General features: G+C 73.9%; 54 protein-coding genes and 1 pseudogene. 19 read left to right on the top strand and 36 right to left on the bottom strand.

Going from position 1 to position 53487, the window contains the following annotated elements; genetic code table 11:
• Positions 1 to 563 (bottom strand): annotated as a pseudogene (locus ACWEJ6_RS43700) (hypothetical protein); the annotation flags it as partial.
• A 342-nt stretch (positions 564 to 905) separates the two neighbouring features.
• On the opposite strand from ACWEJ6_RS43700, the gene ACWEJ6_RS43695 reads away from it, so the two are divergent.
• Positions 906 to 1256, top strand: coding sequence for a VOC family protein (locus ACWEJ6_RS43695; protein ID WP_364337466.1), 351 nt, complete (start codon positions 906 to 908; stop codon positions 1254 to 1256).
• Positions 1257 to 1290: 34 nt separating this feature from the next.
• Here ACWEJ6_RS43695 and ACWEJ6_RS43690 read toward each other — a convergent pair whose 3' ends face one another.
• A complete protein-coding gene (locus ACWEJ6_RS43690; RefSeq protein WP_452431386.1) occupies positions 1291 to 2367 on the bottom strand; it encodes an epoxide hydrolase family protein in 1077 nt (358 codons plus the stop codon).
• A gap of 50 nt (positions 2368 to 2417) precedes the next feature.
• Here ACWEJ6_RS43690 and ACWEJ6_RS43685 point away from each other — a divergent pair, with 50 nt between their 5' ends.
• On the top strand, positions 2418 to 3362 hold the full coding sequence (locus ACWEJ6_RS43685; RefSeq protein ID WP_387669355.1) for a helix-turn-helix transcriptional regulator: 945 nt from the start codon (positions 2418 to 2420) through the stop codon (positions 3360 to 3362).
• A gap of 7 nt (positions 3363 to 3369) precedes the next feature.
• Positions 3370 to 4143 (top strand): thioesterase family protein, encoded by a 774-nt coding sequence (locus ACWEJ6_RS43680; RefSeq protein ID WP_452431385.1) that lies wholly within the window; start codon positions 3370 to 3372, stop codon positions 4141 to 4143.
• 24 nt (positions 4144 to 4167) lie between these two features.
• Here ACWEJ6_RS43680 and gndA read toward each other — a convergent pair whose 3' ends face one another.
• Together gndA and ACWEJ6_RS43670 are read right to left on the bottom strand one after the other, a co-directional pair.
• Positions 4168 to 5592: an NADP-dependent phosphogluconate dehydrogenase gene (gene gndA / locus ACWEJ6_RS43675; RefSeq protein ID WP_387669352.1), complete on the bottom strand. Its 1425-nt coding sequence runs from the start codon at positions 5590 to 5592 to the stop codon at positions 4168 to 4170.
• 69 nt (positions 5593 to 5661) lie between these two features.
• The gene (locus ACWEJ6_RS43670) at positions 5662 to 6354 is read right to left on the bottom strand and encodes an HAD family hydrolase (protein WP_387670361.1); all 693 of its coding nucleotides are present in this window, start codon (positions 6352 to 6354) and stop codon (positions 5662 to 5664) included.
• A gap of 24 nt (positions 6355 to 6378) precedes the next feature.
• On the opposite strand from ACWEJ6_RS43670, the gene ACWEJ6_RS43665 reads away from it, so the two are divergent.
• The gene (locus ACWEJ6_RS43665) at positions 6379 to 7023 is read left to right on the top strand and encodes an SDR family oxidoreductase (protein ID WP_387669350.1); all 645 of its coding nucleotides are present in this window, start codon (positions 6379 to 6381) and stop codon (positions 7021 to 7023) included.
• An 81-nt stretch (positions 7024 to 7104) separates the two neighbouring features.
• Positions 7105 to 9609 (top strand): ATP-dependent Clp protease ATP-binding subunit, encoded by a 2505-nt coding sequence (locus ACWEJ6_RS43660; protein WP_452431384.1) that lies wholly within the window; start codon positions 7105 to 7107, stop codon positions 9607 to 9609.
• A 4-nt stretch (positions 9610 to 9613) separates the two neighbouring features.
• Here the strand turns inward: ACWEJ6_RS43660 and ptsP are convergent, their stop codons facing one another.
• The 8 genes from ptsP to ACWEJ6_RS43620 are packed head-to-tail and all read right to left on the bottom strand — an operon-like array spanning position 9614 to position 16221.
• Positions 9614 to 11203: a phosphoenolpyruvate--protein phosphotransferase gene (gene ptsP / locus ACWEJ6_RS43655; RefSeq protein WP_452431383.1), complete on the bottom strand. Its 1590-nt coding sequence runs from the start codon at positions 11201 to 11203 to the stop codon at positions 9614 to 9616.
• Positions 11196 to 11528, bottom strand: coding sequence for an HPr family phosphocarrier protein (locus ACWEJ6_RS43650; protein WP_452431382.1), 333 nt, complete (start codon positions 11526 to 11528; stop codon positions 11196 to 11198). The genes ptsP and ACWEJ6_RS43650 overlap by 8 nt, the downstream gene beginning before the upstream one ends.
• A gap of 12 nt (positions 11529 to 11540) precedes the next feature.
• On the bottom strand, positions 11541 to 12545 hold the full coding sequence (locus ACWEJ6_RS43645; RefSeq protein ID WP_452431381.1) for a zinc-dependent dehydrogenase: 1005 nt from the start codon (positions 12543 to 12545) through the stop codon (positions 11541 to 11543).
• A complete protein-coding gene (locus ACWEJ6_RS43640; protein WP_358011434.1) occupies positions 12542 to 12967 on the bottom strand; it encodes a PTS sugar transporter subunit IIA in 426 nt (141 codons plus the stop codon). Before ACWEJ6_RS43640 ends, ACWEJ6_RS43645 begins: the two co-directional genes overlap by 4 nt.
• Entirely contained in the window at positions 12960 to 13268 is a 309-nt protein-coding gene (locus tag ACWEJ6_RS43635; RefSeq protein WP_452431380.1) for a PTS lactose transporter subunit IIB, read from the bottom strand. The genes ACWEJ6_RS43640 and ACWEJ6_RS43635 overlap by 8 nt, the downstream gene beginning before the upstream one ends.
• 3 nt (positions 13269 to 13271) lie before the next feature.
• Complete coding sequence (gene mtlA / locus ACWEJ6_RS43630) at positions 13272 to 14447, bottom strand: mannitol-specific PTS transporter subunit IIC (RefSeq protein ID WP_387669342.1); 1176 nt, start codon at positions 14445 to 14447, stop codon at positions 13272 to 13274.
• 32 nt (positions 14448 to 14479) lie between these two features.
• On the bottom strand, positions 14480 to 15463 hold the full coding sequence (gene pfkB / locus ACWEJ6_RS43625; protein WP_352350977.1) for a 1-phosphofructokinase: 984 nt from the start codon (positions 15461 to 15463) through the stop codon (positions 14480 to 14482).
• Positions 15460 to 16221 carry a DeoR/GlpR family DNA-binding transcription regulator gene (locus ACWEJ6_RS43620; RefSeq protein ID WP_352350975.1) on the bottom strand — a complete coding sequence of 254 codons (762 nt, stop codon included), beginning with the start codon at positions 16219 to 16221 and terminating at the stop codon, positions 15460 to 15462. The genes pfkB and ACWEJ6_RS43620 overlap by 4 nt, the downstream gene beginning before the upstream one ends.
• 108 nt (positions 16222 to 16329) lie before the next feature.
• On the opposite strand from ACWEJ6_RS43620, the gene ACWEJ6_RS43615 reads away from it, so the two are divergent.
• A complete protein-coding gene (locus ACWEJ6_RS43615; RefSeq protein ID WP_452431379.1) occupies positions 16330 to 17184 on the top strand; it encodes a hypothetical protein in 855 nt (284 codons plus the stop codon).
• A 15-nt stretch (positions 17185 to 17199) separates the two neighbouring features.
• Here ACWEJ6_RS43615 and ACWEJ6_RS43610 read toward each other — a convergent pair whose 3' ends face one another.
• The 5 genes from ACWEJ6_RS43610 to def form a co-directional block, all read right to left on the bottom strand.
• Positions 17200 to 17550, bottom strand: coding sequence for an MmcQ/YjbR family DNA-binding protein (locus ACWEJ6_RS43610; RefSeq protein WP_452431378.1), 351 nt, complete (start codon positions 17548 to 17550; stop codon positions 17200 to 17202).
• 9 nt (positions 17551 to 17559) lie between these two features.
• Positions 17560 to 17976: a CBS domain-containing protein gene (locus ACWEJ6_RS43605; protein ID WP_358286410.1), complete on the bottom strand. Its 417-nt coding sequence runs from the start codon at positions 17974 to 17976 to the stop codon at positions 17560 to 17562.
• A gap of 131 nt (positions 17977 to 18107) precedes the next feature.
• A complete protein-coding gene (locus ACWEJ6_RS43600) occupies positions 18108 to 19520 on the bottom strand; it encodes a pyridoxal phosphate-dependent decarboxylase family protein (RefSeq protein WP_452431377.1) in 1413 nt (470 codons plus the stop codon).
• Positions 19513 to 20133 (bottom strand): helix-turn-helix domain-containing protein, encoded by a 621-nt coding sequence (locus ACWEJ6_RS43595; RefSeq protein ID WP_452431376.1) that lies wholly within the window; start codon positions 20131 to 20133, stop codon positions 19513 to 19515. The genes ACWEJ6_RS43600 and ACWEJ6_RS43595 overlap by 8 nt, the downstream gene beginning before the upstream one ends.
• A gap of 7 nt (positions 20134 to 20140) precedes the next feature.
• Complete coding sequence (gene def / locus ACWEJ6_RS43590; protein WP_452431375.1) at positions 20141 to 20707, bottom strand: peptide deformylase; 567 nt, start codon at positions 20705 to 20707, stop codon at positions 20141 to 20143.
• Between the two features lie 124 nt (positions 20708 to 20831).
• Here def and ACWEJ6_RS43585 point away from each other — a divergent pair, with 124 nt between their 5' ends.
• Positions 20832 to 21629 carry a class I SAM-dependent methyltransferase gene (locus ACWEJ6_RS43585; protein WP_452431374.1) on the top strand — a complete coding sequence of 266 codons (798 nt, stop codon included), beginning with the start codon at positions 20832 to 20834 and terminating at the stop codon, positions 21627 to 21629.
• Positions 21630 to 21681: 52 nt separating this feature from the next.
• On the opposite strand, the gene ACWEJ6_RS43580 is transcribed toward ACWEJ6_RS43585, so the two are convergent.
• Complete coding sequence (locus tag ACWEJ6_RS43580; protein ID WP_358286420.1) at positions 21682 to 22197, bottom strand: hypothetical protein; 516 nt, start codon at positions 22195 to 22197, stop codon at positions 21682 to 21684.
• 143 nt (positions 22198 to 22340) lie between these two features.
• Positions 22341 to 23366 carry a hypothetical protein gene (locus ACWEJ6_RS43575; RefSeq protein WP_452431373.1) on the bottom strand — a complete coding sequence of 342 codons (1026 nt, stop codon included), beginning with the start codon at positions 23364 to 23366 and terminating at the stop codon, positions 22341 to 22343.
• A gap of 254 nt (positions 23367 to 23620) precedes the next feature.
• Between ACWEJ6_RS43575 and ACWEJ6_RS43570 the strand changes: the two genes are divergently transcribed.
• Positions 23621 to 24556 carry a GNAT family N-acetyltransferase gene (locus ACWEJ6_RS43570; RefSeq protein ID WP_452431372.1) on the top strand — a complete coding sequence of 312 codons (936 nt, stop codon included), beginning with the start codon at positions 23621 to 23623 and terminating at the stop codon, positions 24554 to 24556.
• A 33-nt stretch (positions 24557 to 24589) separates the two neighbouring features.
• On the opposite strand, the gene ACWEJ6_RS43565 is transcribed toward ACWEJ6_RS43570, so the two are convergent.
• Together ACWEJ6_RS43565 and ACWEJ6_RS43560 are read right to left on the bottom strand one after the other, a co-directional pair.
• Entirely contained in the window at positions 24590 to 25345 is a 756-nt protein-coding gene (locus ACWEJ6_RS43565) for a nucleotidyltransferase domain-containing protein (protein ID WP_452431371.1), read from the bottom strand.
• A complete protein-coding gene (locus tag ACWEJ6_RS43560) occupies positions 25342 to 25980 on the bottom strand; it encodes a nucleotidyltransferase domain-containing protein (RefSeq protein WP_452431370.1) in 639 nt (212 codons plus the stop codon). Before ACWEJ6_RS43560 ends, ACWEJ6_RS43565 begins: the two co-directional genes overlap by 4 nt.
• Before the next feature lie 57 nt (positions 25981 to 26037).
• Here ACWEJ6_RS43560 and ACWEJ6_RS43555 point away from each other — a divergent pair, with 57 nt between their 5' ends.
• Positions 26038 to 27903, top strand: coding sequence for a propionyl-CoA synthetase (locus ACWEJ6_RS43555; RefSeq protein WP_452431369.1), 1866 nt, complete (start codon positions 26038 to 26040; stop codon positions 27901 to 27903).
• A gap of 76 nt (positions 27904 to 27979) precedes the next feature.
• On the top strand, positions 27980 to 30796 hold the full coding sequence (locus tag ACWEJ6_RS43550; protein ID WP_452431368.1) for an NACHT domain-containing protein: 2817 nt from the start codon (positions 27980 to 27982) through the stop codon (positions 30794 to 30796).
• Positions 30797 to 30903: 107 nt separating this feature from the next.
• Here the strand turns inward: ACWEJ6_RS43550 and ACWEJ6_RS43545 are convergent, their stop codons facing one another.
• Together ACWEJ6_RS43545 and ACWEJ6_RS43540 are read right to left on the bottom strand one after the other, a co-directional pair.
• Entirely contained in the window at positions 30904 to 32043 is a 1140-nt protein-coding gene (locus ACWEJ6_RS43545; protein ID WP_387669300.1) for a sensor histidine kinase, read from the bottom strand.
• Complete coding sequence (locus tag ACWEJ6_RS43540; protein WP_387669298.1) at positions 32040 to 32696, bottom strand: response regulator transcription factor; 657 nt, start codon at positions 32694 to 32696, stop codon at positions 32040 to 32042. Before ACWEJ6_RS43540 ends, ACWEJ6_RS43545 begins: the two co-directional genes overlap by 4 nt.
• 155 nt (positions 32697 to 32851) lie before the next feature.
• Here ACWEJ6_RS43540 and ACWEJ6_RS43535 point away from each other — a divergent pair, with 155 nt between their 5' ends.
• The 3 genes from ACWEJ6_RS43535 (at position 32852) to ACWEJ6_RS43525 (ending at position 36252) form a co-directional block, all read left to right on the top strand.
• Positions 32852 to 34354, top strand: a complete 1503-nt coding sequence (locus ACWEJ6_RS43535; RefSeq protein WP_452431367.1) for a phospholipid carrier-dependent glycosyltransferase — start codon at positions 32852 to 32854, stop codon at positions 34352 to 34354.
• Between the two features lie 49 nt (positions 34355 to 34403).
• The gene (locus tag ACWEJ6_RS43530) at positions 34404 to 35291 is read left to right on the top strand and encodes a hypothetical protein (RefSeq protein WP_387669295.1); all 888 of its coding nucleotides are present in this window, start codon (positions 34404 to 34406) and stop codon (positions 35289 to 35291) included.
• Between the two features lie 61 nt (positions 35292 to 35352).
• Positions 35353 to 36252: a hypothetical protein gene (locus tag ACWEJ6_RS43525; RefSeq protein ID WP_358286439.1), complete on the top strand. Its 900-nt coding sequence runs from the start codon at positions 35353 to 35355 to the stop codon at positions 36250 to 36252.
• Here ACWEJ6_RS43525 and ACWEJ6_RS43520 read toward each other — a convergent pair.
• Positions 36222 to 37529 (bottom strand): UDP-N-acetylglucosamine--N-acetylmuramyl-(pentapeptide) pyrophosphoryl-undecaprenol N-acetylglucosamine transferase, encoded by a 1308-nt coding sequence (locus ACWEJ6_RS43520; RefSeq protein WP_452431366.1) that lies wholly within the window; start codon positions 37527 to 37529, stop codon positions 36222 to 36224. The genes ACWEJ6_RS43525 and ACWEJ6_RS43520 overlap by 31 nt on opposite strands.
• Positions 37530 to 37705: 176 nt before the next feature.
• On the opposite strand from ACWEJ6_RS43520, the gene ACWEJ6_RS43515 reads away from it, so the two are divergent.
• Together ACWEJ6_RS43515 and ACWEJ6_RS43510 are read left to right on the top strand one after the other, a co-directional pair.
• A complete protein-coding gene (locus ACWEJ6_RS43515) occupies positions 37706 to 38665 on the top strand; it encodes a Ppx/GppA phosphatase family protein (protein ID WP_358286443.1) in 960 nt (319 codons plus the stop codon).
• 58 nt (positions 38666 to 38723) lie between these two features.
• Positions 38724 to 39101 carry a hypothetical protein gene (locus ACWEJ6_RS43510; protein ID WP_387669290.1) on the top strand — a complete coding sequence of 126 codons (378 nt, stop codon included), beginning with the start codon at positions 38724 to 38726 and terminating at the stop codon, positions 39099 to 39101.
• A 63-nt stretch (positions 39102 to 39164) separates the two neighbouring features.
• Here ACWEJ6_RS43510 and ACWEJ6_RS43505 read toward each other — a convergent pair whose 3' ends face one another.
• Positions 39165 to 39596, bottom strand: a complete 432-nt coding sequence (locus tag ACWEJ6_RS43505) for an ATP-binding protein (RefSeq protein ID WP_387675568.1) — start codon at positions 39594 to 39596, stop codon at positions 39165 to 39167.
• Positions 39597 to 39688: 92 nt separating this feature from the next.
• On the bottom strand, positions 39689 to 40237 hold the full coding sequence (locus ACWEJ6_RS43500; RefSeq protein ID WP_397156527.1) for a TetR/AcrR family transcriptional regulator: 549 nt from the start codon (positions 40235 to 40237) through the stop codon (positions 39689 to 39691).
• A 100-nt stretch (positions 40238 to 40337) separates the two neighbouring features.
• Here ACWEJ6_RS43500 and ACWEJ6_RS43495 point away from each other — a divergent pair, with 100 nt between their 5' ends.
• A complete protein-coding gene (locus ACWEJ6_RS43495; protein WP_452431365.1) occupies positions 40338 to 41912 on the top strand; it encodes an MDR family MFS transporter in 1575 nt (524 codons plus the stop codon).
• On the opposite strand, the gene ACWEJ6_RS43490 is transcribed toward ACWEJ6_RS43495, so the two are convergent.
• On the bottom strand, positions 41893 to 42213 hold the full coding sequence (locus ACWEJ6_RS43490) for an STAS domain-containing protein (protein ID WP_387675563.1): 321 nt from the start codon (positions 42211 to 42213) through the stop codon (positions 41893 to 41895). The two genes, ACWEJ6_RS43495 and ACWEJ6_RS43490, sit on opposite strands and share 20 nt — an antisense overlap.
• A gap of 69 nt (positions 42214 to 42282) precedes the next feature.
• On the opposite strand from ACWEJ6_RS43490, the gene ACWEJ6_RS43485 reads away from it, so the two are divergent.
• Positions 42283 to 43230 (top strand): GNAT family N-acetyltransferase, encoded by a 948-nt coding sequence (locus ACWEJ6_RS43485; RefSeq protein ID WP_452431364.1) that lies wholly within the window; start codon positions 42283 to 42285, stop codon positions 43228 to 43230.
• Between the two features lie 21 nt (positions 43231 to 43251).
• Here the strand turns inward: ACWEJ6_RS43485 and ACWEJ6_RS43480 are convergent, their stop codons facing one another.
• From ACWEJ6_RS43480 to ACWEJ6_RS43460, 5 genes are read right to left on the bottom strand one after another with little or no spacing between them, the layout of a single operon-like run.
• Positions 43252 to 44535, bottom strand: a complete 1284-nt coding sequence (locus ACWEJ6_RS43480) for an AAA family ATPase (RefSeq protein WP_452431363.1) — start codon at positions 44533 to 44535, stop codon at positions 43252 to 43254.
• On the bottom strand, positions 44526 to 45962 hold the full coding sequence (locus ACWEJ6_RS43475; RefSeq protein WP_452431362.1) for a hypothetical protein: 1437 nt from the start codon (positions 45960 to 45962) through the stop codon (positions 44526 to 44528). Before ACWEJ6_RS43475 ends, ACWEJ6_RS43480 begins: the two co-directional genes overlap by 10 nt.
• Complete coding sequence (locus ACWEJ6_RS43470) at positions 45950 to 47080, bottom strand: hypothetical protein (protein ID WP_387675555.1); 1131 nt, start codon at positions 47078 to 47080, stop codon at positions 45950 to 45952. Before ACWEJ6_RS43470 ends, ACWEJ6_RS43475 begins: the two co-directional genes overlap by 13 nt.
• On the bottom strand, positions 47077 to 47847 hold the full coding sequence (locus ACWEJ6_RS43465; protein ID WP_358286459.1) for a hypothetical protein: 771 nt from the start codon (positions 47845 to 47847) through the stop codon (positions 47077 to 47079). The genes ACWEJ6_RS43470 and ACWEJ6_RS43465 overlap by 4 nt, the downstream gene beginning before the upstream one ends.
• Before the next feature lie 50 nt (positions 47848 to 47897).
• A complete protein-coding gene (locus tag ACWEJ6_RS43460; protein ID WP_452431361.1) occupies positions 47898 to 48578 on the bottom strand; it encodes a class I SAM-dependent methyltransferase in 681 nt (226 codons plus the stop codon).
• Positions 48579 to 48633: 55 nt separating this feature from the next.
• On the opposite strand from ACWEJ6_RS43460, the gene ACWEJ6_RS43455 reads away from it, so the two are divergent.
• The gene (locus ACWEJ6_RS43455) at positions 48634 to 49053 is read left to right on the top strand and encodes a hypothetical protein (protein ID WP_358286463.1); all 420 of its coding nucleotides are present in this window, start codon (positions 48634 to 48636) and stop codon (positions 49051 to 49053) included.
• Positions 49050 to 49625: a TetR/AcrR family transcriptional regulator gene (locus ACWEJ6_RS43450; protein WP_357975501.1), complete on the top strand. Its 576-nt coding sequence runs from the start codon at positions 49050 to 49052 to the stop codon at positions 49623 to 49625. Before ACWEJ6_RS43455 ends, ACWEJ6_RS43450 begins: the two co-directional genes overlap by 4 nt.
• A 57-nt stretch (positions 49626 to 49682) precedes the next feature.
• Here the strand turns inward: ACWEJ6_RS43450 and ACWEJ6_RS43445 are convergent, their stop codons facing one another.
• The 4 genes from ACWEJ6_RS43445 to ACWEJ6_RS43430 are packed head-to-tail and all read right to left on the bottom strand — an operon-like array spanning position 49683 to position 53385.
• On the bottom strand, positions 49683 to 50996 hold the full coding sequence (locus tag ACWEJ6_RS43445) for a phosphotransferase family protein (RefSeq protein WP_452431360.1): 1314 nt from the start codon (positions 50994 to 50996) through the stop codon (positions 49683 to 49685).
• A complete protein-coding gene (locus ACWEJ6_RS43440) occupies positions 50993 to 52183 on the bottom strand; it encodes an acyl-CoA dehydrogenase family protein (protein WP_452431359.1) in 1191 nt (396 codons plus the stop codon). The genes ACWEJ6_RS43445 and ACWEJ6_RS43440 overlap by 4 nt, the downstream gene beginning before the upstream one ends.
• A 9-nt stretch (positions 52184 to 52192) precedes the next feature.
• Positions 52193 to 52984, bottom strand: a complete 792-nt coding sequence (locus tag ACWEJ6_RS43435; protein ID WP_452431358.1) for a hypothetical protein — start codon at positions 52982 to 52984, stop codon at positions 52193 to 52195.
• Between the two features lie 2 nt (positions 52985 to 52986).
• The gene (locus ACWEJ6_RS43430) at positions 52987 to 53385 is read right to left on the bottom strand and encodes a hypothetical protein (protein ID WP_452431357.1); all 399 of its coding nucleotides are present in this window, start codon (positions 53383 to 53385) and stop codon (positions 52987 to 52989) included.
• Between the last annotated feature and the right edge of the window lie 102 nt (positions 53386 to 53487).

The raw sequence follows: 53487 nt of genomic DNA, 5'->3' as shown, positions 1-53487 counted from the left end.
GGCGCCGCGAGGCGCGGGGGGGGGGGGGGGGCGGGGGGGGGGGGGGGGGGGGGGGGGGGGGGGGCGGCCGGGCGCGCCGCGGCCGCCCCGTCCGCGGCGGCCGGGGTGGCGGGGCCGGCCAGCTGGGTGAGGGTGGCGCCGGTCAGCGACAGCAGGGATTCGACCAGGGCGAAGTCGGGGTCTCCCGCGCGGGCGGTGGCGAGCAGGCGGCGGTGCGCGAGCTCGAGACGGGCGTCGACGTAGACCGTGGAGCGGGTGAGGCGGGTGGCGTCGCCCGCGAGCGTGCGCCAGAGGGCGGGGGACAGGGAGATGGAGGTGCAGACGTCGCCGCCCGCCGGGTGGGCGAAGCGTTCCTCCTCGCCGGGCGCGCCGAGGTAGGCCATCGTCGGGTCGACGGCGGCCTTGCGGCCGTCGGCCATGCGGCGGAACGCGCCGCGGTGGACCAGCACCATGCGGTGGGCTCGGCCCACCTCGGGCCGCGACCAGCCGCGGTGGTCGTCGGCGCAGGTCACCAGGTCGAGGGTGAAGCCCTTCCCACGGGCCAGCGGCTTGGAGGATCGCACCCGCCGAACGCTACGCTCCACCACCGACAATCTCCCCGCCAGGGCTCGGGGCCTTCGGCGACGCATGCGTCCCAGGGGCTACGGCCTCGGCCACAGTACGCGCCGGAGGCATGGGGCGGGGGTGCGGTGGGGGTGGAGGTGTACAGCAGCGGTGGGGGGTGGGGGTGTGCGGCGGGGTGTAGCCCGTCTGGGCGCGGGGGCGGTGGCGGTGGCGGTGGGGTGTGGTGTGTGGCGGTGGGCCGTGTGGGGTGGCTGCGGGGGCTGCTGAGAGTGCCGCGGTGGGGCGGGTGGGGTGCAAGGATGTTCAAGACCTTGGGGGGTGGCACCGGCAAGGGTGGGGGCATGACGACAGTGATTTCCTCCATCGTTTTCGACTGCGCCGACCCCGTCGCCCTGGCGGGCTTCTATGCCAAGGCGACCGGGTGGCAGGTCGGCGACTCCGACCCCGACTACGCCACCGTCACCGGCGGCCCCGTGCCGCTGGCCTTTCAGCGGATCGACGGCTACCAGGGCCCGGGCTGGCCCAACGACGGCAAGCACGTGCACCTCGACCTCACCGTCCCCGACGTCGAGGAGGCCAGGCGGGCGCTGGTCGCCCTGGGCGCCACCCTGCCCGGCCACCAGCCGGGCGGCGACGACTGGACGGTGCTGCTCGACCCCGAGGGCCACCCGTTCTGCGTGATGCCCGGCTAGAGCCCGGCGAAGAACGTAGTGCCCGGCAGAACGGCTAGAGCTCGGCGAAGAACGAGCTGACGTCCTCGGCCAGCAGGTTGGGGGCCTGCAGGGCGGCGTAGTGGCCGCCGCGCGCCGGCTCCGACCAGCGCACCACGTTGTGGGAGCGCTCGGCGTAGCGGCGGACCGTGCTGTCGCCGGGGAAGACGGCCACGGCCGTCGGCGTCGTGCCGGGCTCGGCGGGCGGCGCCCAGTCGCCGCCGCTCTCCCGGTACAGGCGCGCGGCGGAGCCGGCGGTGCCGGTCAGCCAGGTGATGGTGACGTTGGTCAGGACGTCGTCGGGGGCGACCCCGCCGGCGTCCTGACCCCAGCTCGCGAACGCGTCCAGGTGCCAGGCGAGCTGGCCGGCCGGCGAGTCGGCCAGGGCGTAGGCGAGGGTCTGCGGCCTGGTGCTCTGGATGGCGGCGTACCCGGAGAACTCGCGGTGCCAGCGCTCGATCCGCCGCGCGCGCTCGGTCTCGGCCTCGGTCAGCCCGGACAGGTCGTCGGAGACGAACGCCGTGAGCGCGTTCAGGTGCACGCCCGCCACCCGGTCGGGGACCATCCGGGCCAGGGCGGGCGAGACGAGCGAGCCGAAGTCGCCGCCCTGGAGGCCGTACCGGTCGTAGCCGAGGCGGTCCATGAGCTCGATCCAGGCGGCGGCGACCCGGCGCACGCCCCAGCCGGTCTCGGTGGTGGGGCCGGAGAAGGCGAACCCGGGCACGGACGGGATGACGAGGTGGAAGTCGCCGCTGAGCGCCTCGGCCACGCGGGAGAAGTCGGCGAACGTGCTCGGCCAGCCGTGCGTCAGCAGCAGCGGCAGCGCGCCGGGACGCGGCGAGCGCACGTGGGCGAAGTGCACGCGCTGGCCGTCGATCTCGGTCGTGTACTGCGGCAGCTCGTTGAGCCGCGCCTCGTGCGCCCGCCAGTCGTAGCCGTCCAGCCAGTACGCGGCCAGCTCGCGGACGGCCTCGGGCGGCACGCCGTAGGACCAGCCGACCCCCTCCAGGGCGTCCGGCCAGCGCGTGCGGTCCAGCCGCGCCCGCAGGTCGTCGATCGCGGACTGCGGGATGTCGATGAGGAATCGGTTCATGCCGCCCACGCTAGGCAGCATTGCGGCCAGGATCGGGCCACAATGGACCCGTGCTCGACACCTCGGCGCGGCTTCTGCGCCTGCTCTCCCTCCTGCAGACCCGGCGCGAGTGGCCCGGCGCGGAGCTGTCGCAGCGGCTCGGCGTGGCCCCGCGCACGCTGCGCCGTGACATCGACCGGCTGCGCAGCCTCGGCTACCCGGTCGGCTCCACGCCGGGGGTGGCGGGCGGTTACCGGCTCGGTCCCGGCGCGGAGCTGCCGCCGCTGCTGCTCGACGACGAGGAGGCCGTGGCGGTCGCGGTCGGCCTGCGCACGGCCGCCGGCGGCACGGTGACCGGCATCGAGGAGACCTCGCTGCGCGCCCTGGCCAAGCTCGAACAGGTGCTGCCCGCCCGCCTGCGGCAGCGCGTCAACGCCCTGCAGACGCACACCGTCCGGGTCGGCGGGCAGGGCCCGACGGTCGACCCCGAGCTGCTGACCCGCATCACCGCCGCCTGCCGCGACCGCGAGCAGCTGCGCTTCGACTACACCGACCACGAGGGCGCCGTCACGCTGCGGCGGGCCGAGCCGCACAGCCTGGTCAGCAAGGGCAGCCGCTGGTACCTGGTCGGCTGGGACGTCGACCGCCACGACTGGCGCACGTACCGGGCCGACCGGATCGAGGTGCGCACGCCCAACGGCCCGCGCTTCGCCCCCCGCGAGCCGCCGGAGGCCGACGTCGCCGCGTGGGTGCGCCACCGGCTCGGCCACCAGATGTGGCCGGTCCAGGCCCGCTTCCTGATCCACGCTCCGGCCGGACGGCTGGCCGGCCGCGTCGGCGGCGAGGTCGAGCCGGTGGACGAGGCCACCTGCGTGCTCACCATGCGCGGCGACGACCTGCACCTGATGGCCGTGGCCGTGGCCTTCCTCGACCTCGACTTCGAGGTGCTCGAACCGGCCGAGCTGAAGGAACGTCTGCACGCCCTGGGACGGCGGCTGCTCTCTTCCAGAATATGATTCGGTGATGGCCACGTCAGCGTTCTTCACGCGCAAGGAGGGCGAGTTCGTGCCCGCCCCGCACGCGCGCAGCCCCTGGTCCCCCGACATGCTCCACGGCCGACTGCTCGGCGGCCTGGCGGCGAGCGCCCTGGAGGAGCGGCACGGCGAGCCCGGCCTGCACTTCGCCAGGCTCACCGTCGACCTGTTCCGCAACAGCCCCATGCTGCCGGTCACGGTGGAGACCACCCTGGTCAGGGACGGACGGCGGATCCGGGTCGCCGACGCCGTGCTCTCCACCGGACAGGGCGTGATCGGCCGGGCCTCGGCCGTGCTGCTCCGGCAGGGCGAGCAGCCCGGCGGCCGGCTGCCGCACACGCCCGCCTGGGACGAGCCGCCGCCCGCCGGCGACCCGGCCGAGGGGCAGGGCTGGAAGCCGCCGTTCGACCTGTGGCGGCTGACCGAGTGGGGGCAGGGCGGGCGCGACCGGGTGTGGCTGCGCGAGACCCACCCGCTGGTGGACGACGAGCCGCTGACGCCGCTCACCCGCGCCGCCCTGGCCGCCGACTTCGCCAGCCCGCTGGCCAACGTCGGCTCGGCGGGCGTCAGCTTCATCAACGCCGACTACACGCTGACGCTCGCCCGGCTGCCCGAGGGCGAGCTGATCGGCGTCGAGGCCACCGGCCACCTCAGCGCCGGCGGCGTCGCGACCGGCCAGGTCACCCTGCACGACACGGCCGGGCCGATCGGGTTCTGCGTGGTCACGGCGGTGGCCAACCCGGTCGCCCTGACCGGCGGCTGACCGTCCGCCGAGCCCCTGAGGCGGTCAGGCGGGGTGCTCGTCGCGGTCGCCCGACCAGTCGGTGTGGAAGGCGCCCTCCCGGTCCACCCGGTGGTAGGTGTGCGCGCCGAAGTAGTCGCGCAGCCCCTGCACCAGCGCGGCCGGCAGGCGGTCGCGGCGCAGCCCGTCGTAGTAGGCCAGCGCGGAGGAGAAGCCCGGCGTCGGCACGCCGATGCGCACGGCCGTGGTCACCACGCGCCGCCACGCGTCCTGCGCGGCGTTCAGCGCGGCGGCGAAGGTCGGGTCGGCCAGCAGCGTCGGAAGCCGCCGGTCGGCGTCGTAGGCGGCGCGGATGCGGTCGAGGAACTTGGCCCTGATGATGCAGCCGCCGCGCCAGATGGTGGCCATGGCGCCCGGGTCGACGTCCCAGCCGTACTCCTCGGAGGCGGCGGCGATCTGGTCGAAGCCCTGCGCGTAGGCGACGATCTTGGACGCGTACAGGGCCTGGCGCACGTCCTCGATCAGCTCGCGGCCGCCGACGCCGGACAGCTTCGGGCCCTCCAGCGACGCGGCGGCGGCGCGCTGCTCCGGATGGCCCGACAGCGCGCGGGCGAAGACGGCCTCGGCGATGCCGGTCACCGGCACGCCCAGGTCGAGCGCGCTCTGCACGGTCCAGCGGCCGGTGCCCTTCTGCTCGGCCTGGTCCACCACGACGTCCACGAACGGCTTGCCCGTGGCCGCGTCGACCTGCTCCAGCACCTCGGCGGTGATCTCGATCAGGTACGAGTCCAGGTCGCCCCGGTTCCACTCCCTGAACACCTCGGCCAGCTCGGCCGGCGTCGCCCCCAGGGCCTGGCGCAGCAGGTCGTAGGACTCGGCGATGAGCTGCATGTCCGAGTACTCGATGCCGTTGTGCACCATCTTCACGAAGTGCCCGGCGCCGTCGGGGCCGACGTGCACGGCGCACGGCACCCCGTCCACCTTGGCGGAGATGTCCTGCAGGATCGGGCCCAGCGCCTCCCACGACTCCTTCGAGCCGCCCGGCATGATGCTCGGGCCGAGCAGCGCGCCCTCCTCACCGCCGGAGATGCCGGTGCCGACGAAATGGATGCCGCGCTCGCGCAGCGCCGCCTCACGCCGCCGGGTGTCCTGGAAATGCGCGTTGCCACCGTCGACGATCATGTCGCCCGGCTCCATCAGCTCGGCGAGCTGGTCGATCACCGCGTCGGTGCCGGGACCCGCCTTCACCATGATGATCGCCCGGCGCGGCCGCTTCAGCGACGCCACGAAGGCGGCCAGCTCCTCGGCCGGCACGAACGTGCCCTCCCCGCCGAACTCCCTGACCAGCTGCTGGGTGCGGGCCGTCGTGCGGTTGTGCACGGCGACGGCGTACCCGTGCCTGGCCAGGTTCCTGGCCAGGTTGCGCCCCATGGTGGCCAGGCCGGTGACGCCGATGTCTGCCAAGTCCATCTTCAATGCTCCTCTGTGGGGGATACGCACGATCAAGCTGGGAGGTTCGGCGAGATATTCCCCCTTCGCTCAGGACGGGGAGCGCACGCCGAGCTCGTCCAGCCTGGCGAGCATGTCCGCCGGATCGGCGTACACGCGGAAGGCCCCGGCACGTTCGAGCTCGTCCCTGCCATATCCACCGGACAGCAGCCCGATGCCGAGCGCGCCCGCCCGGCGGGCGGCCAGCAGATCCCAGACGCTGTCGCCCACCACCATCGCATGCAGCGGGTCCACCTGGACGAGCGCCGCACCGGCCAGGAACAGATCCGGGTCCGGCTTGGCCCGCCGCACCTGGTCGCGGGTGACCATCGGGGTGTCCTCCGGCAGGCCGAGCATGCCCAGCGCGAGCCGGGCCGTACGGGCGTAGCCGCTGGTCGCGATGGCCCACGGCACGCCGCGCGCGGTCAGCTCGCCGAGCAGCTCGGCCGCCCCCGGCAGCGGCCGGACCGACGCCACCTGCTGCTCGTACGCCTCGGCGTGGGTGACCTGCAACTCGTCGATCTGCTCCTGGGTCAGCTTCAGGCCGGTCTCGCGCAGCAGCGCGCTGACGAACAGGCCGCCGCTCATGCCGATGCGCCGGTGGATGCGCCACACCGACAGGTCGATCCCCATCCCGGACAGCGCCTGCCGCCAGGCGATGACGTGCTGGTAGACGCTGTCGATCAGGGTGCCGTCCAGGTCGAACAGGAACGCGGGCGTGGGGGCCTGCGGGAAGTCGTTCATGACGTCCATGACACCATGGGGGGCATGCGGATCATCATCGCGGGTGGCCACGGCAAGATCGCGCTGCGGCTGGCCGAGCGGCTCAGGTCCGGCGCGGTCGGCCTGGTGCGCAACCCCGCGCACGTGGCCGACGTCGAGGCCACCGGGGCCGAGGCCGTGCTGTGCGACCTGGAGCAGGCCACCGCCGACGAGGTGACGGAGATCCTGCGCGGCGCCGACGCCGTGATCTTCGCGGCCGGCGCCGGCCCGGGCAGCGGCGCGGCCCGCAAGGACACCGTCGACCGGGCCGCGTCCGTCCTGATGGCCGACGCCGCCGAGCGGGCGGGCGTGCGGCGGTTCATCCAGATCTCCTCCATGGGCGCCGGCCGCCCGCCCGCGCCGGGCAGCGACGCGGTCTGGGCCGCCTACATCGAGGCCAAGACCGCCGCCGAGGACGACCTGCGCGCCCGCGACGGCCTGGCCTGGACGATCCTGCGCCCCGGCCGCCTGACCGACGAGCCCGGCACGGGCCTGGTCCGGCTGGCCCCGCAGGTGCCGCCCGGCTCGGTGCCGCGCGACGACGTGGCCGCCGTCGTCATGGCGCTGCTGGAGAACCCGGGCACCGCGCATCGCACGCTGGAGCTCGTCTCGGGCGACACGCCCGTGATCGACCTCATAGCCACCGAGTAATGCGTCCCCTTTGCCGATTGCTGGCTATGACTTGCGGCTTCTTCGGCTAGATGTCCCCCTGATGCACTAGGGGGAGATCAAATGTCCGACATGCCGTTCAGGTCGTTCTTCGGGGGAGATCCGTTCAGGGGGTTCGAGGAGCTCACCGGGCGGGTGTTCGGCGGGATGGAAGGCTGGCCGCCGTCGCGTCCCAGCGTGCAGCGGGTCGACGTGGGCAAGCTGCTCAGCGCCTCGGCCAGGGAGGTGCTCAGCCGGGCCCTGGAGGTCGCCGGGCAGCGCGGCGCGCAGGACATGGACGTCCTCGACGTCCTCGACGCGCTGACCGAGTCCGACGCCACTCGCCCGCTGATGCAGGCGGCGGGCGTCGACCTCGGCAGGCTGCGCGACCGCATCGACGCCCTGGCCGGACCCGGCACCGGCGCCGAGCCGCCCACCACGCTCACCCCGGCGGCCAAACGCGCCGTCCTGGACGCCCAGCGCATCTCCCGCGCCCTCCAGTCCTCCTACATCGGCCCCGAGCACCTGCTGCTCGCCCTGGCCGCCAACCCCGACTCCGCGGCCGCCCGGCTGCTCCAGGAGCAGGGCGTCTCGGCCAACGAGCTGCAGCAGGCCATCATGTCCGGCGCGTCCCGCCAGCAGCACGGCGACGGGCGGCGGCCCACGGACACCCCCGCGCTCGACGAGTACGGCCGCGACCTGACCGAGGAGGCCAGGCAGGGCAGGATCGACCCGGTCGTCGGCCGCGAGGACGAGATCGAGCAGGCCATCGAGGTGCTCTCGCGGCGCACCAAGAACAACCCGTGCCTGATCGGCGAGCCCGGCGTCGGCAAGACCGCCATCGTCGAGGGCATCGCCCAGCGCATCGTCAACGGCAGCGTGCCCGACACGCTCAAGGACCGCCGCGTCGTCGCGCTCGACCTGACCGGCATGGTCGCCGGGTCGAAGTACCGGGGCGAGTTCGAGGAGCGCATCAAGAAGGTCATCGACGAGGTGCGCGCGCACGCCGACGAGACCATCGTCTTCATCGACGAGGTGCACACCCTGGTCGGCGCCGGCTCGGCCGAGGGCGGCATGGACGCGGCCAACATCCTCAAGCCCGCCCTGGCCCGCGGCGAGCTGCACGTCATCGCCGCCACCACCATCGACGAGTACCGCAAGAACATCGAGAAGGACGCCGCGCTCGAACGCCGTTTCCAGCCCATCCTGGTCAGCGAGCCCACCGTCGAGCAGACGGTCGAGATCCTGGCCGGGCTGCGCGACGCCTACGAGGCCCACCACCAGGTCCGCATCACCGACGAGGCCCTGGACGCCGCCGCCAACCTCTCGGCCCGCTACATCTCCGACCGTTTCCTGCCCGACAAGGCCATCGACCTGATGGACCAGGCCTCGGCCCGGGTCCGGCTGCGCTCGCGCACCCCCGGCAGCGACGTGCGCGAGCTGGAGGAACGCCTCGACGCCCTGCGCCGCGACAAGGACCAGGCGGTCACCTCCGACGACTTCGACCGGGCCAAGGAGCTCACCGTCCAGATCGACAAGCTCCGTCCCGAACTGGACCGCGCCCGGCAGGGGCACGACACCGTCCCGCAGGTCATGGTGGAGGACATCGCCGAGGTCGTCTCCCGGCGTACCGGCATCCCCGTCACCCAGCTCACCGAGCAGGAGCGCGAGCGGCTGATGCGGCTGGAGGAGCACCTGCACGAGCGGGTCATCGGCCAGGACGAGGCCGTCACCGCCATCGCCGAGGCCGTGCGCAGGGCCAGGGCGGGCCTGTCGGACCCCAACCGGCCCATCGGCAGCTTCCTGTTCCTCGGCCCGACCGGCGTCGGCAAGACCGAGCTGGCCAGGGCGCTGGCCGCCGCGCTGTTCGGCGGCGAGGACCACATGGTGCGCATCGACATGAGCGAGTTCCAGGAGCGGCACACCGTCTCCCGCCTGATCGGCGCGCCGCCCGGGTACGTCGGCTACGAGGAGGCCGGCCAGCTCACCGAGGCCGTCCGCCGCCGCCCGCACGGCGTCATCCTGCTCGACGAGATCGAGAAGGCCCACCCCGACGTCATGAACATCCTGCTCCAGATGCTCGACGACGGCCGCCTGACCGACGGCCAGGGCCGCACGGTCGACTTCACCAACACCATCGTCATCATGACCAGCAACATCGGCGCCCAGCTCATCCTGGACGCCGAGGGCGACACCCCGCGCCTGCAGGACGAGCTCATGGACCTGCTGCGCCACTCCCTGCGCCCCGAACTGCTCAACCGCATCGACGAGGTGATCGTCTTCAAGCGGCTGGAACGCCAGCAGCTGCGCCAGATCGTGGACCTGCTGCTGGAGCGCACCCGGCAGCGGCTGCGCGGCCAGAACGTCACCCTGGAGGTCAGCGACGAGGCCAAGGACTGGCTGGCCCGGCGCGGCTACCAGCCCGAGTTCGGCGCCCGCCCGCTGCGCCGGACCGTGCAGCGGGAACTGGACAACCGCCTGTCCACGATGCTGCTGACCGGCGAGGTGGCCGAGGGCGGCAAGGTCACCGTGGACGTCGAGGACGACCGGCTCCGGCTCAGGGCCCACAACCCCGAGCCGGTCGGCTGACCGGTCAGCGCCGCGGCAGCCGGGCGCGCTCCCGGCACTCCTCCAGGGTGAGGGCCGCCAGCGCCTCGCGGACGACGGGCACGCACACGGGGGCCATCGACAGGCTGGACACCCCGAGCCCCACCAGCAGCGGCGCGACCGCCGGGTCGCCGGCGGCCTCGCCGCACACCCCGACCGGCTTGCCCGCCCGCAGCCCGGCCTCGGCGCACATGCCGACCAGCCGCAGCAGGGCGGGCTGGGCCGGGTCGAGCAGGTCGGACAGGCCGGGATGCTGCCGGTCGGCGGCGAAGGTGTACTGGGCCAGGTCGTTGGTGCCGACGCTGAGGAAGTCCACCTCGGCCAGCAGCTCGTCGGCCTGGAGGGCGGCGGCGGGCACCTCGACCATCACGCCCGCGCGGGCGAGGCCGCGGGCGCGCACGCGGCGGGCGAAGTCGGCGGCCTCGCCCGCGGTGGTCACCATCGGGGCCATCACCCGCACGTCGGCGCCCGTGGCGCGGGCGGCCGCGGCGATGGCGTCGAGCTGGGCGTCCAGGACGCCGGGCAGCACGCGGTCGACGCGCAGGCCGCGCACGCCCAGCGCCGGGTTGGGCTCGGCCGGCAGGCCGAGGAAGGGCAGCGGCTTGTCGGTGCCGGCGTCGAGCGTGCGCACGGTCACCGGCCCGCCCCCGGCGAACACCTCCGCGTACGCGGCGACCTGCTCCTCGTGGGAGGGCGGCAGCCTGCGGCCGAGGAACAGGAACTCGGTGCGGAACAGGCCCACGCCCTCCGCGCCCGGCCGCAGGTCCGCGGCCGAGCCGATGTTGTGCAGCAGCCTCACCGGGTGGCCGTCGGCCGTCCTGCCCGGCCCGGCGCTTGCGGCCAGCCGCTCGCGGTCGCGCCGGTCGGACTCCCGTACGCGGTCGGCCTCCTCGCCGGTGAGGCCGACCGTGACCTCGCCGGTGACGCCGTCCACGCCGACCACCGTCCCGTCGGGGACGTCCGTGACGCCCGCGCAGGCCACCACGGCGGGCAGGCCGCGGCCGCGGGCCAGGATCGCGGTGTGGCTGGTGGGCCCGCCGCGCTCGGTGACCAGCGCCAGCACCCGCGGGCCCAGGCCGACGGTGTCGGCGGGCGACAGGTCCGCGGCCACCAGCACGAACGGATGGCCGGGGTCGGGCACGCCCGGCATGGGCAGGCCCAGGGCGGCGGCCACCGCGCGGGACCTGAGGTCGTCGAGGTCGGCGGCCCGCTCGGCGAGGTAGCCGCCGAGTGCGGCCAGGGCCTCCTGGTGCGCGGAGAAGGCGGCGTCCAGGGCGTGGGGGGCGTCCAGGCCGTCGTCGCGCACGTGCGCCTCGGCCTGCTCGCGCAGCTCCGGGTCGGCGGCCATCATGGCCAGCGCCTCCAGGATCTCGGCCCCTTCGGCGCCGGCGTGGGCGGCGCGGCGTTCCAGGTCGGCGGCGAGAGCGTCGAGGGCCTTCGCGGCGGCGGCCGTCTCGGCGCCGGGGTCGGTGACCCGGCGGGGGGCGGGCAGCACCGGCGGGGCCGCCATCCGCACCACGGGCCCGGCGGTGCGGCCCTGGCTGACCCCCACCCCCTTCAGCGTCGCCTCAGCCATCGAGCGCCTCACCGGCCCCGGTCGCAGCCCCTGACTCCGCCGCGGTCGCGCCGGGCGCGGGGACGGCGTCGAGGTCGCGGGACAGCAGGGCGGCCAGCGCGTCGAGCGCCTCCTCGGCCCCCGCGCCCTCGGCCTCCAGCGTCACCACCGTGCCCTGCGTCGCGCCGAGCGACAACACCCCCAGCATGCTGCCGGCCGGCACCGACCGCTCGCCGAGCCGCACCCGCACCGGCACCCCGAGCCGGGCCGCCTCCCGCACGAACACCTTCGCCGGACGCGCGTGCAGGCCGCCGGCGCTGGCCACGGCCACCGTTCGACTCGCCATCGCCAACCTCCTTCAGGGTTCTATCGTCACCTTGATCGCCTTGCCCGTGCTGACGAGGTCGATCCCGTCGAGCACCCGGGGCAGCGGCAGCCGGTGGGTGATCAGGTCGGACACCACGACGGCGCCCTCGGCCACCAGGCGCAGGGCCTCGGCGTTGTGCGCGGGGCTGGAGCCGTTCGCGCCCACGATGGTCAGCTCCCGGTAGTGGACCAGGTTGGCGTCGAGCGCGATGACCGGGTCGTCCTTCGGCAGCCCGCCGAAGAAGCTCACGCGGCCCTGCCGGGCGGCCATCCGGACCGCCTGCTCCTGGGCCGCGCCGGAGGCCGCCGCGGTGATCACGACGTCGGCGCCGCGGCCGCCGGTCAGCTTGAGCACCTGCCCGACGGCGTCGGAGTCGATCACCGCGTCGGGACGCACCAGCTCGGCCGCCATCGCCAGCCGGTCGGCGTTGACGTCCACCAGGAAGACCCGGGACGCGCCGCGCGCCCGCGCCAGCCGTACGTGCAGGCAGCCGATCGGGCCCGCGCCCATCACCACGACGTCGTCGCCCGCGCCCACCCCGGCCAGCGACTGGCCGTTGAGCACGCAGGCCAGCGGCTCGGCCACCGACGCCTCGGCGAACCCGACACCGTCCGGAACGGGGTTGACGCCGTTCACCGCCAGCACCTTGGCCGGGACGACCACGTACTCGGCGAAGCCGCCGTCGTAGTGGTAGCCCATCGACTCCTGGTGCGGGCAGACGGTCAGGCGGCCCCGGCGGCACTCCGCGCACGTCCCGCACGGGATGGCGGCGATCACCTGCACCCGCGCCCCGGTGCCCACGACCTCGCCGGCGATCTCATGGCCCATCACGCGCGGCGGCCTGATGTGGTGGTGGCCGTACCGGAAGATCTTGGCGTCGGTGCCGCAGGTCGAGCAGTTGCGCACCCGGATCTTCAGCTCGCCCGGCCCGGCCTGCGGCTCCGGCGCGTCCTCGATCCTGATGTCGCCCGGGGCGTGGAACCTGGCTACCTTCACGTCAGCTCCTTCAGCACCTGGCCCGGCTCCGTCGCCTCGCGCAACGCCCTGGCCCGGTCGGGGTCGAGCAGGATCTCGGCCAGCGCCGCCAGCAGCGGCACGTGCCCGTCGCCGGCGGCGGCGATGCCCACGCACAGCGTGACGCGCTCGCCGTCCCAGTCGATCCCGCCGGGGAAGCGCACGACGCAGATCGCGTCGCGCGTGACGTCCCGCTTGGAGGCGGCCGTGCCGTGCGGGACGGCCACCCCCTCGCCGACGTAGGTGGAGATCGTGCGCTCGCGTTCGAGCATCGCCTCGACGTACGGCTCCGCCACCGCCCCCACCTCCACCAGCACCCGCCCGCACCGGCGGACGGCCTCCTCCCGCGAGGCCGCGCTCTCGTGCAGCAGGATCGCCCGCGCGTCGAGCAGGTCCTCACGCATCGACGGCGCCGCCGTTCCTGATGGTGTTCACCAGCGCGGTCACCGCGGGGTCGCCGAGGAAGACCTGGAAGCACACCAGCGCCTTGCCCGGCGCGGCGGCCCTGGCCCGGGCGGCCAGCCCGGAGTGGCACACGACGACGTCGGCGTCGGCGGGGATGGAGTTCACCGGGGTGTGCTCGACGGTGACGCCGCTCTCCTTGAGCTGCTTGCGGAGCTGTGAGGCGAGCATGACGCTGCTGCCCATGCCCGCGTCGCAGGCCACGACGATCTTGTGGATGTCCTTGCTGTCGATGCCGGCCACGGCTCACGCCTCCTTGCTGACGGGTTCGGTCCTGACGGGTCGGGTGTTCGCGGGCTCGGGGCTCGCGGGTTCGGGCGCCGGCGGGTCCGCGACGGCGTCCTGCGGGCCGGGGACGTCCGGCGCCGGCTCCTTCTCGCCCCGGCCGAAGCCCAGCAGCACGGCGGCGACGGCGAACGACACGGCCGCGGCCACCGCGATCCCGGCGATCGAGCCGAGCCAGCCGCCGCGCGGCGTCACCGCGAGGTAGGCGAAGATGCTGCCGGGGGAGGGCGTGGCGACCAGGCCCGCGCCGGTGATCATGAAGGTGAACACGCCGGCCGCGCCGCCCGCGATGACGGCCAGGATGAGCCGCGGCTTCATCAGCACGTACGGGAAGTAGATCTCGTGGATGCCGCCGAAGAAGTGGATGATCATCGCGGCGGGCGTGCTCGGCCGCAGCGGACGCGGCCCGAACAGCAGGTACGCCACCAGCAATCCGAGCCCGGGGCCGGGGTTCGACTCCAGCATGAACAGGATCGACTTGCCCTGCCGCACCGCCTCGGCCACCCCCAGCGGCCCCAGCACGCCGTGGTTGACCGCGTTGTTCAGGAACAGCACCTTGGCCGGCTCGATCAGCACCGAGGCCACCGGCAGCAGGTTGTTGGTGATCAGCCACTCGACCGCCTGCCCCGCCGCGTCGGTGACCACCCGGACGACCGGCCCGATGCCCAGCACCCCGGCCACGGCCATCGCGGCGCCCACGATGCCGGCGGTGAAGTTGTCCACCAGCATCTCGAACCCGGCCCGGGTCCGCTGCTCAGTGAACTTGTCCACATATTTCAGGATCACGGCGGCGAGCGGGCCGACGATCATCGCGCCCAGGAACATCGGGATGTCCGAGCCCACGACCACGCCCATCGCCGCCACCGCGCCGACGACCGCGCCGCGCTGCCCATGGACCATGCGGCCGCCGGTGTAGGCGATGAGGATCGGCAGCAGGGCCTTGATGACCGGGTCGACCAGCGCGGCCAGCTCCTTGTCCGGCAGCCAGCCGGTGGGGATGAACAGCGCGGTGATCAGGCCCCAGGCGATGAACGCGCCGATGTTCGGCATGATCATCCCGGCCAGATGGCCGCCTAGACGCTGGATGGTGGCCTTGACTCCGGTGCCGTAGACCGGAGGGGTGTAACTGTCGGCCATGGACGTGCTCCTTCGGGGGGATGAGCAGTGGATCAGCCGTGCGGTGAGGGGGCGACCGGCTCCGGGACGGGCGGCGCGTGCGGGACGGTGAGCGGGCGGGCCGGGTCGGGGGCTCCCGTGCGCACCCCGGCGCGGTCGATGTCGGCGGGGCCGGGCATCCTGCTGCCGGGCAGCCGGACCGCCGCCGCGCCCCAGGCCAGCGCCTCGGCCAGGGCGGGGACGCCGTGCCCGCCCGCGGCCAGGAACCCGGCCAGCATGGCGTCGCCGGCGCCGACGGAGCTGCGCGGCCCGGTGACCGCGGCCTCGCCGTACCAGACGCCGTCGTCCTGGACGAGGACGGCGCCGTCGGCACCGAGGCTGGCCAGCACCGTGCGGGCGCCCGCGGCGCGCAGCCCGGCCGCCGCCTCGACCACGTCGCCGACCCGGCACAACGGCCGGCCGGTCACCGCGGCCAGCTCGTCGAGGTTGGGCTTGACCAGCGCAGGACCGGCCTCCAGCGCACGGGCGAGAGCCGGGCCGCTGGTGTCCACGGCGACGTGCAGCCCCGCGGCGGCGAAGCGGCGGCACAGCCTGGCGTAGACGTCGGCGGGCACCCCGGGCGGTAGGCTGCCCGAGGCCACCACCCAGTCCGCCTCCCGCGCCGCGGCCAGCACGGTCTCGGCGATCGTGTCGAGCTCGGCCGCCGACAACGCGGGCCCCGGCTCGTTGATCTTGGTGACCGTGCCGTCGGGCTCGGCGAGGGTGACGTTGGACCGGGTCGTGCCCGCCACGGGGACGGTGACCATGTCCAGGCCCTCGGCGGCCAGCAGGCGGACGAGCTGCGCGCCCTCGTCACCGGCGAAGGGCAGCACGGCGCGGGCGGCGACGCCGTTGGCCAGCAGCGCCCGCGAGACGTTGACGCCCTTGCCGCCCGGGTCGAGCCGGGCCCGCGCGGCCCGGATCACCGCGCCCCTGGCCAGGGCGGCGATCTCGATCGTGCGGTCGAGGCTCGGGTTGAGCGTCAACGTGAGGATCACGCGCGGATCACCTCCGGCCCGGCCGCGGCGACGTCGGCGGCCAGCGCCGGGTCGATCCCGGCGTCGGTGATCACCACGTCGATCTCGCCCAGCTCGGCGAACGTGGCCAGGTAGGTGTTGCCGAACTTGGTGTGGTCGGCCAGCAGCACGCTGCGCTGCGCGGCCCGGACCATGGCCCGCTTGATCGCCGCCTCGGCCGGGTCGGGCGTGGTCAGGCCCCGGGCGGGCGAGCAGCCGTTGGCGCCCATGAACGCGACGTCGACGTTGAGGTGGGCCAGCGGGCGCAGCGCCCAGTCGTCGACCGTGGCCAGCGTCTTGCCGCGCAGCCGCCCGCCCAGCACGATCACCTGGAGGTTGGCCCGCGAGGCCAGGACGGTGGCCAGCGGCGGCGAGTTGACGATCACGGTGAGCTCGCGGTCGGCGGGCAGCGCCTGGACCAGGCGGCCGGTGGTGGTGCCGGCGTCGATGATGACCGAGCCGTCCTCGGGCAGCTCGGCCAGGGCCGCCTTGGCGATGCGCTCCTTCTCCGCGGTCATCACCTCGTCGCGGGCGGCCAGCGCGGGCTCGAACCCCAGGCGCTCCACGGGGATCGCGCCGCCGTGCACCCGGCGCAGCACGCCCGCCCGCTCCAGCGCGGTCAGGTCGCGGCGGATCGTCTCGGTGGTCACGTCGAGCTCGGCGGCCAGCCGCACCACGTCCACGCGGCCCGCGTCCCGCGCTCTGCGGAGGATCTCCTGCTGCCGCTCCTCGGCGTACATGATGTTGGTTCACCGCCGTTTCTGTTTGGTTTCTCCTGTGTTTATACCCGCTTTCGTTGGACGGTCAAGGGGTGGACGACACAATCTGGTAGTTATAGGCGGGTGCGAATGAAGCCTCTGGCCGCCGCGGCGGCGGTCGTCCCCGTCGTCGCCCTGGCCACGCCGGCCCACGCCGCCGTCGCCCGCCCGATCCAGGTGCCGCCGGGCACCACGGCGGCCTGGGTGGTGTTCGACAGGAAGGCGGGCAAGATCGTCGCCGTCCGGAACGCCCACCGCAAGTTCCGCTCGGCGTCGGTCGTCAAGATCCTCATCGCGATCGACTACCTGGAGCGGCGCAAGAGCGTGCCCCCGGCCGACGCCCGGCTGCTGAAGATCATGCTGCGCTCCAGCGACGACGACGCCGCCTCGGCGTTCTGGGACCGCGACGGCAAGGGGCAGATCATCGTCCGGACCGCCCGCCGGCTCGGCCTGTCCGACACCACCCCGCCGCCCGCGTCCAAGCCCGGTTTCTGGGGCTACACCTCGCTCAGCGCGTACGACGTCGTCCGCACCTACCGCTACCTGCTCGACACCGCCGACGCCCGGGTGCGCGACCTCGTCCTCGGCCACCTGCGCGCCTCCACGCCGTGCGGCACCGACGGCTTCGACCAGACCTTCGGCATCCCGCGCGCGGTGCCGAGGCCGTGGGCGGTCAAGCAGGGCTGGTCGGGGTTCGGCGCGACGCCGCCCGGCACGTGCGACCCCAAGGCCCTGGCGGCGCCCGTCTCGTGGATCGCGCAGCGCGCGACCGGCTCGGGCGTGCCCGACTACGGCCGGCCCGTGCTGCACACGACGGGCCTGGCCGGCGCCGGCGACCGCCTGGTCATGGCGGTGCTCACCGCCCACCCGGCGGGCAGCGCGTGGAGCGGCTCGGTCAAACGCGTCACCGACCTGACGGCAGCCCTCCATCGCTCGGTGTCGTAGCCGCGGCGGAACGGGTCAGGGGCCGGTCTGGAGTTGCTGTTCCAGGCGGACCTTCTTGGGGACGCACATGCGCCACGCCTCCAGCACCAGCTCCCGCATCTCCGCCACGTCGAGGGCGTCCATGCGGGCGACCACCCAGTTGAAGCGCAGATCGGACTCGCCGGGCATGAGGAACTTGTCCGGCTCGGCCGCCACCAGGGCCTCGCGTTCCTCCTTCGGGAACCCGAAGCCCATCAGCGTCTCGTCCCGCGAGAACGCCACGTAGACGATCTTTCCGACGCGGAACTTGACGCGGTCCCGGATCAGGTGCTCGGACGAGCGCGGAAGGGTGCGCGCGAAGCGCCGGACGTCCTCGACGGTGATCACACAACCACGTTAGCGGTTGCCCTCCGCGGACGAGATGTCGGCGAGCGCGGAGTCCGGGTCGCGCTCCACCGCCAGGTCGCCCAGGCTCACGATGCCGACGGGACGGCCGTCCTCGACGACCGGAAGGCGGCGCACGGCGTGCGAGCGCATGATCTGCACGGCCTGGTCGATGCTCGTGTCGGGCCCGACCGCCTCGACCGACGGGCTGCACGCCTCCCTGACCGGCGTCTCCGGCCCCCGCTCGGCGGCCACCACCCGGATCGTGATGTCCCGGTCGGTGACGATGCCCTTCATGCGCCCGTTCTCGTTGACGATCACCGCGCCCGCGTCGTTGTCGCGCATGAGCGCCGCGGCGGCCGACACCGGCTGGTCGCACTCGACCGTCGCCGGGTGGGAAGTCATCACGTCTGCCACGGTCTCTGCCATGGGATCCTCCTGATTGCTCACGTCCCGGCCGCTTACTACCCGGGCCGGGGGAGAGCTCACAGGGCTTTGTCGGATCCCGGCGTCCGGCCATGCGTGTCCGGTACGTCCGCAGAGAAGCCCTTTACCGGGCCTCAGAGCGTCTTCGCCGCCAGGCGGATCTCCTCCAGCAGGATCGTCAGGTCGTCCTCGGTGGTGTCGGGATGCAGGAAGCAGGCCCGCAGCGCGTCCCGGCCGCCCAGGCGGGTGCCGGTGAGGAAGGCGTTGCCGCGGGCCTGGACCGCGCCCGGCAGGGCCCGGTTGAGCGCGTCGAGCCCGCCGGGTCCGGCCGTCGCGGGCGTGTGGCGGAAGGCCGTGATGGAGGTGGCGACCGGCGCGAGCAGCTCGAAGTCCGGGGCCTGCTCGACCATGGCGGCCAGCGTGCGCGCCAGGCCGCCGGTGTGCTCGACCAGGCGCGTGACGCCCTCCCTGCCCAGGTACGACAGCGTCGCCCAGGTCTTCAGCGCCCGGAACGGACGGGTCTGCTCGGGCCCGTACTCGGCGAACCAGCCCAGGTCGTCGGCGCTGTCGTCGATCAGGTACGACGGCACCAGGCTGAAGGCGGCCCGCGCGGCGGCCGGGTCGCGCAGCAGCGCGCAGCCGCAGCCGACCGGGACGCCGAGCCACTTGTGCGGGTCCAGGGCCAGCGAGTCGGCCCGGTCCAGCCCCACGTAGGCGGGCGCCGAGCGCGCGTCGAGCACGCCGAGCGCGCCGTAGGCGCCGTCCACGTGGAACCACAGCCCGTGCTCGGCGGCCACGTCGGCGATCGCGTCGAGCGGATCGACCGCGCCGGAGTTGACGGTGCCCGCGCTGCCCGCCACGCAGAACGGCCGCAGGCCCGCCGCCAGGTCGTCGGCGATCATCGTGCGCAGCGCGCCGACGTCCATGCGGAAGGAGGCGTCCACCGGCACCTTGCGGACGTTCCGGGCGCCGAGGCCGAGCAGCTGGGCCGCCTTGTGCAGGCAGCTGTGGCCCTCCTCGGTGACATACATGATCATGGGCGGGCGGCCGTGCAGGCCCTCCTCGCGGGCGTCCCAGCCGTCGGCGAGCGCGGCGTGCTGCCGGGCCGTGGCCAGGCAGACGATCGTGGCCATCGACGCGCCGCTGGTCAGCAGGCCGCCGCCGGGCGGGTGGGGGAAGCCGACCAGCTCGGCCAGCCAGCGCACCACCGTACGCTCCAGCAGCGGGCCCGCGTGGTCGCCGCCCGCGCAGCTCGGGTTGAGCGCGGCGGCCAGCGGCTCGACGAGCACGCCGGCGGGGGAGGGCGGCGAGTTCACCCAGCCGAAGAAGCGCGGATGCCCGTTGCCCATCGGGTACGGCAGCACATGGGCGCCCACGTCGTCGAGCAGCGCGTCGAGCGGACGTCCGGTGTCGGGCAGCGGCAGCTCGCCCAGCCAGGCGCGCTCGGCGGCGGGCACCGGCCGCCACACCGGCCCGGCCGGGACGCCCTCCAGGTGGGCGGCCGCGATCTCGGCAGCCCTGACGCCGGCGCGGCGCAGCTCATCCATGCGGGGATTCCCTCCAGGTCTCGTGGTGGCCGCCGCCACTCAGCTCCATGGCCAGGTAGAAGACGCAGTCGGCGGTCCCGTCGTTGGCGAAGGCGTGGCGGTGGTCGCCGGGGTAGGCGGCCGAGTCGCCGGCCGCCAGCTCGTACGGCCGGTCGTCGATCGTCAGGCGCAGCGTGCCGCGCTCGACGGCCAGGTACTCGCGCGAGCCCGGGGCGTGCGGGGCGAACTCGCCCGCGTCCACGCCGGGGCCGATCGTGGTCCGCATGAACTCGAACTCCACGTCGGCCAGCACCGGCGACAACACCCGCCGTTCCCAGCCGGACGGGTCGCGCAACACCCGCTGCCGGTCGTGCCGCAGCACGCGCACGTCCTCGCGCGCCGGTTCGTCGAGCAGCCGGGAGATCGACGTGCCGAGGGCCGTGGCCAGCCGGTCGAGCACCAGCACGGTCGGCGACTTCGCGCCGCGCTCGACGTCGGAGACCATGCTCCGGCTGATGCCGCTCAGCTCGGCCAGGCGCTCGACGGACAACCCGCGCCCGCGCCGCTCGGCGCGGATGCGCCCGCCCAGCTCGGCCAGGGACAGCCCGCTGGACAGTACGCCTTCACCTTGCATTCCTCCACTATAGCGGAGAGATGTCCTCTTTAGCGGCCTTGGTCTGCTCGTAGGCTGCCAACACCTGCTTGCGGCGTTTGGCCGGCAGGCGGTCGATGTACAGGTAACCGTCGAGGTGGTCGGTCTCGTGCTGGAGGCAGCGGGCCAGCAGGCCGGTGCCCTCGACCGTGACCGGCCGCCCCTCGGCGTCGAAGCCGTGGACGGTGGCGTGGTCGGGCCGGGGCAGCGGGGCGAACTGGCCGGGCACCGACAGGCAGCCCTCGTCGTCGGGGTCGAGGCGGCGCTCGCCGAGGCCGGGCAGCTCCAGGGCCGGGTTGACCACGACGCCCTTGTGGCCGACGCCCTCGGCGTCGGGGCAGTCGTAGACGAACACGCGCAGCGGCACGCCGATCTGGTTGGCGGCCAGGCCCACGCCCTCGGCCGCGTACATGCTCGCGAACATGTCGTCGACCAGCGCCGCCAGCTCGCCGTCGAACCGGGTGACCGGCTCGCACGGATTGTGCAGCACCGGATCGCCCACGTGCACGATCGGCCGGACCTCTCCCACGACCACGCCTTCCTTTTGCCAGGACATTGCCGCGACCAGTCTATGAGCGAGGCCGGACGCACGACGCCGTCTCATATAGAAAGACACATCCTCTCGAAAGATGAGACTCGCGCTAGGGTCGGAGCACACATCGTCGTGAAGGAGTCTTTCGATGGACGCCGTCTACACCCATGGGCACCACGAGTCCGTCCTGCGCTCGCACCGGTGGCGCACGGCCGAGAACTCGGCCGCGTACCTGCTGCCGCACCTGCGGCCCGCGATGAAGGTCCTCGACGTGGGCAGCGGGCCAGGCACGATCACCGCGGACCTGGCCGCGCTGGTGGCCCACGTGACGGCGTCGGAGGTGACCGAGGACGCGCTGGCGCTGGCCAGGGCCGAGATCGGCGCGCGCGGGCTGGGCAACGTGGACTTCGCCGTCGCCGACGCGCACGCGCTCGACTTCCCCGACGACACCTTCTGCCTGGTCCACGCCCACCAGGTGCTCCAGCACGTGGGCGACCCGGTGCGGGCGCTGCGCGAGATGCGCCGGGTGACCAAGCCCGGCGGGTACGTCGCGGCCAGGGACAGCGACTACTCGGCCTTCGCCTGGTACCCGCGCCTGCCCGCGCTGGACGACTGGATGGCCCTCTACCAGCGCCTCGCCCGCGCGAACGGCGGCGAGCCGGACGCCGGGCGGCGCCTGCTGTCCTGGGCCCGCGCCGCCGGCTTCCAGGAGGTCACCGCCACCTCCTCCACCTGGTGCTTCGCCACCCCCGAGGACCGCGCGTGGTGGGGCGGCATGTGGGCCGACCGCGTCCGGCGGTCGGCGCTGGCCGAGCAGGCGCTCGCCACGGGCGCGGCCACCGAGTCCGACCTGGAGCGCATGGCCGCCGGCTGGCTGGAATGGGCCGCCGCCGCCGACGACGCCTGGCTCTCGGTCCTGCACGGCGAGATCATCTGCCGCCCCTGACCCGGCGGGCGGGTGGCGGGCTGCTCCTGATCTGCCGGGCGGGTGGTGCTGCTCAGAGGCCGAGGGTGCGGGTGCGTTGCCACTGGGGGTCGCGGTAGAGCACCTGGTCGGTGCCCAGCAGCTCGTCGGGGGCCGACAGCATGGCGACCTCGCCCGCCGCCTGGAGCTGGAGCAGCAGGTCTCGCACCCGCGGCCCCACCGGCAGCCGCCCGGCGGGCAGCCCGAACCCGGCCCGCACCGTGTCGGCGATCTCCGACAGATGGAACGGCCCGTCGAACCCCGCCACGATGCCGCGCACCACGGTCATCGTGATCAGCTCCTCGGCCTCGGTGTGGGCGAGCTGCCAGGTGATCTGCTCCTTGCGGCCTCCGGTCGCCGCGCAGACCGTGCACCCGCGCGTCAGGTCGGGGGCCAGCTGCTCCACCGCCGAGCCGAGACAGGCCGAGCACCGGCCGTTCTCGGCGGCGTGCAGCTCGGCCGCCATCCGCCCGGCCAGCACCGCGCCGCAGTCGCAGCCGAAGCCGTCGCCCAGGATGCCGCTCTGCGGGGAGATCGTATGCTTCGTCATCAAGCCGACTTTACCGGCCCCGCCCGCCGCACCCGCGGCCCCGCCCGCCGCACCCGCGGGCCTGCGTCCCCGCAGTCGTGCCCGGCAGTCCTCTCCGCAGAGCCGTGTCCCCGCAGAGTCGTGCCTCCGGCAGGCGTGTCCCGTCAGGTGCGGATGTCGGCGAGGCCGCGCAGGCGGCGCAGGGCCTTGCGGGCCGCGGCCGTGACGCGCTCGTCCGGGTGGTGGTCGATGACGACCCGCAGGACCCGTCCCGTCCACGGGTGGTCGCCGAAGGCGAGGATCGCGATCGTGCCCGCCTGCTCCTCCGCGTCCATCCCCATGGCGATCGAGTCGATCACCTCGCCCGCCTCGCCGCCGCCGAACTCCAGCAGCGCCGCCGCCATGTCCACCAGCACCCAGGCGATCTCGTCGGGGGTGGGCCGCCGTTCCTCGCGGCCCGTCCTGGCCGCGACCACCGCGCCCAGCCGGGGCTCCTCCAGCAGGCCGCGCAGCGCCCGGCGGCCCTCCTCGCCGAGGCTCGACTCCAGCAGCTCCACGCCGACCGCCCGGCTCAGCGGGCTCACTCCCGCCAGCGCCCCGGCGATCTCGGCGGCGGCCGGCTCGCGGTCGCGGCCGGCCAGCCAGCCCGCCAGCTCCTCGCTCCGCTCGGCCTCGGGGTAGGAACGCAGGCCGTGCAGCAGCGTGGCGGCGTCGGCGCCGGCCAGCGTCCCCATGACGGGGATCTCCTGCCCGGCGGTCTCGGCGATGATCAGCCGCGCCACCCACAGCCCGAGCCAGCTCAGCGTGTACGGCTCCGCCTGCCGCACCAGCCCCAGGTCGGTCAGCGCCTGGGGCACCCGCCCGGCGACCGGCTCCCTGGACAGGAACATGCGGATGAGCTCCAGCAGCAGCCGCTCGTCGGCGGCCAGCCGCGCCCGGCACACCCGCGCCCACGCCTCCAGCACCCGCGCGTCGCCGGCACGCTCGTCCCCCTGCTCGTCCCCCTCCTCTGCTCCTCGCTCGGCCTGCGAGGCGTCGGGCAGGGCGGTCTGCGAGGCGTCGGGCGGGTCGAGCAGGGCCTTCAGCTCGCCCGCGAGCGGCGCGGCGCGGACCGCGGAGGCCAGGGTGGCGGCGTCGGGGAGCCGGATCGGCGGTTGCAGCGGCAGCGTGTCGTCGTCGTAGGACCTCACGGAGCCCATCCTGTCCTCATCCCTGTCCTCATCGTCGGCCGGATCGGAATCGTCCCGCCGGATCGCGAAACGCCGGAAACTGGACGCGGTCCAGCGTACTCACGTCGTCATCCGGCCACGAGGGGAAGATCACGTCCGGGGAAAACGGCGAGCGGGCGACGGCAAGCTGGGCTAGAGTGCTGCGAAATGTCGGGAGAAGGGAGGCACTGAGATGTTTGGCAGTGTAAGTGTGATTTTCATTTCTCGGAGGAACTGTGCTTTTCCGTCCCGCGGCCGAGGCTGACCTCGACCGCCTGCTCGGCTGCGTCGTCGACGAATCCATCAGCTGGGCCCATCCCGACCGGCTGCTCTCCTTCCTGGAGAGCCGCAACTACCGCTACGACCGCATCTGGCTCGCCGAGGAGAACGGCGAGATCCTGGCCCGCGCCGTCTGGTGGGGCTTCGCCGGCGAGGAGCGACCGCTCGCCCTCGACTGCGTCTACGTCCACCCCTCGGTCGAGGACCGTGTGGGGCTGGCCGCCGAGCTGCTGCGCCACGCGCACGCCGCGTTCGGCCGCACGCCGGAGTACCACGTCTTCGTCTCCAACGGCTGGCGCGAGGACCCGAAGGCGTCGGCGGCGATCGCCTGGCGCTGGGAGGCCGCCGGCCGTGCCGGGCTGACCGAGGAGCTGGAACGCCTGCGCTACGCCTGGACGCCCGGCTCGCCGGTGCCCGAGCCGTCCGACCGGCTGGTCTTCCGCGGCGATGACGACGACGAGGTGTTCGTGGACGCCTTCCGCCAGGTCGCCGAGGGCACCCTCGACTTCCACACCCGCCAGGCCCTGATGACCATGGACCCCGTGGAGCAGGCCCGCGAGGACGTCCGCGACAACCGCTCGATGCGGGGCGAGCGGTCCTGGTGGCGGCTGGCCTACGACAAGAGCGGCGACCTGGTCGGCGTCGCGCTGCCCTCCGCCAACGACGCCGGGCCCGTGGTCGGCTACCTCGGCGTGGTGCCCGCGCACCGGGGCCGCGGCTACGTCGACGAGCTGCTCGGCGAGATCACCCGCTTCCACGCCGAGCGCGGCGTGCCGGGCATCATGGCCGACACCGACGCGGGCAACGTCCCGATGGCGCGGGCGTTCGAACGCGCCGGGTACGAGAACGTCTCGGTCCGGCTCGTCCTGTCGGCCGACCCCGGCGCCGCCTGACCCCCTGTCCCGTCCCTGACCGGCCGCACCCCGTCAGGGACGGGACGCCAGGCGCGCCCGAACGGCCAGGTCGTGCAGGGCGTCGTCCGCGGTGGCCCGCTCGGGCAGCGCCGAGCCCTCGCGCGCCGCCTCCAGCGCGGCCGTCATCCGCGCCACGTCCTCGGCCACGCCCGCCACCTGCGGCGCCGCGCCGTGCTCGGCCTCCCGCTTGGCCGCCACCAGCTCCGGCAGGTACGGCGGCCCGTACGGCAGCAGCCGCGTCAGGTCGGCCTCCAGCTCCCCTGTGCGCATGAGGTGGGTGCCCGTCGCCAGCACGCGGAAGGTGTACAGCAGCGGCTTCAGCTCGCCCGTACGCCCGAACAACCGCCACTGCGTACGCGCGAACCCCAGGTAGTGGTGGGCGTGGTGCCGCGTCACGCATCCGGCCGCCAGCGCCACCAGCTCCTCGTGCACCGGCGAGGACGTCACCACCAGCGGCGACAGGAGCTGTTCGAGCACGTAGCCGTTGCGGCCGAGCAGCAGCCGGCAGAACTTGACCAGGTCGTGCGTGACCAGGTCCACCTCGACGCCCTCGCGCGTCCACGTCCGGTCCAGCGTCTGCGGCCCGGTGCGCAGCCCGGCCACCTCCTCGACCGGCAGCACGTGCACGCCACGCAGGTCCACGTCGGAGTCCACGGACGGGAACCCGTACAGATGGGCGCCGCTCACCGTGGCGAAGGCCACCGGGTACGGCTGCTCGCCGGGGACCTCAGGCAGCCACGACGGCAGCCCGGACGGCAGCGTGTTCACAGGTGCTCCTTCCGCACGCCCACCAGGAAGTCCTCCACGCGTTCGCGGTCCGGCCGCTCCGGCAGGACACAGGGCGCGGCGGCCAGCTCCGCCGCCAGCGCGGCCCGCCAGGCGTCCACCTCGGCCCACGGGACCTCGCCGCGCCGGACCGCCAGCAGCCGGTCGCGGTGCGCCCCGACCTTGACCAGCGGCTCGCCGTGCCGCATCAGGTGCAGGCCGCTGAGCAGCAGCCGCAGCATGTGCATGGCCTGCTTCCACTTGGGCGCCGCCGGGTCGAGCCGCCGGAACTGGTCGACGGCGTACCCGGCGAACGTCTGCCGCGCCCGCCGCGACACGAACGCCCCGCGCAGCTCGCGCAGCCGCCGCCCGGCCGGGGTCTCCACCTCCACGATCGGCGACCACAGGCACTCCAGCACCGTCGGGTTGGCCTCCAGCGCCAGCACGCAGAAGCGCTCCACCTCCCACGAGAACTGCTCGGGCAGCGGCCCGTCGCGGTGCGTGGGCGGCTTGGACAGCCGCCAGAAGTCCGCGGTGGGGGCCACGAACACGCCGCGCCGGTCGGTGTCGGACGCCACGGTCTCCAGCCCGTACGCCCGCGAGCCCGTCACGACGGACAGGATGAGATCGTCATTCATCCGGACACCCTCCCACGGGGCTTGCGTTCGGGGGCCGGCGGCTGGTCTGATCGAAAAGTGGGCGGCTATGACGAGGCTTACCGGCGGAGCATCCAGCGCCCGGAGGAGTTCTGGGCGCAGGCGGCGCGCGACATCGACTGGGACGTCGCGCCCGCCGTCGTCAGCGACGGGAGCCGGTGGTTCCCCGACGGACGGCTCAACACCTGCCACAACGCGCTCGACCGGCACGTCGCGGCCGGCCGCGGCGAGCAGGCGGCGCTGATATACGACAGCCCGGTCACCGGCGCCGTCCGCACGATCACCTACGCCGAGCTGCTCGACGAGGTGGCGCGGACGGCGGGCATGCTGAAGGCGCTCGGCGTGACGGCCGGCGACACCGTCGTGATCTACATGCCGATGGTGCCCGAGGCGGTCGTCGCGATGCTGGCCTGCGCGCGGCTCGGCGCGGTGCACTCGGTGGTGTTCGGCGGCTTCGCGGCCAGGGAGCTGGCCCTGCGCATCGAGCACGCCGAGCCCAAGGTCGTGCTCGCGGCCTCCTGCGGCATCGAGCCGGCCCGGGTCGTGGCCTACAAGCCGCTGCTCGACGCCGCCCTCGACCAGGCCGCCCACCGGCCCGCCCACTGCGTGATCCTGCAGCGCCCGCAGGGCCCCGCCGAGCTGACGCCGGGCCGCGACCTCGACTGGCACGAGTCCGTGCGCGCCGCCGAGCCCGCCGGGTGCGTCAGCGTGGCCGCCACCGACCCGCTCTACGTGCTCTACACCTCCGGCACCACCGGCCTGCCCAAGGGCGTGGTGCGCGACAACGGCGGCCACGCGGTCGCCCTGCGCTGGAGCATGACCAACGTCTACGGCGCCGCCCCCGGCGAGGTCTTCTGGGCCGCCTCCGACGTCGGCTGGGTCGTCGGCCACTCCTACATCGTCTACGCGCCGCTGCTGACCGGCTGCACGACCGTCCTGTACGAGGGCAAGCCCGTCGGCACGCCCGACCCCGGCGCGTTCTGGCGGGTGACCGCCCAGCACGGCGTGCGCACGCTGTTCACCGCGCCCACCGCGATCAGGGCCATCAAGAAGGAAGATCCCACCGGCAATTTCGCGAAAAAATGGGACCTGTCCGGGCTGCGGCATCTCTTCCTCGCGGGTGAGCGCCTCGACCCCGACACCTACCACTGGGCGAGCGACCTGCTCGGCGTCCCCGTCATCGACCACTGGTGGCAGACCGAGACCGGCTGGCCCGTCGCGGCCAACTGCGTCGGCATCGAGACCCTGCCGATCAAGCCGGGCTCGCCGACGAAACCCGTCCCCGGCTACGACGTGCGCGTGCTCGACGCCGAGGGCCGCGAGTGCCCGCCCGGGGTGGAGGGCGCGGTCACCGTCCGGCTGCCGCTGCCGCCCGGCTGCCTGCCCACCCTCTACCGCGACGAGGAGCGCTTCCGGGCCTCCTACCTGTCCCGCTACCCCGGCCACTACCTGACCGGCGACGGCGGCCACATCGACGCCGACGGCTACCTCTACGTCATGGGCCGCATCGACGACGTGATCAACGTGGCCGGCCACCGCCTGTCCACGGGCGCGATGGAGGAGGTGATCGCCGCCCATCCCGACGTCGCCGAGTGCGCGGTGATCGGGGTGGCCGACGCGCTGAAGGGGCAGCTCCCGGTCGGGTTCGTGGTGCTCAAGTCCGGCTCCGACCGCGACCCGGCCGACGTCGAGCGCGAGCTGGCCGCCCTGGTGCGCGAGCGCGTCGGGCCGGTCGCCGCCTTCCGCCGGGCCGTGGTGGTCGCCCGGCTGCCCAAGACGCGCTCGGGCAAGATCCTGCGCGCCACGATGCGCGACATCGCCGACGGCCGGCCGTACGCCACGCCGTCCACCATCGAGGACCCCGGCGTGCTGCCGGAGATCGCCGACGCGGTGAAAGGCCCATAGCGGAGCGGGCGTCCGGGCAGCGCCGGGGGCGCTTCCCGGCGCATGATGGGACCTCCCGGTCCCGGAGAGAAGGCTGATGATCGAGACCCCGAGTTACGCCGACGCCCTGAGGGTGCTCGGCTGCAAGGAGGGCAGGCTCGTCAAGGTGGTCGGCTTCGCCGCGGCCGCCGCCCGCACGGGGTGGGCGCTGGCCGGGGGCGGGCTGCTCACCATGGGCCTGGCCGACCTGCGTTCCGACGTCGTGCGCTACGGCGAGGAGGTCATCCGCAGGATGCCCGAGCTGAAGGGCGGCGTGGACCGTTACACCCGCACCCAGCGCCTGGCCGCCGCGCACGCCGTGATCGTCGTCTCGGCCTGGTTCGAGGCGCTGGGGGAGGCCAAGCTGCCCTTCACCCTGGAGCAGCTCGACCGGGCCGACAAGATCTCGCACGGCGTGCCCACCCCCGAGCGCTTCGCCCGCCTGGTGGCCGGTCTGCTCATGGAACGCCTGCCCACCCCCGAGCCGCACGTGCCCTTCGCCGAGACCCGCCAGGCCGTCGAACGCGCCCACCTGCGCATGTCGGAGGCGATGGCCGGGTTCGTCGGCGGCCTCAGCGTGTGGGACGAGCTGCCCGTCGACGACCAGCTCCTGTTACCCCGGATGCTGGCCGAGGGCCCGCCCGCGCACGCCCTGCGCATCTACGACGAGGACTTCCGCTCGCTGTCCCTGGACAGCCACGAGTTCGGCGTGCGCAGCCTGGTCACCGACCGCCAGACGCCGGGCACCGGCCTGTCGCGGGTGGCCTGGCTGCTGGCCGAGCTGGCCCCGCCGCGGGTCGGCGACCGTCCCATGATCCATCGGGTCAGGATGGCGGCGAACGCGCTCGACCGTCCCCTGCTGGCCGCCGGCAAGCTGCCCGAGGACGTCTCGCTCCCGCTGCTCGGCGAGGGCTACCTCAGCCCGCGCTGCCGGGTCGCCGAGCTGACCCGCGAGTCCGACCCCTCCTCCGTGGGCTGGTGGCGGGACCAGCGCCTGCTGCCCGACGCCGAGGCGTTCCTCGTCGGCCACCTCACCTCGCTGCGCGCCACCCAGGCGCCCCTGCTGGTGCTCGGCGAGCCCGGCGCGGGCAAGTCCAAGCTGACCGAGGTGCTCGGCGCCCGCCTGGCCAGGTCGGAGTTCCTGCCGATCAGGGTGGAGCTGCCGCGCGTCTCGCCGCGCGCGCCGGTCGCCGAGCAGATCGAGCAGGCCGTCGCCGCCGTGCTGGAGGAGGAGGTCGCCTACGCCGACCTGGTGGCCGCGGGCGACGGCGCGCTGCCGGTGATCCTGCTCGACGGCTTCGACGAACTGCTGCAGGGCGGCGTCAACCGCTACGACTACCTCGGGCACCTGCAGGAGTTCCAGCGCCGCGAGGCCGCGCTGGGACGGCCCGTCGTGGTGATCGTGACCAGCCGGACCGTGGTGGCCGACCGCATCAGGTTCCCCGACGGGCTGCTGGCGCTGCAGCTCCAGCCGTTCGAGGACGACCAGGTGCGCCAGTGGCTCGACATCTGGGACCAGGCCAACCGCGCCCTGCTGGCCCGGCGCGACCTGAAGCCCCTGCCCGCGGCGACCGCGCTGGCCCAGGGCGAGATGGCCCGGCAGCCGCTGCTCCTGCTGCTGCTCGCGCTCTACGACGCCGGCGGCAATGCCCTGCAGCGCGAGCACCGCCCGATCGGCCGCGCCCGCCTGTACGAGGTGCTGCTGCGCGACTTCACCGAACGCGAGACCGCCACCCCGCAGCGGGTGGTGATCGACAGCGAGCTCGTCCTGCTCGGCACGGTCGCCCTGTCCATGCTCGCCCGCGGCCGGCAGGTCATCACCGAGGAGGACCTCGCCCGCGACCTGCCCGCCCTGTGCGAAGGCGGCGAGGACGAGCCCGACGAGCCGCGCCCGCCCGTCGACTGGGCCCGCCGGGCCACCGAGCGCTTCTTCTTCATCCGCCGCGACGGCCACTCCTTCCTCCACTCCACCTTCGGCGAGTTCCTGACGGCCTGGCTGACCGTGTACGCGCTGCGCGACCTCGACCGGCGCCGCCGCCTGGCCGGGGACGAGCCCCTGGCCCTGGCCCAGAGCGTGGACGACGACCTGCTGTACGCGGTCACGTCGTTCTCCTGCCTGGCCGAGCGCGGCCCGACGGTCGGGTTCATCCTGGAGCTGCTGGACGAGGTGCCGGCGGCCGTCCGCGCCCGGTGCGTGACCCACCTGGCCGGGCTGCTGCGCCGGTCCCTGTACGAGCGCCGCCGCCGCTGCTTCACCGGCTTCGAGCCGGTACGCCATCCCGTCACCCGCCGGCTGGCCGCCTACTCGGCCAACCTGGCGCTGCTCATCGTGGCCGCCTCGCCGGAGCCCGTGCCCGTCTCGCACCTCCTGGGCGGGCCCGACCCGCTGGGCCGCTGGGCGTCCTTCGGCCACCTGTGGAAGGGCCAGCTCGGGCACGAGGGCTGGACGGGCCTGGTCAACGCCCTGTCGGCGCACCGCGTCGCCGGGCGGGGCCAGGAGGAGGTGATCCTCGGCGGCGGCGAGGGCACCGCCATGGGCGACGCGATCGTCGCGGCCGCCACCGGTCACGCGCCCCGCCACCGCAGGCTGCTCGACCTGCTGATGCTGGCCGTGGGGGAGGGGCGCGCGCTGCGCTTCCACGACCGGGTGGCCGTTCTGCGGGAGCTGGTGGAGACGGCGGCCGTGCGGTCCCCGGCGGTGCACCGGGCGCTGGGCGCGTTGTGGCGCGAGGACGGCGCGGACCACGCCGAGCTGCGCCCGCTGCTCGGCCTGGTGCTGGCCGACCCGACCGAGCGCGTGGCGACCTGGGAGCAACTGGTCAAGGCGGGCGTGCCGGAGGAGGAACTCTGGCAGATTCGCCAGGGCGGCGACTGATCCACCGGCGGCGGCACGCCGGATGTCACGGCGCGGACCGGTCCACCGGCGGCCCCGTGAGGGTCGTCAGGGTGCGGACCGGTCCACTGGCGGCCCCGTGAGGGTCGTCAGGGTGCGGACCGGTCCACCGGCAGCTCCACGGTGATCGTCAGGCCGCCCTCGTCGCGCGGCCTGGCGGTGACCGTGCCCTCGTGAGCCTCGGCGATGACCCGCACGATCGACAGCCCGAGCCCGCTGCCCCGCTCCGAGCGCAGCCGGTCGCCGTGCAGCCGCCGGAACGGCTGGAAGATCGTCTCGATCTCGTACGGCGGCACGTGCAGCCCGGTGTTGGCCACCACCAGCTCGACCTGCTCGGCCCGCCGCCGCGTCGTCACCCACACCTCGCCCTTGGGCTGGTTGTGCCGGATCGCGTTCTCCACCAGGTTCTGCACCAGCCGCTCGACCAGCACCGCCTCGCCCGTCGTCGGCGCCGAGTCCAGCAGCCGGTGGATCGTCACGTCCCGCTCGGCCGCCTCCTCGCCGGCCTGGTCGAGCACGTGCTCGGCGACGTCGGTCAGGTCGAAGGGCCGCCGGTCCAGCACCGCCTGCTCGCCCTCGGCCAGGGCCAGCAGGCCGTCGATGAGGCGCTCGTGCCGGGCGTTGACCAGCAGCAGCGACTCGCCGAGCCGCTTGACGTCGTCGGTGGCGTCGGGGCGGCGCACGGCGACGTCCACCAGGGTGCGGTTGATCGTCAGCGGGGTGCGCAGCTCGTGCGAGGCGTTGGCGACGAACCGGCGCTGCCCGTCGAACGAGCGGGCCAGCCGGCCGAGCATGGTGTCGTAGATCTCGGTGAGCTCCTTGACCTCGTCGCGCGGGCCCTCGTAGGCGATGCGCTCGGTCAGGTCGTGGCTCTGGGCGACCCGGCGGGCGGTCTCGGTGACCGCCTTGACCGGCCGCAGCACCCAGCCCGCCGCCCGCCAGCCGACCCCGAACGCCGCGGCCGTGGCGGCCAGCACGATGAGCCCGCCCACCGTGCGCACGCCGCTCAGCGTCTCGCGCTGGTAGGCCGCGCGCACCCGCATCGCGTTGCGGTAGGCGGACTCGTAGGAGTCGCCGTAGGAGTACTGCCGGGGGAAGTCGGGCCTGATCAGGTCCGCCCGGTACTCCAGCTGCGACCGGACGACGAAGTACACCCCGGTCACCGTCAGGGCGCCGAGGAAGAGGAACACCCCGGCGCAGGCCAGGGCGAAACGCATGCGCACGGTCATGGGATGCGGTACCCCGATCCGGGGACGGTCTCGATCACCTGCGGCTCGCCGAGCTTCTTGCGCAGCTTCATCATCGTGGTCCGCACGGTGTTGGTGAACGGGTCGATGTGCTCGTCCCAGACCTTCTCCAGCAGGTCCTCGGCCGAGACCACCGCGCCCTGGGCGCGCAGCAGCTCGGCCAGCACGCCGAACTCCTTGCGGGCCAGCGGGACGTACACGCCGTCCCGGAACACCTGCCGGTGCGCCCAGTCCAGCCGCACGCCCGCCCGCTCCAGCATCGGCGGGTCGGCCCGGCGGGCGCGCCGCCCGAGCGCGTGCACCCGCGCCACCAGCTCCTCGAACGCGAACGGCTTGGGCAGGTAGTCGTCGGCCCCCAGCGACAGCCCCGTCACCCGCGAGCGCACGTCGCCGGACGCCGTCAGCATGAGCACCCTGACCAGCCGGTCCTGCTCCACCACCGTCCGGCACACCTCGTCGCCGTGCACCCCCGGCAGGTCCCTGTCGAGGATGAGCACGTCGTAGTCGTGCACGCCGAGCCGTTCCAGCGCCGCCTCACCGTCATAGGCGACGTCCACGGCGAGCGCCTCGCCCCGTAACCCCTCGGCGATCGAGTCGGCGAGCATGCGCTCGTCCTCGGCGATCAAAACCCGCACTTGTAGCCCCCAAGAAGATCATAAATGCCGCAAGTCTGGACCAGACCGCATAACGCGGGCGTAACCAGTTCCGGTGACGCTCAGGTTATCGGCGTCCCGCTGGACTGCCTCCCTTACGACCGGGACCGGCCCGGTCGGCTACGGGGGAGAAGGTCATGGCAGCCACCCTGGCCGGGACGCGTCCGCTCGCGCCCGCCGCGCGCCGCCCGCGCGGCCACGGGCTGTTCGCCTGCGTGCTGGCGCTCGCCGCCGCGCTGCGCGTGCTGGTCATGCTCGGGTACGACACGGCGCAGCTCTACTGGTACGACTCCTTCACGTACCTGGACACCGCCGTGCACCTGCGGCCCCAGGCGGCCTTCCACCCCGCCGGGTACTCCTGGTTCCTGTGGGCCCTGCGGCCCTTCCACAGCGTGGAGCTGGTCGCCGGGCTGCAGCACGCCATGGGCCTGGGGATCGGCGTGATGATCTACGCGTTGCTGCGCCGCCGTTCGCTGCCCGGCTGGGGGGCCGCCCTGGCGACCGTGCCGGTGCTGTTCGACCCGTCCTTCCTCCGGCTGGAGCACGCCGTGCTGTCGGACCTCCAGGTCATCTTCCTGATCACCGCCGCGCTGGTGGTCCTGATGTGGCGCCACGCCCCCTCGGGCGCGCCGCGCGGCCGGCCCGGGGTGCCGTCGGCGCGGGCCGCGGCGGTGGCGGGGCTGCTGCTCGCGCTGGCCGGGCTGACCAGGACGGCCGCCGTGCCGCTGCTCGCCCTGGCGGCCGGCTGGCTGGTGCTGCGCCGCGCGCCCTGGCGGCGGGTGGCCGCGCTGGTGCTGGCCGGCGCCCTGCCACTGGCGGCCTACGCCGGCTGGTACGCCCAGCACCACGGCCGTTTCGCCCTCAGCGGCTCCGACGGCGTCGCCCTGTGGGCCAGGACCATGACCTTCGCCGACTGCTCGATCATCAAGCCGCCGCCCGCCGAGGCCCCGCTCTGCCCGAACGGCACCGTCGCCGACGCCGCCTCGGAGTACGTCTGGGCCCCCGGCGCCTCGCTCAACCGGCTCCCGGGCGACCGGTTCGCCCACAACGACCTGGCCAGGTCGTTCGCCCTGCGCGCCATCGCCGCCCAGCCGCTGGACTACCTGCGCGAGGTGGCCCGCGACACCTCACTCGCCTTCACCTGGTCGCCGGTGCCCCACCCCCGGCGGATGAACCCGTCCACCACCTTCCCCCGCGGCTCCTGGCCGCTGCCCGAGCAGCAGGCCCTCGTCGCGAAGGTGCGCTCGGAGTACGACCCCGGCATCCACGGCATGAGCTCCGTCGAGCCGTACGCCTCGATCCTGGCCGCCTACCCCTACCCCTGGTTCCTGCACGGCACGGTCTTCGGCGTGCTGCTCCTGGCCGGCGGCCTCGGCTCGGCCGGACGTCGGCGCGCCGCCCTGCTGCCGTGGGCGACGGCGGCCTTCCTGCTGCTGGCCCCGGTGGCGGCCCTCGACTTCGACCACCGGTACGTCCTGCCCGCCATCCCCTTCGCCTGCGTGTCCGCCGCTCTGGCCGTCGCGGGGGCAGCGACGGGAAGGGCGACGGGGGCAGCGGCGGGGGCAGCGGCGGGCGCACGGACCAGGCGGTTTCCGGGCCTGACCTTTCGGAGGCTGACATCCTTGCGAAAAAATACGTAATATCCACTGCATCGCGAGCGTTGGGGGCGCCAAGGTGCCGGGACAGAGCGTGGGTGTGGTCGTCGATCCGGAGGTTCCTCCGGAGGTCGCGGGGATGCTGCGGGCCAACGCCGCGCTGCTGTCCAGGATCCGGTCGGGCTGGGTGCCGCCGGCCGACGCGCGTCCGGGCCGGTTCAGGAACGTCTCCAGCGTCGCCCTGCTGGCCGCCACGCCCGGGGTGGTCGCGCTCATGGCCGTGCTGCTGGCCCTGTCCCACCCGGCCGCCGGGTTCACGTTGTTGGGCACGTTCGTCTTCATCGTCCTGGTCAAGATCGCTTCGATCAGCGAGCTGCCCGAGCACGACGTGTCGCGCGACCGCGAGGTGTACGAGCGGGCCCGCCCGTACCGGGACCGCTACCTGCTGCCCGAGGACTTCGACCGGGACGCCGCGGACGTGCTGACCAGGGCGCAGCGGGCCATCGGTTCGGTGCTGCGCTCGCACGTCAACGCCGAGGGGCTGCTCGACGGGGCCCGCAACGCGCTCATGCTGCCCGCCCAGGAGTGGGAGATCGCCCGCCTGCTGGCCAAGCTGTCGGGCTTACGCGCCGAGCACGCCGCCCTGGTGTCCAGGGGCGTCGCCCCCGAGGTGGCCGCCGTGATCGAGCCGCTGGACAGGGCCCTGGCCACCAGCGAGGCCGCCATGATCGCCCGCGTCGAGGCCCTGGAACGTTACGCCGGGCACGTCGCCGAGGCCGAACGCGCCTACCACGCCCGCGGCCAGATCGAGGAGCTGCGCGCCCGCCTGCCGCGCTACGAGGAGCTGCTGGCCGAGACCGGCGCCGACGCGCTGGCCGTCCCGGAGATCGACCGGCTCGCCGAGGACGCCGACCACCTGGAGCAGGTGTTGCGGCGCAGCGTGCGGTCGGCCCACGAGGCGTTCCGGTACCTGGAGAGCTGACATGCCGGTGGCCGGGCGGAACCGCCCTCGCAGGAGGTGAATCCCCATCCGATCCGACATCATGGCCGACGTCATCGTCGATCCCGGCGTGCCGCCGGCCGACGCGCGGCTGCTCAGGGACAACCGGCGGCTGCTGCTCAGGACGCGCAGGGGCTGGGTCCCGGACGGCCCCGGCCTGCCCGCCGCGCCGTACTGGCGGCTCGGCGCGGTCTGCGGGGCGACCGTCTGCCTCGGCCTGCTGCTGGGCGCCGGAGGGCTCGGCCGCTCCCTGGGGCCGCTGTTGCTGGTGCTCCTCGCCATCCCGCTGATGATCGTGACGTTCGTCCGCACCGAGACGCCGGAGGGCGAGGAGGCCGAGCACGAACGCCGGGTGCACGCCCAGGCCGTCCGGCACGAGGGCCGGTACGTGCTCCTGGACGACCTCGACGAGTCCTCCCGCAGGCTGCTGCGCCGGGCCCAGCGGGCGGTCGCCACGGTCTCGCAGTCGCGGGTCAACCTCGAAGGGCTGCTGGACGACGTGCGCAACGCGGTGATGCTGCCCGCCCAGGAGTGGGAGATCGCCCGCCTGCTGGCCAAGCTGTCGGGCCTGCGCGCCCGGCACCGGCAGACCCTGTCGGGGGAGAGCGCGCCCGAGGTCGCGGCCGTGGCCGAACCCCTCACCAGGGCGCTGGACAGCAGCGAGCAGGCCGTCGTGGCCCGGGTGGAGGCGCTGGAGCGGTACGCCGCCAACGTGGCCGAGGCCGAACGCGCCTACCGGGCCCGGCAGCAGATCGCCGAGCTGCGCGCGCGGCTGCACGAGTACGAGGAGCTCGTCGCCGAGACCGGCGCGGGCGACGGCGCGATGGACGAGCTGACCCGCCTGACCGAGGACGCCGACCGCCTGGACCAGGCGCTGAGGCGGAGCGTCAGCTCCGCCCACGAGGCCTTCCGCTACCTGGAGCCGGGCCCCCCGGAACCCTGACCGCCCTGGACTCCGAAGCCCTGCCCGCTCTGACCGCTCTGGTCCCCGAAGCCCTGCCCGCTCTGACCGCCCCGGACTCCGAAGCCCTGCCCGCTCTGACCGCCGTGGCCGTGCGGCGCGGGGGAGCCGGCGGCGTGCGGCGGGTGGGCGCCGCCGTGGGCGGCCTCCAGGAGCAGGTCGCACAGGGCGTCGGCGGCGTCGAGGCGGCCCAGCTTGCCCGCCGCCTGCCCCATCGCCGCGCGCAGCCCGGGATCGGCCAGCATCGGCATCAGCTCGGCCAGCAGCTGCTCGGCCGTCGGCCGCGGCTCCAGCAGCGCCCGCGCGGCCCCCGCCGAGACCAGGTAGCCGGCGTTCTTGCGCTGCTCGTCGCCGCCGGTCGGGATCAGCGGGATCAGCAGCGACGGCTTGCCGATCGCGGTCAGCTCCGACACCGTGCCCGCGCCGCTGCGCGAGATCACCACGTCGGCCGCGGCGAACAGGTCGGGCAGCTCCGTCCCCACGTACGGCACCGGGTGGTAACGGTCGGCCAGGCCGGGCGGCACCTCGACCGCCCGCATCTGGTCGATCCAGGCCGGCCCGCACTGGTGGACGACCTGCGCGTGCGGCAACAACCGCGGCAGGATCTCGGCGATCAGCGTGTTGATCTGCTTGCTGCCCTGCGCCCCGCCGGTCACGTAGATCAGCGGCACCTCGAACGTCAGCCCGAACAGGTCGTAGGCCGCCGCCCGGTTGCCCTGCAGCAGCTCCGGCCGCACCGGGTTGCCGGTCACCACGGCCTTCGCCCGCGCCGACGGCGGCAGGTGCTCCAGCGACGACTCGTGCGACAGCGCGATCCGGGTCGCCAGCCGGGCCAGGATGCGGTTGGCCAGGCCCACCACGGTCGTCTGCTCGTGCATGACCAGCGGGCGGCGGATCAGCTTGGCCGCCACGCCGATCGGCACCGCCACGTACCCGCCGGTGGACAGCACCACGTCGGGCAGGTAGCGGGCGGCGTGCCCCACCGCCTGGAACACGCCGACAGGGATGCGGAACACGTCGGCGATGTTGGTGCCGAGCTCCTTGAGGTTCGGACGGCGGCGCAGCTTGCCCGTGGTGATCGCCTTGAACGGGATGCCGTGCTCGGCCGTGATCCGGGCCTCCAGGCCGTTCTCCGTGCCCACCCACAGCACGTCGTGCGGCACCTGACGTCGCTGGACGGCCGACAGGGTCGTCAGGGCCGGATAGGTGTGACCGCCGGTGCCGCCGCCGGTGATCAGCAGTCGCAGGGTTCGTGACATGCGATCAGACTATGGCCGCGCGGCGGAAGCCCGTGTGCCCGGTCCGGCCGCCGGGCGTGTTCGCCGCGCGCCCACCCCGCCCTGACCGGGCACCCGGCCGGCCGGTCGGCCCGCCCGGCTCGGCCGGGGGCAGTGCCGGCTTCGCCCGAAAAGCCGCAGACCGGTAGCGTTTTCCCATGCGACTAGGCGTGCTGGACATCGGCTCGAACACCGTCCATTTACTCGTCGTCGACGCCCACCGGGGCGCGCGGCCCATGCCCGCCTACTCCCACAAGGAAGAGCTGCGCCTCACCCAGTACCTGGGCGCGGACAACCGGCTCGCGCCCGAGGGCATCGAACGGCTCGGCGCGTTCGTCGAGGAGGCGGTGCGCCTGGCCGAGGACAAGGGGGTGGAGGACCTGCTCGCCTTCGCCACCTCGGCCGTGCGCGAGTCGGCCAACGGCGAGCAGGTGCTCGCCGAGATCGACGAGCGCTGCGGCGTGCACATCGCGGTGCTGTCCGGGCGCGACGAGGCCCGGCTGACGTTCCTCGCGGTGCGCCGGTGGTTCGGGTGGTCGTCCGGGCGGCTGCTGGCCTTCGACATCGGCGGCGGGTCGCTGGAGATCGCCGCCGGGGTGGACGAGGAGCCCGACGTCGCGGTGTCGCTGCCGCTCGGCGCCGGGCGGCTGACCCGCGACTGGTTCACCGGCGACCCGCCCTCCGCCGAGGAGGTGCGCAAGCTGCGCAAGCACGTCCGTACGGAGATCGCCCGCACGGTCGGCGACGTGGCCAGGTACGGCGAGCCCGACCGCGCCGTGGCCACCTCCAAGACCTTCAAGCAGCTCGCCAGGATCGCCGGCGCGCCGGCCTCCAGCGAGGGCCCGTACGTCTCGCGCGCGCTCTCGCGCGCCGACATGGCGTCCTGGGCGGCCAGGCTGACCGGCATGAGCTCCGCCGAGCGGGCCGAGCTGTCCGGGGTGTCCGAGGGCCGGGCCGCGCAACTGGCCGCCGGGGCGCTGGTGGCCGACGCGGCCATGGACCTGTTCGAGGTGGAGCGGCTGGAGGTGTGCCCGTGGGCGCTGCGCGAGGGCGTGATACTGCGCCGGCTCGACCTCCTGCCCGGACGGCTGGACCAGTCCACTGGGATCGCCGAGTAAGGCCGATATATCCCAAAAAATTGGCATAATTCGCTGGTGAGCGGGCACTTTTCGCCCAATGTTGACAGTCCTCGGTACGATCGGCTCCCTGGTGATCGTCTTCGTCCTCATCGTCCTGGCCGTCCTGGTCATCGCGGTGGTCGCGATGCTGGCGATGGGCGCGCTGGCCGGAACGATGGTCGACTGGCACACGTTGTGGCGGCGGCTGACCCGCCGAGGGGCACGGTTGACGCTGAAACTCAGCGCCCCCGAGGCGCCCGCGCGGCTGCGGGCCAAGCTGAGCGGCGGCACGCCTCTGGTGAGCCGCCGTCTCCGGCTGGCGCCCGTGATCCGCGGGGGCGACCGGCGTCCCGACGTGAGCCGTCCCGGCCGGAGCGCCCGCGTACGCAGGCATTCCGGCCTCACCACGACCGCCGTCTCCGGCAACGAACACTGAGAAACGAGAAGTGAGAAAGGGCCGGGCCACCGCTGACGCGGCGGCCCGGCCCCGGTGTGCGGGTCACCTGGCGATGAGATGCTGTCCCGCCGCCCCGGGGGTGAAGCGCAGCTTCTTCTCCAGGCAGACCATCGCCCCGTTCTCGCGCACGTTGGTGAACCGGATGTCGTCGGCGAGCGCGCGCATGATCTGCAGTCCGCGGCCGTGCTCGGCCCCCGGGCCGGGTTCGATCACCTTGTTCGGATCGAAACCGCCCCCCGTGTCGACGACCTTGATGACGCACAGGTCGTCGTGCACGCAGGCGCTGACGGTGTAGTCGTCGCTGGGCGTCGCGTGCTTGATCACGTTCGCGCACGCCTCGGTCAGCATCAACTCGATGTCGTCGCGAATCTGGGCCTCGACGCCGAGCGACCGCAGCGTGCCGTCCAGCATCTGCCTGATCAGCGGGACGCTCGCCGCATCCCTGGGCAGTCGGAGCGCTATCGTCGCCTCCACTGCGTCTCCTCCCGTCTGGATGCGTGCGAGCCTTCTGCCCCGGATCCCGCGCGCCAATCGTCCATTGCGCCCCCGAAGCGCCACAGGGGTCGCTACTGCTCCACGAGCCGCAGCGCCACCTCCATGCACGCCTTGTCGATCTCCTCCTCGGTCAGCCCCTCGCCGGCCATCGACAGCCACTTGCCCGCGTGCAGCGCGAACAGCGCCAGCGAGCGGCTGATGCGCTCGGTGGGCGTGGCGCCGGGGTCGCTCATCTCGGCGGTGAGCTCCATCATCGTGTCGCGCATCTTGGCGAGCTGGGGGTGGTTGCGCATCGCCGTCTGGTTGCTCTCCAGGAAGCGGGCGACGGCCAGGTAGCGGGGCTGGCGCAGCCGTTCGGCGTAGCGTTCGAGCAGCTCGCGGCGGGTCTCGGGGGTCTTCGGCGCGTTCCTGGCCCACTCCAGCAGTTCCTGCAGCTCCGCGACCCGGAGATCGACCAGGCTGCCGATGATGTCCTCCTTGGTCTTGAAGTGGTAGTACAGCGCGGCCTTGGTCACGCCCAGCTCTTCTGCGATCTCGCGCAGCGAGGTCGCCTCGTAACCCTGCTCCGTGAAGAGTTTCAGCGCGATCTCCTGGATCCGCGCCCGCGTGTCTTCCCGCACTTTGCACCTTGATTTCGACTTGACGGTCGGCAAGTAAGTATCTAGCTTATTCTAAGCTTGCCGGTCGGCAAGTAAGCAAGATCACAACTGGGGGTGTGCAGTGGCGGAGGCAGTCGGACGGCGCCGCGAGGTCATGGTCGTCCTGCCGGGCCTGATGCTGGCCATGGTGCTGGCCATGCTGGACAACATGATCGTGGGCACGGCCATGCCGCGCATCGTGGGCGAGTTAGGGGGCCTGACCCATCTGTCGTGGGTGGTGACCGCCTACGTCCTGGGCACGACGGTCTCGACGCCGATCTGGGGCAAGATCGGCGACCTGTACGGCCGCAAGACCATCTTCATCACCTCGGTCGTCATCTTCATGATCGGCTCCGCGCTGTGCGGCATGGCCGGCTCCTCCATGCTGGGCGGCCCGGCCGACGGCATGACCGAGCTGATCGCCTTCCGCGCGATCCAGGGCCTCGGCGCCGGCGGCCTCATGGTCAACGTCATGGCCATCATCGGCGACCTGGTGCCGCCCCGCGAGCGCGGCCAGTACCAGGGCATCATGGCCGGCGTCATGTCGCTGGCGATGATCGCCGGCCCGCTGGTCGGCGGCTTCATCACCGACCACCTCGACTGGCGCTGGGCCTTCTACGTGAACCTGCCGGTCGGCGCGGTCGCGCTGGTCCTGCTCGTGCTCAACCTCCACCTGCCGCGGACGCACAACAAGGTGCGCATCGACTGGGCGGGCGCGGTCCTGCTGTCGGTCAGCATCACCGCGATGGTGCTCATCACCACCTGGGGCGGCAACGAGTACACCTGGGGCTCCTGGCAGATCCTCACCCTGATCGCGGTCGCCGTGGTCTTCCTGGCCGGCTTCATCGTGGTCGAGCGCCGCGTGGCCGAGCCCATCATGCCGCTGCAGCTGTTCCGCAACCGCAACTTCACCCTGATCTCGGGCATCGGCTTCCTGCTCGGCTTCGCCATGTTCGGCGCGATCAACTTCCTGCCGCTGTTCCAGCAGACCGTCCAGGGCGCCACGGCCACGAACTCCGGCCTGCTGCTGCTGCCCATGATGGCCGCGGCCATGGTCGTGTCGCTGTTCGTCGGCAAGGCCATCACCAGCACCGGCAAGTACAAGATCTACCCGATCGTCGGCGGCGTCGGCATGGCCGCCGGCATGTGGCTGCTGTCCACGATGGGCGTCGACACGGCCTCCTGGCAGACCGGCCTCTACATCGCCGTGCTCGGCCTCGGCATGGGCTTCCTCATGCAGACCACCATGCTCATCGCGCAGAACAGCGTCGAGCAGAAGGACCTCGGCGTCTCCAGCAGCGCCACCACGTTCTTCCGGTCGATCGGTGGCTCGTTCGGCGTCTCGCTGTTCGGCGCGATCTTCAACAACCACTACCTGTCGGAGCTGACCGGCCGGTTCGGCGCGCAGGCGGCCGAGCGCATGACCTCGGGCGGCGGCGCCAGGATGGACCCCAAGCAGCTCGAACAGCTCCCCGTGCAGATGCGCACCGGGATCCTGGAGTCGCTGGCGACCTCGATCTCCGGCGTGTTCTGGTGGGCCATCGCCTTCGCCGTCGTGGTGCCGCTGCTGGCGGCCTTCATCAAGGAGATCCCGCTGCGCGGCGGCGCTCCCACGGAGGCGGCCCCGCAGGAGGCGGTCAGCCCGGCGGCAGGCTGAACAGCCGGTCGATCGCCGTCAGCTGGAACAGGCTGCGCAGATAGGGCGTCAGCGCCACCACCCGCACCACGGCGCCGGCGTCCGCGGCCCGCAGCTGGAGGCGGACGAGCCCGGCCAGGCCGGAGGAGTCGACGAAGGTCAGCCGGGACAGGTCGACGTCGATCGCGGTGCAGCCCGCGGGGACGGGGAAGTCGCCCAGCCGGCTGACGGACTCGTAGTCGAGGTCGCCGGACAGGGCGAGCGCGACGGTCGTCGCGTCGGGGGTGGCGACCTCGATGTGCAGCGGCTTCCTGTCGACCACCCGGCCAGCCTAGCCACCCCGGGAAAAATGGGAGGCGGCGGGGTGGGCGAAGTGTGCACAATCCTCCCCATGCACATCTTGCGCCGCCCCCGGGTCGACGACGCCGCGGCCATCCACGAGCTGGTCGCGGCCTACGACACCGACGTCATCGGCTCGCCCGACATGACGCTCGACGACATCGCCGACGAGCTGGCCGAGCCGGGCTTCGACCTCGACAGGGACGGCTGGCTGGCCCACGACGAGACCGGCCGCCTGACCGGTTGGGCCTGGGCCTGCCGGGTGGGCGACAGCGACCTGGTCAACATCGAGGTCATCACCCGCCCCGGGCTGGACGGCCTGCCCGGCCTGGACGACCTGCGGCAGGAGCTGTGGCGCACGGTCACCGCCCGCGCCCGCGAGCTCGGCGCCGAGCGCGGCCACGACGGCGTCACCCTCGACATCGGCATCTACCGCGCCGACCAGGACAAGCAGTCCTACGCCAAGGAGCAGGGCTTCGAGCCCGGCACCAGCTTCCACCGCATGCGCGCCGACCACACGGCCCCCGTCGAGGCGCCCGCCCCGCCGCCCGGCCTCACCCTGCACACGGGCGAGGACGAGGAGACCCGCCGCGCCGCGCACGAGGTGCACCAGATCGGCTTCGCCGAGCACTTCGGCTTCATCTCGGTCGACTACGACCACTGGTACGAGCGCCGCCAGGCCATGAGCGTCACCGACTGGAGCCAGCTCACCCTGGCCAGGATCGACGGGGAGCCCGCCGGCGTGCTGATCGGCAACAACCAGTTCGTCCCCGACGAAGACTGCGGCTACGTCGCCACGCTCGCCGTGCACCCGCGCTTCCGCGGCCGGGGACTGGGCCGCTTCCTGCTCCGGCACGCCTTCGCCGCCGACGCCGCCAGAGGCCGCACGGGCACGATCCTGCACGTGGACAGCAACAACACCACCCCCGCGCTGGGCCTGTACGAGTCGGCGGGCATGCGCCGCGTGCTGGCCATCGACGTCTGGCGGCGCCGCCTCTGACCGTCCCGTCACCGGCTCCCGCTAGACCCGGTGGCGGGCCAGGTGCTCCAGCACCGACTGGTTGGCCTCCCAGCCGTCGGGGAACTTCACCGGCACCCCGAGCTGCACCGGCTCGGCCGACGGGTGGGCGTCCAGCAGCTCGGCGATGCCCGCCCGCGCCACCATCACGCAGGCGTGCCGGTGTCGTGAGGCCAGCACGCACAGCCGCCCCGACTCCAGGTGGAAGGCGGTGGCGTCGCGGCGGCCCGACAGCGGGTGCAGCACGATCGTCACGTCGTACTCGCGGCCCTGGAGGCGGTTGGCGGTGTCCACGGTGATCTCCGGCGGCAGCCCGGCGTTCCTGATCGCGGCCACCTGGTCGCGGTGGGCCGCCCCGACCGCGATCCGGTCGGCGGTCACCGGCCGCTCGCCCTGCTCGGAGGTCGCCACGGCGCCGCGCTGCAGCAGCCGCGCCGCCAGCAGCGCCACGGCCTGCACGGCCTCGCCGTCGGTGCGCACGGTGTGCCGTTCGGGCAGCTCCAGCAGCGCCCACCCCGACCGGGCGGCCTCCTCCAGCGCGCGGTCGTGCACGGTGCCCATGCCGCCCGCGGTCAGTTCGAGCCGCCGGTCGCCCGCCGAGGTGCCCGACCGGAACCCGGTGAACGGGTAGAACGCCTTCGACACCACCGGCGCGGCCGAGGCGGGCAGCCGCCAGGACACCGGCAGCCGATGGACCGGCAGCTCCGGGTTGTGCCGCAGCAGCACCGCCACCGCGCTCTGCAACGGGTCCCACGACAACCCCGACCAGCGGTCGCCGTCGACGATCGAGAACGGGTCGAGCTGCCCGGGGTCGCCGACGAACAGCGCCCGCTCGAACAGCCCCGCGATGCGCAGCAGCTTGTCCGAGCGCATCTGGTACGCCTCGTCCACGATCGCCCACGGCCACACCCGGCCGGAGATCCACGCCCACTTGTCGGCTGTGGCGATGACGATGTCGGGGTCGCCGAGGTCCTGGATCCTGGTGCCGACGGTGACGCCGGCCAGCTCCAGCATGCGCGGGTGGGGCACGTACCCGCCGGCCGACAGCCGTCCGACCTTCAGGTGCGGGTGTCTGTCGGAGATGCGGGCCACCAGGTCGTCGACCTGCTCGTTCGTCTGGGCGACGATCATCAGCGGCTCGCCGGTGGCGGCGATGTGCGCGGCGGCCCGCACGACCAGCGTGGACTTGCCGGCGCCCGGCGGGGAGTCGACCACGACGCCGCGGTTCCTGGGCAGGTCGGCCAGGACGTTCGCGATCACCTGCTCCGGGCTCTCGCTCACGACCATTCCTCCTGGGCGTCCTCGTCGTCGGGGATGTACTCCTGCGGCGGCCCGCCGTGCGTCCACGGCGTGGCCTCGGCCTCGGGCAGCGCCGGCGAGCCCTGGAAGTCGTCGGTCAGCGAGGTGTAGCAGACCCGCTCGCCGATCTCCGGCACGGCGCCGGGCGCGGGCGTCTTCCCCCGGCCCATGCCCTTGGTGATCTTCAAGGTGATCAGCCCGTCGTGGGCCTCGACCAGCTCGGCGCCCTGGCCGCGGCGCTGCGGGGTGCCGAGCGAGGCGCCGGGCGGCAGGCGTACCGGGTCGTCGGTCTTCAGCACCACCAGCGGACGCAGCTTGCGCGAGCGGCCCTCGCCCTCGACGTTGTCGGGGACGGTCTCGACCACCTCGCCGGCGAACGCCTCGCCGGTCAGCCGGTACTCGGCCATCACCAGCAAGTCGTCGTAGGCGCGCTGCACGTCGTAGGCGGCCTGGGCACGTTCCATGCGGGCCAGCTTGGCCGCGGCCGCCACCGCGCCGTCGCGTCTGGCCTGCGGCGGCGCGCCCTCGGCGATGTGGGCGGCCATGGCGCTGAACGAGCCGCGGTCGTGCTCCCAGCGCTGGGCCACGCTCGCGCCCGGCTCCAGCCCGGCCAGCAGGTCGAGCGCCTGCCACATCAGCCGCCAGGTGGGTTCGAGCTGGGTGCGCAGCGCCTCGGCGACCCGCTCGGGCGACTCGCTCTCGATGGCCGGCGCGAGCACCTCGGCGTCGAAGCCCGGATCGGTCGCGGGCCCGGCGGGCGGCCAGATCAGCGGGTCCTCGGCGTCGTCGGAAGGGCCCTGGGTGATCCAGGACAGCAGCGCGGCCAGGTTGGCGTCCTCCAGCGCGCTCTGCCCGCTGGCCCAGTGGCGGCCCAGCTCCTCGGTCGCGGCCAGCGTCAGCGACGAGCCCGGGTAGGCCGCCCGCTCGGCGAAGTACGTCAGCCACCGCCCCAGCAGCGGCACCTCGGGCGGCACCGGGTAGGGCCCGTCGGGCCTGCGGAAGCGCGTGGAGCGGCCGAGCAGCCTGGTGAAGCCGACGCCCGCCTGGTTCGGCAGGACGAGCTGCGGCGCGTCGAGCGCCCGCTCGTAGGGGTCCGCGTTCTTGCGCTCCACCGTCTCGGTGTCGGCGGTGAACCCCTCGACGTACGGCAGCAGCACCCCGGCCAGCTCGGCGGCCCAGGCGAAGCGCAGGTCACGGTTGCGCGGCTGGGTGACGACGAGCAGGCGCGGCCGGTCGCGGTCGGTGCCGAGCATGGCGGCCAGCGGCGCGGCGGCCTCGCCCGACAGCTTGAGCGGGATGAACACCATCGGCCGCGCGCCCACGTGGCAGTGGCGGACCGTGGCGACGGGCTGGGCGATGCCCTCCCGCAGGGCGCGCAGCCGGGCGAGCGAGGTGAGCAGGCTCAACTGAGGCACTCCCTGCGCAGGCGTTCGGCGTTGCGGAGCAGGCCGGCGATCTCCTCCTGGCCGTCGGCCGGGTCACGCAGGCCGTCGGCCAGGCCGAGCGCCTCGGCGACCGAGGCGACCCCGCCCAGCTCGTCGCGCACCTGGCGGCCGAGCAGGTCGGAGGCGCCCTCCTGGCGGGCCTCGTCGCGGCAGAAGAAGCACAGGTCGCACGCGGACAGGCAGTCGGGCGCGTAGCGGGCGGTGGTCCTGCGCAGCGCGTCGGCCAGCTCGGCCGCCGGACGGGTGGGCCGGCCGTCCTCGCCGGGCCGCAGGTCGAAGCTGAGGTCCTCGGGCAGCGCGGCGAGCAGCCGGTCCAGGCCGGTCATCCGGGTGAGCTGACGGCGCAGCACGGCCAGCTGCCTGCGCACGTCGACCAGGGTCGCCACCGGCCGGTTGGCGAAGTTCTCGGGGCACACCAGCACCACGTCGTGGGAGACGGTGAGCGGGTCGTGCCCCAGCTCCGCCAGCATCGTGCGCAGCGCCAGCACATAGACGGCGGCCTGGCGGGCGGCGGCGGCCACCGCGGCCGGCTCGGCCTGCCCGTCGACCACCGCGAACGACTTGATCTCCACCACGTGGAAGCGCCCGCCGAGCTGGAAGGCCACCACGTCGGGTTCGAGGAACGCGGTGTGGCCGGCGATCTCCAGGCTGAGCAGCGGGTGGTCGAACAGCGTGCCGGCGTCCTGGTCGCCGCGCGCCGCCCGGTCGAACAGGGCGCGGGTGTGGGTGTGGCGCAGGTGGGCGCCGACGTTCTCCACGTCGTGGTAGGCCACCTCGGCGACCGGCAGGTCCAGCACCTCGCGCAGCATGCGCAGCAGCTCGGCGCAGCCGTCGGCCTTGACCAGCGCCTCGAACGCGTTCCCGCGGGTGATCGCGAACGGCGACTGGCCGAACGGCGCCGGGAAGCCCAGGTGGCGGGCGGCGGCGTCCTTGTCGACGCCGGCGCCGTCCATGAGGGCGCGGCGGGTGCAGCCGGGGTTGGCGGCCAGGGCCGCGATCGCTCTGGCGTCGTGCGGCTTGGGCGGCGTCGTGCCGCGCAGCGCGTCGAGCCGGTGGGCCGGGCCGTCCTCGCGTCTCAAGCCGCTCACGTCGCTGTCTCCTCCTTGATCGTGCCCAGCGTAGCGGCGCCGAAGAGCCTGGCCACGTCACCGAGCTGGGATGTGGCGCGTCGTGCCAGCTCGGCGCGGTCGCGCGTGTCGCGTTCTGCGTGCACCGCCAGCTCGGCCCTGGCCGCCTCGGCGATCCGCCGGCGGTCGGGCGGCCCGAGGTCGGTGGCCGTGGCGCCGGGCACGTTCCTGGCCATCCGCGCCAGTAAGCGCAGGGCCCGCTCGTCCTCGCCGTCGTGCGAGGCCACCGCGATGGCGCAGGTCAGGAAGTCGACGCGGGGGCTGAGCGGGCCGACCACCCGCCGCTCCAGCGGCCAGGTGCTGAGCGTCAGCAGGCCGCGGGCGGGGGAGAGGCGGTCGGTCAGCGCCGCGCACAGGTAGTACGGCCTGCCGTGCGGCGTGGACCGGAACGAGCGCTCCTCGTCGCGGCGCAGGCTGGTGAGCTGGGCGCTGCGGATGGTGCCGGCGAAGAACGCGCCGCTGACCGCCACCACCAGGCGCGGCTGCGCGGCGGCACCGAGCAGCGCGAGCGCCTGGTGGACCTGCTCGCGCACGGTGACCAGCCGGGGCCCCTCCGCCCTGGCGCGCGGCTGCTCGCCGCTCACCAGGGCGTCCCAGGCCCGCTCGGCGGCGCGCAGCTCGGCACGCAGGACGCGGGCCGTCGCGCCGTCCCTGACGCGCATGGCCTTGCGCACGCCGGCCCGGAGCCCGTCGATCCGCCGCTCCAGCTCGTCCAGCGGGTCACTCATGGCGCGAGGGTATCAACAGTTCCAGTATTTCCCAGTATTTACACCGAAATCTACGATGTAAAGGGGCGGGCCAGGAACCACATGCGGTCCTCGGTGAGGAACCGCTCCAGCCGCAGCCCCTCGGCGGCCAGGGCGTCGGCCAGCTCGTCGTCGGTCATGCGGCGCGAGGTGAACGACTGGGTCCAGACCCGGTCGCCGTGCTCGTAACGCATGGTCGCGGCGAACACGCCGGGGGAGATCTCCTCGACCTCCGCCAGGGTGATCGTGACGTCGCCGTCCTTCCTGCCCGAGCCGGCCCGCCAGCCGTCGTGCCGCTCGGCCGTCATCCACTGGACGAGCACCGCCCCGCCCGGCTTGACGTGCCGCGCGCACGCCGCCAGGAAGGACCGCCTGACCTCCACGTCGACGACGTTGACGAGCTGGGAGGCCAGCGTGACGGTGTCGAAGCGCCGGTCGAGCCGCAGGTCCTGGAGCCGCGCGTGCACGGTCTCGGCCCCGCGCACGTGCGCCAGCATCTCGATGGACTCGTCCACGGCCACGACCTGTAACCCGGCCTCCACGAGCGCGTGGGTGACCCTGCCGACGCCGGCGCCGAGCTCCAGGACGGACCCGCCGGGCGGGGTCTCCTGGATGACGACGTCGGCGTCGCGGCCGGGCTGGAGGAGGGTGTAGAACTCGACCGGGGATCCGTCGGGGGTGATGGCGCCTGGGCCTGTGCCGGTGTTCTTCATGCCCAAAAACCTAACCGCCGCGTGAGCCGTCCGTGAGCGGGGGACGATGGCCTCTGTGACCGGTGAGGTACGAGTTCTGATCGGCGTCGGCGTGGGCCTGGCCGCCGTTCCCCCCGTCTACTACCTGACCGAGGCGGGCGCCAGAGCGCTGCGGGCCGGGCAGGCGGCCTTCGCCCCGGCCCCGGCCGGGGTGGGCTTGCTGGCGGCGGCGGCCCTGATCGTCGCCGTGCTGGCCGCCTGGCCCGCCGCGGCGCTGGCCTGCGGGGTGCCACTGGCGGTGGCGGGCGTGCTGTTCGCCCTCGACCTGCGGGCCGCGATCGGCCTGGCGGGCGCGCTGCCCGGCCTGTGGGAGCCGCCGTGGGCCGAGCCGCCCGGCACCCTCGCCGGGGCGACCGGCCTGTACGCCTACACCGGCGCGTTACTGGTCTTCTCGGCGCTGCTGCCGCGTCGTCTGCGATCTATCCTGAGCAGATGAGCAGACGGGACCCCGACCGGCGCAGGGCGCTGCTCGACGCCGCCGACCGGGCCATCCTGGCCGAGGGCCCCGAGGTGTCGATGGCGGCCATCGCCGCCGAGGCCGGCATCACCAAACCCGTCCTCTACCGCCACTTCGGCGACAAGAGCGGCCTGTACCAGGCGCTGGCCGACCGCCACGTGCGCACGGTCATCGCCCAGCTCCGCCCGCAGTTCGCCGGGCCCGGCACCGACCTGCGGGCCCGTGCCCGCGCCGCCATCGGCGTCTATCTCGACCTGATCTCGGCCAACCTCGACCTCTACCGCTTCCTGTTCCACCGGGCCAGCGCCGAGGACACCCGCATCCGCTCCCACATGACCTCGCTCGTGCGCGGCCTGGGCGAGGAGCTGGGCCGGGTGCTGGCCGACGAGCGGGTGGTGGCCGACCCGGTGCGGGCGCAGGTGCTCGGCCACGCGTTCGTCGGCATGGTGCAGACGACGGGCGACTGGTGGCTGGAGCATCCGGAGGTGGACCGATCGCAGGTGGTGGAGGGGCTGGTGGACGTGATCGCGGCGGCCGTCGCCGGGGGCTGAGGGCTCCGGCGGGCCGACCGGCGCCCGGCCCGGCCCAGCCCAGCCCAGTCAGTCAGGTCAGGTCAGCAGGCCGAGCAGGTCCCACTCGTTCTGGCAGGCGCGGCGGCCGAGGGCGGCCAGCTCGACCGAGGAGGCGCCGCCGCGCAGGTGCCGCATGGTCTGCATGACGCAGATGATCCCCCATTTCAGCACGCCGAACGTCTCCCACCAGCGCAGCGCGTCCAGGTCGACGGGCCGGCCGCCGGCCTCCTCGTAGGCGGCGATCAGCTCGGCGTAGCCGCCGAACCCGCCCACGGGCAGCGGCGAGCCGAACCGCCACGCCTTGACGCACAGCCAGCCCAGGTCCTCCAGCGGGTCGCCGGCGTGGGCCAGCTCCCAGTCGAGCACGGCCCTGACGCCCTCCGGGCCGACGATCAGGTTGCCGTTGCGGAAGTCGCCGTGCACGACGCTCGCCGGGACGGCGGGCGGCCGATCGGCCTCCAGCCTGCGCAGGGCCAGCTCGAACACCGGGTGCGGCTGGCCGGTCAGGTCGAGCACGCCACGCCAGAAGCACAGCGGGTCGGCGGGCACGGCCTGCGGCGCGGTCGCGGGTGCGGTCCCGGTTCCGATCCCGGGGGTCACGGTCCCGGTCCCGGGGGTCACGGTCCCGGTCCCGGGGGTCACGGTCCCGGTCCCGGTCGCGGTCTCGTGGGGCGTAGTCTCGGGGGTCGCGGTTTCGAGGGGCGCGGTCTTGGGGGCGGTCGCGGGGCCGGTCTCGGGCAGGCAGGACAGTGGCATGCGGTGGATGGCCGCCAGCGCCCGCCCGCACTGGGCGGCCAGTTTCGCCCTGGCCTCCCGGTACGCCTCGTCCCGCAGGATCCGGCGCGGGATGGTCTCGCCGGGGATCCGGCTCATCAGGACGTACGGCCCGGCGGGCGGCTGAGTGGGCGGCCGGGCGGACGGTCCGGCGGGCGGTTCGGCCAGCGGTCGCGCGGGCGACCCAGGGGGCCGGCCGGTGGGCGAGTCGGTGGGTGGGCCGGTGGGCGGTCCGGCTGGTGGGCCGGCGGCGGCCACGACGTGCGGGACGGGGACCCCGGCGGCGGTCACGACGTGCGCGACGGGGACCCCGGCGGCGGCCACGACGTGCGGGACCGGGACCCCGGCGACGGCCGCCGCCCGCATCAGCCGCGCCTCCTCGGCCAGCCCCGTCCCCGCCTCCAGGGCGGCCCCCGGCCCGTCGAGCCGGAGCACCAGCTCCTGCCGGTCGCCCCCGGGGACGACCACGTCCAGGGCCCAGGTCTCCCTGGAGGCCCCGCCGGGCAGCCTGATCGCGTACGGGACGGCCGCGTCCGGGCCGTACACCTCGCGGACGATCGTCTCGATCCGGTTCATCGGAGGCCGAACTCCCAGGCGCCGCCGGCCGCGTACGCGCCCAGGAGGCGGCGGCCGACCGCGTCGATGTGCACCTCGTCGGGGCCGTCGTAGACGCGCGCGGCGCGGGCGTGCCGGTACATGCGGTCCAGCGGCGTGTCGGGGGTCAGGCCGGCCGCGCCGTACACCTGGACGGCCCGGTCGATGACGTTGTGCAGCATGCGCGCCCCCACCACCTTGATCGCGCCGATCTCGACGCGGGCCTGCGAGCCGGCGTCCACGGCCTCGGCGGCCTGGAGCGTGAGCAGGCGGGCGGCCTGGATCTCGGTGTAGGAGTCGAACACGTGCTGCCGCATGAGCTGCTTGGCCGCCAGCGGCTCGCCGAAGGCGGTGCGCGCGTGCAGCCGCCGGCACATCAGGTCGAAGGCCCGCTGCGCCTGCCCGAGCCAGCGCATGCAGTGGAAGATCCGGCCGGGCCCGAGACGCCGCTGGGCGATGACGAAGCCGTGCCCGCGCTCGCCCAGCAGGTTCGCGGCCGGCACCCGCACGTCCTCGTAGCGCACCTCGCAGTGCGCGCCGCCGAGGCCGAGCACGGGGGTCTCGCGCACGATCGTGTAGCCGGGCGTGTCCGTCGGCACGAGGATCATGGAGAAGGCCCGGTGGGGCGGCGCGTCCGGCTCGGTCCGGCACATCACGGTCGTGTACGCCGCCACCGACGCGCCCGTCGTGAACCACTTGTGCCCGTTGATCACCCATTCGTCGCCGTCGAGCACGGCGGAGGTGGTGAGCTGGGTGGGGTCGCTGCTGGAGACCTCCGGCTCGGTCATCGCGAAGCTGGGCGAGATGTCGCCGCGCACCAGCGGCTCCAGGTAGCGCTCGCGCTGCTCGGGGGAGGCGTGCTCGTGCAGCATGAGCGAGTCCTGCAGGGTGAACGTGCCGAGGGCGAGCTGCCCGTACTCGCTGCGGCCCTGGACCTCGTTGACGTAGACGTAGTCGAGGAACGGCAGCCCGCCGCCGCCCAGCTCGCGCGGGTGGCCGAGGGCCCACAGGCCCTCCTTCCTGGCCTCGTCCCGCAGCCCGGCCATGGTGGCGGCGGCCCGCGGCCCGCCCTCGTGCAGCACCTCCTCGGCCGGTTCGACGCGCTCGGTCATGAACGCGCGCACGGCGTCGCGGATCGGCCGGACGTGCTCGGGCACGGCGAAGCTCATGGGGTGATCTCAACCGAAATCCGTTGCGCGGTCAACGGTCGGCGCGCCCGCGCAGCAGCAGCGATCGAAGTCGAACCGCTCGGCGCAGGCCTGCTCCCACAGCCGGGCGGTGTCGCCGCCGGCGCGCGGGAAGACCAGCCGCGCGATCACCAGCGCGACCACCGCCCGCGCCCCGGCCAGGTAGAGCGCCGAGGCCGCGCTCTGGACGTGCGCGCCGGAGACGAACAGGTCGTCCACCAGCAGCACCCGCGCGCCGTCGACGCGGCCCAGCACCTGGAAGGCCCGCTCGTCCGAACGCCGCCGAGCGAGGTTCTCGGCCGCCTGCGCCGACCCGGCCATCAGCACGGGACGGTGCAGCCCGCGCAGGTCGCCGACCATGTCCACGATCCGCGGCATCGGGCCGAAGACCTCGATGGGCCGGTCGAGCCGGGTGCCGGGCAGCGTGGTGACCATCGTGAAGGGACCGCCGGCCAGCCGGGTCAGGCAGGCGGAGTGGGCCCGGTGGAAACGCGCCACAGTGGCGGCCAGGAAGGGCACCCGGCGCACGCTGCCCGGCGGGTCCCTGCGGCGGGTCACGATCGCGTGCAGCTGGGCGCCGTCGCCGTCGCGCACGCACAGCGAGACGGGCACGACGTGCTCGGTGTGGCGGTACAGGCCCTGGGTGGTGACGCCGCAGGTGACGCAGAGCCCGGACGGCCCGCCGGCGCCGGTGTGGCAGATCCGGCAGACGCCGGGACCGGCGGCCGGGACGTTGCGGAAGATCTGCAGGTACGCCTCGGTCACCGCGCGGGCGTCGCCCATGGTCAGAAGACGGTCGTCAGCCGGGTCACATCTACAAGATTGACCGCCTGGCGCGCCAGCTCGTCAATGCCCGCTACGACAGTGACTCCTCCCCGGTAGGCCAGCCGGGGCGTCCAGGGCAGGCCGGGCGCGGCGAAGACGTGCTTGCCCTGGGACAGCGCCATCGCCGCCCGCTCGCCGTCGCAGGCGCCGTCGCCGGTGACGTAGAGCGCGGCGGCCAGCCCGCTGGTCACCAGCCCGGTCACCGCCCGCGTCCGGACCGTCGCGGCCGTGCCCGGCCAGAACGGCGACACCGCCACGACGGCCCCGGGCCCGCCGACGCCCGGCCGCCCGCCGTCCGGACCGCCCATGAGAGCCCCGAGCCCCCTGGTCACCGGCCGGCCGTCGTCCGGGCCGACCACGATCGCGCGCCGCGACCGAGGAGCACGGCGCGTACGGCTGGCGCAACACCAACCGCCTGCTCGCCGAGCCGGGGGTGATCGGGCTGAAGACGGGGTTCACCC

This window comes from Nonomuraea sp. NPDC004702 (genome assembly GCF_053601695.1).
Note: the sequence above shows the minus strand (reverse complement) of the source record. Positions and strands in the feature narration are given on the sequence as shown.

What these genes read in the sequence shown, in the direction of transcription:
- ACWEJ6_RS43550 (WP_452431368.1), top strand. Translation starts at nt 27,980, where the DNA reads ATGATCGAGACCCCGAGTTACGCCGACGCCCTGAGGGTGCTCGGCTGC.
- ACWEJ6_RS43465 (WP_358286459.1), bottom strand. Translation starts at nt 47,847, where the DNA reads ATGAGTGACCCGCTGGACGAGCTGGAGCGGCGGATCGACGGGCTCCGG.
- ACWEJ6_RS43535 (WP_452431367.1), top strand. Translation starts at nt 32,852, where the DNA reads ATGGCAGCCACCCTGGCCGGGACGCGTCCGCTCGCGCCCGCCGCGCGC.
- ACWEJ6_RS43585 (WP_452431374.1), top strand. Translation starts at nt 20,832, where the DNA reads ATGGACGCCGTCTACACCCATGGGCACCACGAGTCCGTCCTGCGCTCG.
- ACWEJ6_RS43525 (WP_358286439.1), top strand. Translation starts at nt 35,353, where the DNA reads ATGGCCGACGTCATCGTCGATCCCGGCGTGCCGCCGGCCGACGCGCGG.
- ACWEJ6_RS43690 (WP_452431386.1), bottom strand. Translation starts at nt 2,367, where the DNA reads ATGAACCGATTCCTCATCGACATCCCGCAGTCCGCGATCGACGACCTG.
- ACWEJ6_RS43545 (WP_387669300.1), bottom strand. Translation starts at nt 32,043, where the DNA reads ATGACCGTGCGCATGCGTTTCGCCCTGGCCTGCGCCGGGGTGTTCCTC.
- ACWEJ6_RS43695 (WP_364337466.1), top strand. Translation starts at nt 906, where the DNA reads ATGACGACAGTGATTTCCTCCATCGTTTTCGACTGCGCCGACCCCGTC.
- ptsP (WP_452431383.1), bottom strand. Translation starts at nt 11,203, where the DNA reads ATGGCTGAGGCGACGCTGAAGGGGGTGGGGGTCAGCCAGGGCCGCACC.
- ACWEJ6_RS43660 (WP_452431384.1), top strand. Translation starts at nt 7,105, where the DNA reads ATGTCCGACATGCCGTTCAGGTCGTTCTTCGGGGGAGATCCGTTCAGG.
- gndA (WP_387669352.1), bottom strand. Translation starts at nt 5,592, where the DNA reads ATGGACTTGGCAGACATCGGCGTCACCGGCCTGGCCACCATGGGGCGC.
- ACWEJ6_RS43485 (WP_452431364.1), top strand. Translation starts at nt 42,283, where the DNA reads ATGCACATCTTGCGCCGCCCCCGGGTCGACGACGCCGCGGCCATCCAC.
- def (WP_452431375.1), bottom strand. Translation starts at nt 20,707, where the DNA reads ATGTCCTGGCAAAAGGAAGGCGTGGTCGTGGGAGAGGTCCGGCCGATC.
- ACWEJ6_RS43560 (WP_452431370.1), bottom strand. Translation starts at nt 25,980, where the DNA reads ATGAATGACGATCTCATCCTGTCCGTCGTGACGGGCTCGCGGGCGTAC.
- ACWEJ6_RS43640 (WP_358011434.1), bottom strand. Translation starts at nt 12,967, where the DNA reads ATGCGTGAGGACCTGCTCGACGCGCGGGCGATCCTGCTGCACGAGAGC.
- ACWEJ6_RS43440 (WP_452431359.1), bottom strand. Translation starts at nt 52,183, where the DNA reads ATGAGCTTCGCCGTGCCCGAGCACGTCCGGCCGATCCGCGACGCCGTG.
- ACWEJ6_RS43580 (WP_358286420.1), bottom strand. Translation starts at nt 22,197, where the DNA reads ATGACGAAGCATACGATCTCCCCGCAGAGCGGCATCCTGGGCGACGGC.
- ACWEJ6_RS43620 (WP_352350975.1), bottom strand. Translation starts at nt 16,221, where the DNA reads ATGTACGCCGAGGAGCGGCAGCAGGAGATCCTCCGCAGAGCGCGGGAC.
- mtlA (WP_387669342.1), bottom strand. Translation starts at nt 14,447, where the DNA reads ATGGCCGACAGTTACACCCCTCCGGTCTACGGCACCGGAGTCAAGGCC.
- ACWEJ6_RS43515 (WP_358286443.1), top strand. Translation starts at nt 37,706, where the DNA reads ATGCGACTAGGCGTGCTGGACATCGGCTCGAACACCGTCCATTTACTC.
- ACWEJ6_RS43480 (WP_452431363.1), bottom strand. Translation starts at nt 44,535, where the DNA reads ATGGTCGTGAGCGAGAGCCCGGAGCAGGTGATCGCGAACGTCCTGGCC.
- ACWEJ6_RS43595 (WP_452431376.1), bottom strand. Translation starts at nt 20,133, where the DNA reads ATGCAAGGTGAAGGCGTACTGTCCAGCGGGCTGTCCCTGGCCGAGCTG.
- ACWEJ6_RS43435 (WP_452431358.1), bottom strand. Translation starts at nt 52,984, where the DNA reads ATGGGCGACGCCCGCGCGGTGACCGAGGCGTACCTGCAGATCTTCCGC.
- ACWEJ6_RS43670 (WP_387670361.1), bottom strand. Translation starts at nt 6,354, where the DNA reads ATGAACGACTTCCCGCAGGCCCCCACGCCCGCGTTCCTGTTCGACCTG.
- ACWEJ6_RS43520 (WP_452431366.1), bottom strand. Translation starts at nt 37,529, where the DNA reads ATGTCACGAACCCTGCGACTGCTGATCACCGGCGGCGGCACCGGCGGT.
- ACWEJ6_RS43665 (WP_387669350.1), top strand. Translation starts at nt 6,379, where the DNA reads ATGCGGATCATCATCGCGGGTGGCCACGGCAAGATCGCGCTGCGGCTG.
- ACWEJ6_RS43510 (WP_387669290.1), top strand. Translation starts at nt 38,724, where the DNA reads ATGTTGACAGTCCTCGGTACGATCGGCTCCCTGGTGATCGTCTTCGTC.
- ACWEJ6_RS43450 (WP_357975501.1), top strand. Translation starts at nt 49,050, where the DNA reads ATGAGCAGACGGGACCCCGACCGGCGCAGGGCGCTGCTCGACGCCGCC.
- ACWEJ6_RS43460 (WP_452431361.1), bottom strand. Translation starts at nt 48,578, where the DNA reads ATGAAGAACACCGGCACAGGCCCAGGCGCCATCACCCCCGACGGATCC.
- ACWEJ6_RS43445 (WP_452431360.1), bottom strand. Translation starts at nt 50,996, where the DNA reads ATGAACCGGATCGAGACGATCGTCCGCGAGGTGTACGGCCCGGACGCG.
- ACWEJ6_RS43650 (WP_452431382.1), bottom strand. Translation starts at nt 11,528, where the DNA reads ATGGCGAGTCGAACGGTGGCCGTGGCCAGCGCCGGCGGCCTGCACGCG.
- ACWEJ6_RS43605 (WP_358286410.1), bottom strand. Translation starts at nt 17,976, where the DNA reads ATGGCAGAGACCGTGGCAGACGTGATGACTTCCCACCCGGCGACGGTC.
- ACWEJ6_RS43615 (WP_452431379.1), top strand. Translation starts at nt 16,330, where the DNA reads ATGAAGCCTCTGGCCGCCGCGGCGGCGGTCGTCCCCGTCGTCGCCCTG.
- ACWEJ6_RS43600 (WP_452431377.1), bottom strand. Translation starts at nt 19,520, where the DNA reads ATGGATGAGCTGCGCCGCGCCGGCGTCAGGGCTGCCGAGATCGCGGCC.
- ACWEJ6_RS43680 (WP_452431385.1), top strand. Translation starts at nt 3,370, where the DNA reads ATGGCCACGTCAGCGTTCTTCACGCGCAAGGAGGGCGAGTTCGTGCCC.